Source organism: Streptomyces sp. NPDC001668, from assembly GCF_042893155.1.
In the GTDB taxonomy this organism is placed as follows: Bacteria; Actinomycetota; Actinomycetes; order Streptomycetales; family Streptomycetaceae; genus Streptomyces.
The window spans coordinates 694,149-747,864 of the sequence record NZ_JBIAUQ010000002.1 but is presented as its reverse complement, the minus strand read 5'-3'; the positions used below and the strand labels follow the sequence as shown (position 1 = coordinate 747,864).

The window sequence follows — 53,716 nt, the reverse complement described above, 5'->3', positions numbered from 1 at the left end:
GGCACCCCGCGCACCCTGTTCTGGCCGTGGTTCGGTGCCAACGTCTCGGTTCTCGGCCTGAGTTACGGCTCGTTCGTGCTCGGTTTCGGGATCTCCTTCTGGCAGGCGTTGGTGGCCGGTGTGATCGGGATCGTCTTCTCGTTCCTGCTGTGCGGCTTCGTCGCGGTGGCGGGCAAGCGGGGCTCGGCGCCCACGATGGTGCTCAGCCGTGCCGCCTACGGAGTGCGCGGCAACCGCCTGCCGTCGCTCGTCTCCTGGGTCCTCACCGTCGGCTGGGAGACCGTGCTGTGCGCCCTGGCCACCCTCGCCACGGCGACCGTCTTCGGACGGCTCGGCTGGGGCGGCGGCACGGAGACCCAGGTGATCGCCCTGATCGTGGTCGCGGGACTCACCGTCGTCGGCGGGGTGATGGGCTTCGACCTCATCATGCGGCTGCAGACCGTGATCACCGTGGTGACGGGCGTACTGACCGTCGTCTACGTCGGTCTCGTCGCCGACCACATCCACTGGAGCACCGTCAGCGCCCTCCCGGCGGGCTCCGCCCAGGAGTTCATCGGCGCGCTGGTCTTCATGATGACCGGCTTCGGCCTCGGCTGGGTCAACGCCGCCGCCGACTACTCCCGCTATCTGCCCCGGACCTCGTCGAGCCGGGGCGTGGTCGGCTGGACCACCTTCGGCGCGTCCGTGGCCCCACTGCTCCTGCTGGTCTTCGGACTGCTGCTGGCGGGCTCGTCCACCACCCTGAACAAGGCCGTCGCCGCCGACCCCATCGGAGCCCTCACCACCCTCCTGCCCACCTGGTTCCTCGTGCCCTTCGCCGTCGTCGCGGTCCTCGGCCTGGTCGGCGGCGCGGTCCTCGACATCTACTCCTCGGGCCTCGCCCTGCTGTCGGCCGGCCTCAGGATCCCGCGCCCGCTGGCCGCGCTCGTCGACGGCGTCCTGATGATCGCGGGATCCGTCTACATCGTGTTCTTCGCCGATGACTTCCTCGGCCAGTTCATGGGCTTCCTCACCACCCTCGGCGTCCCCATCGCCGCCTGGTGCGGCATCATGCTCGCCGACCTGACCCTGCGCCGCCGCGACTACGCCGAGGCCGACCTCTACCGCCCGGACGGCCGCTACGGCGACGTACCGCCCACCCCGCTCATCCTGACCCTCCTCGCCACCGCCCTCGGCTGGGGCCTGGTCACCAACTCGGCCGCCAGCTGGCTCGATTGGCAGGGCTACCTCCTCGAACCCTTCGGCCTCGGCGGCAAGTCCGGCTCCTGGGCGTACGCCAACCTCGGCGTGCTGGCCGCGCTCGCGCTCGGCTTCCTCGGCACGCTGTCCTTCGGCCGCCGCCGGATGCGCGCACAGGAGGACGCCGTATGACGCCAGGACGGCTCGCCGTCATCGACATGCAGCACGTCTTCGCCGACCCCGGCAGCCCCTGGGCCACCCCTCGGTACGCCGAGGCGGCGGCGGGCGTGCGGCGGCTGCTGCCCGCCTTCGCCGAACGGGTCACGTTCACCCGCTTCGTCGCCCCCGACCAGCCCACCGGCGCCTGGCGGGCCTATTACGCGCGGTGGTCCTTCGCCCTCCAGCCGCCGGACGCACCGCTGTGGCGGCTCACCGACGGGTTCGCCGAGCGGGCACCGCACCTCATGGACGCGACCACCTTCGGCAAGTGGACCCCGGAACTCGCCCGCCGCACCGCCCCCGAGGGCCGCCTGGTCCTGGCCGGTGTCAGCACCGACTGCTGTGTCCTGTCCACGGCCCTCGCCGCCGCCGACGCCGGCGTGGAGACCGTGGTGGTGGCCGACGCCTGCGCCGGGGCCGACGACGACTCGCACGCCAGGGCGCTGGACGTGATGCGGCTGTACGGACCGCTGATCCGAGTCGTCACCGCGGACCAACTGATCGGGACCTGAGGTACGCCGTCGGCGAGTACGTCTGGAGCGCCTCCGCCCGCGGAGCACACCGCCCTGAATCCCTCCCGCCCCGAACGCATGCTCTCGGCACGCTCGGGTACGCGAGCAGCACCGCGCCCTGGGCGATCATGCCCGTGGGCGGGCCGCACGACCGCCGCTACCAGGGGATCTGCCATGGACACACCCGCCAACGACCACAACGCCACACCGGCCCAGCGGGCGCTGGACGCGCTGACGCAGAACACCGAGGACGCGACGGCGCTGGACACGCTCGCGACCAGTGACGTGCTCATTCCGGTGCCCGACGACGCCGCGGACGAGGACACGACCGTGGCGCTGCCCGTGCTGGAGCAGCAGGACGGCGCTCCCGTGGTGCCCGTGTTCACCTCGGAGACGGAGATGGCCGAACTGCTTCCGTTCGTCTCCCGCTACCGTCTGGTACCGCTGGGCGCGCTCGCCGCGCAGTGGCCGGACGGCGATCTCTCGCTCTCCATCGACGCCAGCTCCACGCACCCGCTGACGCTCACGTCCGAGGGTGTGCGCACGCTGCTGGCGCGCCCGCAGGGCTGATCGCGCAGTGGGGCCCGGCCACCGCGTGCGACGGAGGGGGAGCGGCCGGGCCCGCAGAGGGGTGCGGACCTGCTCCCGCCGGCGCACCCCGGTTCACGCATGCGCAAACAGGGATGAGCGGCGCCGACCCTGCTCATCCCGGCGCGCTCTGCGATCGCCGTGACCCGACCATAGGACCGATCCGGCGGGCCGTCGCTCCGGAATACGTGGCGCATGTCCGCAAAACGCGGCGGATCGGTGGGCGTGAGGGCTCACGCGGCGCGCAGTGTCTGCGAGGGCGACTCTCCGAAGCGCTCCCGGTACCGCCGTGCGAACCGGCCCAGATGCACGAACCCCCACGCGTGCGCCACGTCCGTCACGGTCGTCGTACCCGGCGCCGCCGCCCGCAGCTGGCGGTGGACGCGCTGGAGCCGCACCTCCTGGACGTACGCCATGGGCGACATGCCGACATTCCTGCGGAAGGCTTCCTGCAGGGTACGCAGACTGACCTGGGCGATCGCCGCGAGCCGGTTCGCGTCGTACGGCTCGGCGGGCAGCTCCTGCACGGCGTCCATGACCCGCTTCACCGACGCCGGGCGCATCGGCGGCGGAGGGGCCTCCAGCGCGGCGCGGAAGCTGTGGTCGGTGGCCAGCAACATCCCTTCCAGGAGGGTCTGTTCGAGTCGGCCGCGGATCATCGGATGGCTCAGCAGCCCGAGCGGGACGTCCCGCTCCAGCAGGTTCCACATCGCGAGGCGCGTCCAGCTCAGGCCCGGCCCCCGTGAGACGTCCATGTACGGCTCGAAGTTCGGCGGGTGCCGCACCGACCGCCCCAGCAGCAGCTCCAACTGCCGCAGCACGGCCGCCTTGTCCATCTTGACGGTGAGTGCCTGGCAGTCGGCGGACCAGGCGTCGATGCGGATGTCCCGCGCCGGATCGAAGACGACGGCCCGCCGCGCGGTCGCGAACCGCACGTCCCCGTGCCCCTCTTGGACGCTGAAGCAGCCGCCGAACGGCACGGCGACGTGGTACACGCCCGGCTCACCGAAGCTCATCCGCATCTCGGTGCCGAAACGGATGTCGCCGACGGTGAGCGAGCCCAGGTCGACGACGCTGAGCCTGGTCGCGAACTCCGCCGCCCGGCCCGCGACTTCGAGACGCAGATCGTAGTAGTGGGCCGCGATCGCGTCGTGCGCCTCCTCCACCGAGGTCGTCGCGTAGCTGTTGAACTCGGCGACCCGCTCCTCTTCCACGGCCAAGGCGCGTCAGCCCCTTCCCCGTTCGGCGTCTGCTCTTCAGCATGACCCCGCGGGCGGCCGGTCATACCCGGTGTGACACGGCCCGGGTTTCACAGCGCCTTGCCGGGGTTGAGAATCCCCCGAGGGTCGAACACCTCCTTGATGCGGCGCTGCAGGGAGTGCGCGGCGGGCCCGAGTTCCTCGGCCACCCACTGCCGCTTGAGCACCCCCACCCCGTGCTCGCCGGTCAGCGTCCCGCCGAGCCTGAGCGCCAGCGCGAAGATCTCGCCGGCCGCCTCCCACGCGGCGTCCGGCAACCGGTCCAGGGCCCGGTCGACGACGATGATCGGATGCAGGTTGCCGTCCGCCGCGTGCGCGATGGTGAACACGGGCACCTCGTGCCGGGCCGAGATCGCCCGGATCTCCCGTACGGCCTCGGCGAGCCGGGAGCGCGGCACCGCGATGTCCTCGATGAGGGGACGGCCCAGCCGCTCCAGCGCGGGCAGCGCGAGCCGACGGGCGGCCAGCAGCTTTTCCGCCTCGACGGGGTCCTCCGTGACCTCCACCGTCGAGGCGAGGGGCGCGAGCAGCCGCGCCACGGCTGCCGCCTCCGCCGCCGCGCCCGCGCCGTCGCACTGCACCACCAGGAGCGCGGCTCCCCGCTCCCGCAGCGCCGGGTCGACGGCGTGCAGCACGGGGCCGTCGACGAGTTCGGCCAGCGCGGGTTCGACCCCGGCCCGGGCGACGGCGTACGAGGCCTCGGCGGCCGCCTCGAAGGAGGGGAACCAGGCGGCGAGCGTGGCCGTCGCCACCGGGACCGGCCTGAGCCGCAGGGTCGCCGAGGTGATCACCGCGAGGGTGCCCTCCGAGCCGGTCAGGAGAGCGGTGAGGTCGTATCCGGTGACGCCCTTGACCGTACGGCGGCCGGTGCTGATCACCGTCCCGTCGGCCAGCACCGCCTCCAGACCCAGCACGCTGTCCCGGGTCACCCCGTACTTCGCGCACCTGAGGCCGCCCGCGTTGGTGGCGATGTTTCCGCCGATCGTGGACAGGGCCGCACTCGCCGGGTCCGGCGCGTACCGCAGCCCGTGCGCGCCCGCCGCCCGGTCCAGCTCGGCGGTGATCACACCGGGTTCGACGACGGCGAGCTGGTCGTCGGCCGAGAGTTCCAGCACGCGGTTCATCCCGGACAGATCCAGCACGAGAGCACCCTCGTCGGCCGTCGCCCCGCCCGACAGCCCGGTGCCCGCGCCCCGGGGCACGACCGGGACCCGCAGGTCGTGCGCGTGCCGCAGGGTGACGGTCACGTCCTCCGTGCGCCGGGCGTGCACCACGGCCAGCGGTTCGCCCGGTGGCCGGGCACCGGAGCGGTCGGTGGCGTGGGCGGTGAGCACGCCCGGATCCGTGCTCAGCCGGTCGGGCGGCAGATCACGGGCGAGCAGCCCGAGGAACCGAGCCGACACGGTGGTTTCCGGTGCCGATGTCATGGGGTGAGCGCCTTCGTTCCGATCGCGAGCAGGGAGATGTCCTCCTGGGGCGCGTGCACGGGCGCGCACTGGATGTCCCGGAAGTGCCGCTCCAGCGGATTGCCCCGGGACAGCCCCGGGTTCCCGAGCAGCCGTACGGCCGCCTCGACGGCCCGCACCCCGTGCCGGTCCGCCAGCACCCGTGCGCCCAGGGCCTGTTCGGGCGTGTACGAGGTGTCGCCGGCGTCGAGCCTCCCGGCCCCGTCGAAGACCAGCTGCTCGGCGGCCGCCAGCAGCACCTCGATCTCCCCGGCCGTACGGCGGAAGCGTTCCGTACGCGCCACCGGGTGACCGAGGTTGGCGGGCACGCGGGTGCGGGCGAAGGTGTGGAAGAACTCCTGCGCGGCCCGGGCGACCCCCAAGTAGAGGGCGGCGAGCGGGAGATGGAGCGCGGCTCCGGCCCGGTTGTCCTGCTCGGCGGCGGGGCCGTGCGGCCCGATCCCGATCACCAGCTCGTACGGCACCTCGACGTCCCGGAAGGTCACGTCGTGACTGCCGCTCGCCCGCAGCCCCAACTGGTCCCAGCGGCCGGTGATCTCGATACCGGGCGAGTTCCCGGACACCAGGAAGGTGCCCACCCGGGGCTCGTCCTCGTCGGTGGTCGCCCACACCAGGAACCAGTCGAGCCCCTCGGCCCCCGTCACGAACCGTTTGGTCCCGCTGATCGCCCATCCGTCCGCGGTCCGCCGGGCCAGGGTCGCGGGCAGCCCGCCCCGCGCGGGGGAGCCCAGATCGGGTTCCACGCGCGCGTGGTTGAGCAGGACCGGACGCGCGAAGGACTCCTTCACCACGCGCGCGTACAGCTCCTCGGGCCAGTGCGGCTGTACGGCCTGACGGGCGTGGTTGGTGAGCGTCATCGCCGCGATCAGGGCGACCGACGGGTCGGCCTGCCCCAGCGAGTGCAGGATGCGCGCGCTCTCCTCGACGCCGGCGCCCGGGCCGCCGTACTGCTCGCCGATGGTGGCGGTGAGCAGTCCCGCCTCGTGGGCGATGCGCAGGGACTCGGCGGGGAAGTCGGCGGTTCGGTCGTACTCGGCGGCCAGTTCGGCGATCTGCTGGGTCACAGTGCCTTCTCGAGATCGGCGTCGAGACCGGTGGTCCAGAACGACTTCACGTCCAAGTGCTCCTTCAGCGCTCCGAGTTCGGTGAACGCGTCGGCGACCTTCTGCTGCGAGGTGACGGCGTCGTCGCCCACCGTGCGGGCCTGGGTGGGGCGTTGGGCCTGGGCGTCCGTGAGGTCCTTCTTCGCCTGGGCGAGGGGCTGGTGGGTGGCGTCGGCGGTGACACGGGCGAAGCCGTCCAGGTGGCCGTCGCGGACGTAGGCGTAGGCCTTGGTGATCCGGGCGATCAGGTCGGCGGCGGCCGCCCTCCGCGCCGGGCTCTTCAGCACGCTGTCCCGCGCCGACCAGAGGAAGTTGCCGGACAGGATGTCCTTGCCGGAGCCGATGGTTGTGGCGCCCTGCTGGTGGGCGGTGATGATCGAGGTGCCGTAGGACGCGAAGGCGTCGATGCCGCCGCCGTTCAGGGCGGCCAGGCCGTCGTTGGGGAGCAGCGGCTTGGCGTCGATGTCGGACCACTTCAGGCCGGCCTGCTTCAGCAGCTCGTACAGGAAGTAGTGGGCGGTGGTGTTCTGGACGTAGCCGACCTTCTTGCCCTTCAGTCCTGCGATGTCGGTCACCTCGGAGCCCTTGGGGACGACGACCTCCTGGTTCAGGGTCGCGCCCCTCTGCACTGCCACGACCTTGAAGTCGGGGTGGCCGTCGGCGGCGGCGAAGACCGGCGGGATCTCGCTGGAGGAGGCGAGGTCGAGGGCTCCGGCGCGGATGGCCTGGAGCTGCTTGTCGCCGCCCTGGAAGAGGCTCCACTTGACGCGGTAGGGGGTGTCGTCGAGGTGGGCGTACTTCAGCACCGCTTCCTCGACCTTCCAGCCGGTCGCGCCGACGTTCAGGGTGACGGTGGGGGACTCGGCCCGGGCGTCGCCGCCGCAGGCCGTCGCGAAAGGCAGGAGGAGGGCGACTACGGCGGCGGACGTGCGCAGGGAACGGCGGAACAACACGGGCCCTCCATCAGGCTGCGTGGGCGCCGGCGGCGCGGTGGGCGAGTTCCTGCCGGACCAGCGGCAGGACGTGACGGGCGTAGTCGATGGCGTCGTTCAGCGGGTCGTAGCCGCGGATCGACAGCAGGTCGCAGCCGATGTCGACGTAGTCGAGCAGGGCCTTCGCGACCGTCTCCGGGGAGCCGACCAGGGCGGTCGAGGCGCCGGCCGCGTTGGTGGCGACGGCGGGGGCGGTCCACAGGCAGCGGTCGTGGACCTCGCCGCGGTCGGCGATGTCGAGGAGCCGCTGGGAGCCGACATTGGCCGGGCGGCCCGTGGTGCGGTAGTGCCGCAGCAACTCGGTGTTGCTCGCCTGGTCCTTGAGGACCCCGAGCGTGCGGTGGGCCTTCTCCCAGGCCAGCTCGTCGGTGGCGGCGATGATCGGGCGGAACGACACCCAGATACGGGGGTGCGGGCGCCCGGCGGCGTCGGCGACCGCGTTGACGGCGGCGATCTGCTCGGCCGTCTCCTTGAGCGGCTCGCCCCACAGACCGAAGATGTCGCCCTGCTGTCCGCCGACCCGGTAGGCGTCCTGGGAGGAACCGCCGACGGAGATGGGGATCAGCCCGTTCACCGGCTTCACGTCCGAGTAGTAGCCCTCGAAACGGAAGTACTTGCCCTCGTGGGACACCGGTCCGTCGGACTGCCACACCTTCCTGAGGATCTGGATGTACTCGTCCGAACGCTCGTACCGCTCGGCCTTGTTGAGGTAGTCGCCCTCCCGGCGCTGCTCCTCGTCGCTGCCGCCCGAGATGATGTGGACGGTCAGCCGCCCGTCGCTGATCCGGTCCAGCGTGGCGAGGGCGCGGGACGCGTGGGTCGGGAACACGACACCGGGCCGGTGCGCCAGGATCGGGCGGATGCGCTCGGTGTGCGTGGCCACGAACTGGGCGATCTGGAAGGCGTCCGGGGACGCCGAGTGGTAGGCGACCAGGGTGTGGTCGAAACCGCCGTCGTCCAGGGCACGGGCGTACCTGCGCAGATGGTCGCGGTCGAAGCCGGTGCGGCTCGCGGCGGCGGGCCCCGAGGCCCCGCTGTCGGTGTGGACGGCGCTGATGAACTCGACAGGCATGAGAACTCCGTTGCTGGCAGGGCTACTTGAGAAGTGACGTGTCGGCCGACTTCGCCACGTCGACGTTCGGCTCCAGGACCCCGATGCCGTTCATGAGGTCGGCCACGCCCTGGACGGTGCTGTTCACGTCGTCGGTGATCGGCAGGACCTTGCCGTACGCCGCCGAGGCCAGTGTCTTCGCCACGGTGGCGTCGGCGCCGTTACGGGTCTCGATGGCCTTGGCGTAGGCGTCCTGATGGGTGCTGGTCCAGGTCAGGGCCGTACCGAGGCGCTTGAGGAAGTCGGTCAGCGCGGCCTTCTTCGCGGAGTCGGCCAGGGCCTTGTCGGAGGCGTTGATGAACCCGATGCCGCTCACCCGGCCGTCCGCGCCGTCGACCAGCAGCCTGCCACCTTGCTCCAGGCCGACGGCCTGGTAGACGCCGAAGGTCGCCCAGGCCTTGATCTTCCCGGAGGCGAACGCGGCCTGCGCGTCGGTCGGCAGCAAGTACTGGACCTGTACGTCCTTGTAGTTCAGACCGTTCTGCTTGAGCACGTTGGCCAGCAGGTACTCCGCGACGCTGCCCTTGGCGGAGGACACCACGACCTTCCGGCCCTTCAGGTCCTTCACGCTGTCGATGCCGGAGTCCTTGCGGACCACGATGCCGACATGTGTGCCGTCGTTCTGCAGCGCGGCCACGTTCTTGATCCGCACGCCGCCGCTGAGTGCCTGGAGCGCCGGCAGGTCGGCGGAGTAGCCGGTGTCGGCGGCGCCCGCCTGCACGGCCTGGTAGAGCGGGGCCGCGCCTTCGAACTCGGCCCATTTCACCTTGTACTTGGCCCCTTTGAGGGCGTCCGAGGCGGCGACGATGGTCTGGAGGGTCTTGGCCTGGTCGCCGATGGTGAGGGTGACCTCCTTGGACGAGGCCTCGGCGGACGAGTCGGCGCCGCAGGCCGTCAGCGCCAGCAGGGCGGACAGGCTCAGTGCGGCGGTGGCGAGTCTGCGGATCACGAGGGGGTTCCTTCCAGGGTGCGGGTCACGCCGAGCCAGTTCAGGAGGCGGGCGCGCAGGGAGACGAACTCGGGGGCGGTCAGATCGCGGGCGCGGGGCAGGTCGACGGTGAGCTCGTGGGCGATCCGGCCCCTGTCCATCACCAGCACGCGGTCGGCGAGCAGCAGCGCCTCCTCCACGTCATGGGTGACCAGGAGGATCGCGCAGCCGTGCCGCTGCCACAGCTCGGCCACCAGCTGCTGCACCCGGCCCCGGGTGAGGGCGTCGAGGGCGCCGAACGGCTCGTCCAGGAGCAGCAGTTCGGGCTCGCGGACGAGGGCGCGGGCCAGGGAGACGCGCTGGGCCTGGCCGCCGGAGAGCGTCTTGGGCCAGACGGTCGCGCGGTCCGCGATGCCGACCTCGTCGAGGGCCTTCGCGGCCAGCGCGCGATCGGGTCGCCCGGGAAGCCCGAGGACGACGTTCCGCCACACCTTCAGCCACGGCAGCAGCCGCGGTGACTGGAAGGCGGCACTGCGCCGTGCGGGTACGGTCACCTCGCCGCCGATCTCCTCGTCGAGCCCGGCGAGGATCCTCAGCAGCGTCGACTTCCCGCAACCGCTGTGCCCGAGCAGGGCCACGAACTCACCCTCACGGATGTCGAGATCGAGGTCGTGCAGGACGGTGTGTCCGTCGAAGGACCGTGAAAGCCCCCGGATCTCCACGCTGTTGGCCATGGCTACGCCTCGCCCTCGAAGTTGGCCCGCCAGGTCAGCAGCCGGCGGGAAAGGATCCGTACGGCGAAGTCGCAGGCGAGACCGAGCAGCGCGTACACGACGAGGCAGAGCACGATGACGTCCGTACGGAAGTACTGCTGGGCGTTGCTCATCAGATAGCCGAGCCCCGCGTCCGCGTTGATCTGCTCGGCGAAGACCAGCGCCAGCCACGCCGTGGACAGCGCGTACCGGAGCCCCACGAGAGCGCCGGGGAGCGCGCTCGGCAGGATCACGTACGTGATCAGTCCGAGTCTGCCGAGGCCCATCATCCGCGCGGCCTCGACGAGTTGGGCGTCGGTGGCACGGATCCCGCCGTAGATGTTGAAGTACAGGGGATAGGTCACGCCGAGCGCGACCAGGGCGATCTTCGGGGTCTCCTCGATCCCGAACCAGACGATGAACAGCGGGATCAGACCCACCCACGGGATCGCCCGGAACATGCCCATCGAGGAGTCGATGACATCCTCACCGAGCCGGAACAGCCCGGCGAGGAGGGACAGAACCAGTGCGATCGTCGCCCCGATCAGGAAGCCGGTCGCGGCCCTGCGGCCCGACGCGGCGACGGCACTGGGGAGTTCACCGTTCCTCGTGAGCTCGACGGCCTGCTCGACGACGTCGACGGGGGAGGCCAGCACCGACTCCGGGAGGACTCCGGTGGCCGAGGTCAGGAACCACAGGAGGACGAGACCGACGGGGCCCGCCGCCCTTCGCACGGAGCGGGGGACCGTGAAGCGGCTGCCGCCCTTCACGGTGCCACGGATGGTGACCCGGGCGGGTTTCGCCGAGGGAGCCTGCGGCGCTGCCGCGTGCGTCGTCATAGCCGGCTCCCCTTCGCGACCGGGCGTACGGGATCGGCGGACCAGGCCGACCAGGAGCCGGGGAAGAGGGCGGCCTCGAACCCGGCGATCTCCAGCGCGGCGATCTGATGGGCCGCGGTCACGCCCGAACCGCAGTACACGCCGATGCGTTCCGCCGTGCCGGCGCCTCGCTCCTCGAACCGCTTGCGCAGCTCCTCGGCCGGGAGGAACGTGCCGTCCGCCGCGAGGTTCTCGCCGGTCGGCGCGGACACGGCACCGGGGATGTGACCCGCGCGCGGGTCCACCGGCTCCACCTCACCGCGATAACGCTCATCGGCCCGGGCGTCCAACAGCAGTCCCGAGACAGTGAGTCCGGCCGCCCCGTCCGCGTCGACCACAGGAAGTGCGCCCGCCCGCAGGACGACATCACCCCGCGGCGGATCGGCCGGCAGCCCCGACTCCAGAGGCAGTCCCGCGGCACGCCAGGCACCGAGCGCCCCGTCGAGCAGGGTCACTTCGCCGAGCCCCGCGTACCGCAGGAGCCACCAGGCCCGGGCGGCGGCCGTGTTGCCCAGGTCGTCGTAGAGCACGACCTGCCGGCCCTGCCGCAGGCCCCACCCGCGTGCCGCCTCCTGGAGGTCCTCGATCGCGGGCAGCGGATGCCGGCCGCCCTCGGGGCTCGGTGCGGACGCCAGCTCGGTGTCCAGGTCGACGTAGACCGCGCCCGGGATGTGTCCCTCCACGTAGTGCGCGCGGCCGTGCGGGTCGCCGAGAGCCCAGCGGACGTCCAGCAGCGCCGGAGGGGTGTCGGAGGCGAGCAGTGCGCGGAGCTCCGCGACGGTGGTCGTGACGGTCATGCGCGCTCCTCGGCGATCAGGGGCAGCTCGGGGGACAGCCGCAGCCGTTCCAGGAAGAGGACGACCGTGGCGGCGACGGTGCGGTGCAGGGCGTCGTTGAGGACGTCGTGCCGACCGCCGTCGAAGAGGACGGTGCGCGCTCCCGCGTACGCGGTGAGCGCCTTGTCGACCGGGCTCACCGTGTCGTCCTTGCCGTGCAGGGCGAGGACGGGAACCTGTACGCGGTCGAGGGGGAGTCCCGGCGGTTCCGGAGCCGGGCCGAGCGCGCCCCGCCGGAAGTCCGGGTCCTCCGTCAGGCGCCGCTGGTGGGTCGGGCAGGCGGTGCGGGCCTCGACCTCGGCCTCCCAACTCCCGCCCGTCCAGGGGGCGGTGGGCAGACCGGCCAGGATCAGGGCGTCGACACCCGCCGTACGCTCCGCGGCCAGCCGGGCGGCGTACACAGCGCCGGTGTCCGAGCCGACCAGCACCTTCGGGCCGGGCAGCGACTCGTCGGCGAGCAGCTTGGCCGCCTCGTCGAGCACGGAGGGGTCGGCGGACGCGTCGCCCAGGGCGCGGACCCGGTAGGCGTCGAAGGCGAGCCGGCGGCCGAACCGCTCGTACACACCACCGTGTTCACCACGGCCGGCCAGCACGATCAGGGTGCCGCGCGCGGCGAGACCTTCGGGTTCGTCCCAGGAGAAAGAAGAGGGCATGAGGAGGCAACTCCCGTGTCAGGGCAGGAAAGTGTGCAGACAGGAGGGGCTGTCACGTGTCAGTGCGGAAAGACGTGATCAGCGAGGAAGAGAAGAAAGGCGGCGGCCGGGGGCCGGATGAAGGTCAGCGACAGCGCGCGCTGCACGCCACGCCGAAGTCGATGACTCGGCGCTGCGTCAGAAGGGCAGCAGTGGTGGTCGCGTGCAGCATGCGTTCATGATGACCGACGGTGACGGACCGCGTCCAACGACGATTCCGCATCGAAACCGATCAGGGATCGCGATCGATCGCGCCGAGCGGCTAGGGTCACGACATGCCCCAACCCGTCCTGGACCTCGTGGCCCTGCGCAGTCTGACCGCGATAGCCGACTGGGGTGGCTTCCACCGCGCCGCCCAGGCGCTCGCCCTGAGTCAGTCCGCGGTCAGCCAGCATGTGCGCAAGCTGGAGAAGGTCCTGGGCCGTCCGGTCGTCGAGCGCGAGGGACGCGGCACCCGCTTCACCCCGGAGGGGCGTCTGCTCCTCGAACAGGCCCGCCGGATCCTCGCCGTCCACGACGAGGCCGTGCGCACGCTCCTCGGCGCCGACGGGGACACCGTCACCATCGGCTCGACCGAGCACGCCGCCGACCAGTTCCTGCCCCGGCTGACCGCTGCCGTCGAGGCGGTGCGTCCCGGCTGCCGGGTCCGCTTCCGCATCGACCGCTCGGCCCGGCTCGTGGAGGCCGTCGAGCGCGGGAGCGTCGATGTCGCGGTGTACGTCACCGAGGCCGCGGCCACGGAGGGCACCCGGGTCGGCGGTCTGCCGCTGACCTGGCACGCCGTACCCGGCTGGGAGCCGCCGCGGGCGCCGGATCCGGTGCCGCTGGTGGCCATCGAGGACCCGTGCGCGATCCGGCGCCGTGCCATCGCGACACTGGCCGCGCGCGGGGTGCCCGCCACGGTCGTCGGCGACGCCGGCTACCTCGCGGGCGTGCTGGACATCGCCCGCACCGGCCAGGGCGTCGCGCTGCTCGCGGCGGTGGGTCCGGCCCCCGACGGCCTGATCCCGTACGACGGCCTCCCGGAGGTCACCCCGATCCCGATGAGCGCCCTCGCCCGCCCGGGGGCGGACCCGGCGACAGTGGAGGCCGCCTTCACCGCCGTACGGGAGTTGTTGGCGTAGGACGTGTTCCGCGCCCGGACCGGTCAGTTGCTCCTGGACACGGACACGGACACGGACACGGACGCGGACCCCGTGAGACGCAGCGCGTCGACGACCGGCGCCCAGGCCAGTTCGCCGAGCAGGGCGTCGGCGTCCGGGGTCCCGCCGTAGAGGAACGACGGTGAGGACTCGGCGGGGCCCTCGCCGGGGAAGCGCGGGCGGTGCCCGGCGTCGGGGTGGGTGATGAGGTGGACCGGGGCTCCGGCGGCCCGACGGCGTGTGGCCAGTTGTTCGGCGTACCGCAGCGAGGGCCACATGGCGTCATCGCCGCCTGCTATGAGGAGTACGTCGGCGCGGGCCCGTTCCACCGGGATCGCGGCGGCGTCCAGGCGGGTGGTGAAGGTCCGCTCGCTGAGGTCGTACCAGCCGCGGATGGCGACCGGACCGTCGGCCTGCTCGCGCGGTCGCCGCCAGGTGTCGTCCATCGGCACGAACGGCAGCGGCCGCCCCTGCCAGGTCCAGGAGGACCGGTACGGATGACGGCGGCCGTCGAGACCGGGTCCGACGTTGCACCAGACCAGCGCCGTCGGTGATACGGCGACCACCACGTCCACCAGCGGTTCGTGCACCGCCGTGAGCAGTGCGGCCTCGGCGCCCTTGGACACACCGAGAACGCCGACGCGCTCCACTCCGCGCGAGCGCAACAGGTCCACCGCCGCGACGAACGTCTCCAGGGGGATCTCACAGATCCCGGCCGGCTGGCCGGGCCCGCCGAACCAGCGCAGGGCGAGGGCGACAAGGCCCTGCCGGGCGAGAAGCCGCGCCCGCCGCCGGTCGACCCGCCCGCTCGACCCCGCGAGGACCAGCACCCCGGCGCGACTGCCCCCGGCCGGCTCCAGCAGTACCCCTTCCCAGGGAGCGGTCACCTCGTGCTCGGTGACGTGTCCATCGGCAGGGCCTGGTCCTACGGTCATGAGGCGAGGCTGTCCGGCTCCAGGGGGCGAGTGGCTAGCCGTCGAGCATCCTCGCCAGCACCCCGCGCTGCAGCGGCAGTACCTCGGAGTGCAGATCGCGGCCCTTGCGGGTGAGGGACACCCATACGCCCCGCCGGTCCTCGACGCACACGGACCGCTCCACCAGCCCGTCCTTCTCCAGGCGGCCGATCAGCCGGGACAGCGCGCTCTGGCTGAGATGCACCCGGCCGACGAGGTTCTGCACCCGGCACTGGTCGCCCTCCCGGGGGGACTCGGTGGCGAGGATGTCGAGCACCTCGAAATCGCTCGCGCCCAGCCCGTGGGGGTGCAGCACGCGGTCGATCTCGCACATCGTGCGCGCATGCACCGACAGGATGTCCCGCCACCGCTCCTCAAGGCCGGTCCCGACCGTGTTCACCGCCATACATGCACGGTAACACCGATCCGGCCATTTGTTGCTTGCGCAACTAGTGCGTGCGCAAGGAATCGCAAGGAAACGGGTCAGGACTGCGGATCCTGGGTGATCCCCACCAGGTTTCCGTCCGCGTCCTTGACGAAGGCGATCAGCTTGCCGCCGCCGACGTCCTGGACGTCCTGCAAGGTCTCCGCCCCGGCCGCCACCAGTGCGGCGAGCGTGGCGCGGATGTCCTCCACGTGCCAGTAGGGCACCGGGCCGGTCATGCCCCGGGCGTGCCCGTTCGGGTCGAGGCCGACGTCCTGCCCCGCGTCCTTGAAGCCGACGTAGTAGGGCTCGTCCGCGTACGGCTCCACGCCCAGCAGTGCGCCGAACAGGGCCTTCGCCGCGGCCAGGTCCTTGACGGGGTAGATGATCGTCTTGAGGCCGGCAGTCATGGTGTGCTCCTCGGTGTGGTGTCCCCGACCGTCCGTGTCGGTGGTGGTTTCACGCTAAGCCGGGGGAGGGGAGGCGCGCTTCTCCGATCCTGACCGGTCGGCGGGTCGGCGGGTCGGCGGGTCGGCGGGTCGGCGGGTCGGCGGGTCGGCGGCCCGCTGGCGGCGGGGGGGGGGGGCATCCGGGGCGCGGTGACCATGCATGTCGACTTCCGACGGTTCTCAACAACCGGATCGCCGAGCATCGCGCACGCCCCGAACCGAGCCGTCTGCCCGGAGCCCCGCCGCCGTCGCGGCGCCAGTCACCGGGCCCTGAATCAGGCCCCTCAGGTGAAGCACGCGCTCGCTCCTCAGGTGAAGCACGCCCCTCAGGTCGACTCCCGCCGCACCAGCTCCGTAGGAAGGATCACCGCCGCCGGATCCTCCCCGCCCAGCTGGGCCAGCAGCAGCCGCACCATCTCGGCGCTGATGCGGTCGTAGGGCTGGCGGATCGTGGTGAGCGGGGGCGTGGCCTCCGTCGCCGCGATGGAGTCGTCGAAGCCGCCGACGGCCACGTCCTCGGGGACACGGCGGCCCGCGCGGCGCAGGGCGGTCAGGGCGCCCAGGGCCATGAGGTCGGAGGCGACGAACACGGCGTCGAGGTCCGGGGCCCGGGCCAGCAGCCGCTCGGCGCCCGCCTCTCCGGCCGCCCGGCTGTAGTCGCCGGAGACCACGAGCCGCTCGTCGATCTCGACGCCCGCCTCCGCCAGTACCTCCTTGTAGCCGGCGAGACGGTCGACACCGCCGGGCGAGTCCAGCGGGCCGGTCACGATGCCGATCCGGCGGCGGCCCAGGGACAGCAGGTGGCGCACCATGTCACGGGCGCCGTCACGGTCGTCGGCCGCCACGTAACTCACCTTGGAGCCGGACCGCATGGGCTTGCCGCACTGCACGACGGGCACGCCCGCCTTGTGCAGCTCCTCGGCCACCGGGTCGGCGGAGTGGCTGGTCACCAGCAGCACGCCGTCGAGGTGGCCCGCCGTGATGAACCGCTTGATCCGGCGGCGCTCGTCCTCCGTCCCCGCCAGCATCAGCAGCAGCGGGATGTCGTGCGCGGCCAGCGCCTGGGTGCAGCCGCGCAGCAGGACGTTGAAGTTGGGGTCCTCGAAGAACCGCTCCTGGGGCTCCGTGAGCAGGAAGCCGACCGAGTCGGAGCGGCCGGTGATCAGTGAGCGGGCGTGCCGGTTGACGACGTAACCGGTCTTGCGGATGGCGGCGTTGACCGCCTCCAGGGCGGGAGGGCTGACGTAGTGTCCGCCGTTGAGCACACGCGAGACGGTGCCGCGCGAGACCCCGGCCTCGCGGGCCACGTCGTGGATCGTCGGCGGTCTGCGCCGGGCCCCCGCATTGTTCATGGTCACGACTCTAAGGCCCCCGGGGCGGCGCGGGGGGTGCTCGGGCGGCGGGGTGGCGCGCGTGGGATGCGGCGCTACTGGGATCGTGCACAGAAAAGTGTGCTGCCAGACACTTGGCAAGGCTTGCCTCGGTACGGTTATCTTGGGCCGCAGGCTTCCGAAGCCGTGTGTGCACGTTCCCAACCACTCGAAACGGGAGAGACCATGCCGGAGACCACCCCCAGGGGCCTCACCAGGCTTGCCTTCGGCGGGGACTACAACCCGGAGCAGTGGCCCGAGAGCGTCTGGGACGAGGACGTCCGGCTGATGCGCGAGGCCGGGGTCACCATGGTCAGCGTCGGGATCTTCTCCTGGGCGCTCCTGGAGCCGGAACCGGGCGGGTACGACTTCGGCTGGCTGGACCGGATTCTCGCCCTGCTGCACGAGAACGGCGTCCGCGTCGACCTCGGCACGCCCACCGTCGTCCCGCCCGCCTGGTTCTACCGCGCCCACCCCGACGCGCTGCCCGTCACCGCCGACGGCACCCGCCTCGCGTTCGGCTCACGCGGCGCCATCTGCCACAGCAACAGCGCCTACCGCGCGGCCGCCGCGAACATCACCACCAAGCTCGCCGAGCGCTACGCCGACCACCCGGCCCTCGCGATGTGGCACGTGCACAACGAGTACGGCGTCCCCGTCTCCGCCTGCTACTGCGACTCCTGCGCCGCCCACTTCCGCCGCTGGCTCACCACGACGTACGGCGGTGTCGACGGCGTCAACAAGGCCTGGGGCACCGCCTTCTGGGGCCAGCACTACACGAGCCTCGACCAGATCGACCCGCCGCGCACCGCGGCCACCGTCGGCAACCCCGGCCAGGCGCTGGACTACAAGCGGTTCGCCGACGCCACCATGCGCGAGAACTTCGTGACCGAGCGGGACATCCTGCACCGGCTCTCCCCGGGCGTCCCGGTCACCACCAACTTCATGACCGCGCTCAGCCAGTGCGACTCCGTCGACTACTGGGCCTGGGGCCGTGAGGTGGACATCGTCACCAACGACCACTACCTCATCACCGACGGCCGCCGCACCCACGTCAACCTCGCGATGGCCGCCGACCTGACCCGCTCCGTCGCGGGCGGCGCCCCCTGGATCCTGCTGGAGCACTCCACCTCCGGCATCAACTGGCAGCCCCGCAACCCCGCCAAGGCCCCCGGCCAGATGGCCCGCAACTCCCTGGCGCACGTGGCCCGCGGCTCCGAGGGCGCCATGTTCTTCCAGTGGCGCCAGTCCCGGCGCGGCGCCGAGAAGTTCCACTCGGCGATGGTCCCGCACGGCGGCACCGACACGCGCGTGTGGCGCGAGGTCGTCGAACTGGGCGCCTCCCTCGACTCGTTGAGCACGATCCGCGGCGCCCGCACCCAGGCGGACGTGGCCGTCCTGTGGGACTGGCAGTCCTGGTGGGCGCAGAACCTCGACTGGCGCCCCAGCGAGGACCACGACGCACGCGAGCGCGCCGACGCCTTCTACGAGGCCCTCTACGACCGCCACCTCACGGTCGACTTCGCCCACCCCGAAGCCGACTTGTCGGCTTATCCCCTTGTCGTCGTCCCCGCCCTGTACCTGATGACGGAGGCCGCGGGACGCAACCTCAAGGAGTACGTCGAGAACGGCGGCACCCTCGTCGTCTCGTACTTCTCCGGCATCGTCGACGAACACGACGCCGTCCACGCGGGCGCGTACCCGGGCGCGCTCAGGGACGTCCTGGGCCTGACCGTCGAGGAGTTCTCACCGCTGCTGCCGGGCCAACTGGTGCGCATCACCGGCCCCGACGGCTCCGAACTCACCGGCGACGTGTGGACCGAGTTCGTGGTGCCGCGCGGCGCCGAGACCGTGTGGACGTACGCCGACGGCCCGGCCGCCTCCCACCCCGCCGTCACCCGGCACCGGCACGGCGACGGCACCGCCTGGTACGTCTCCACCCGCCTGGCCGCCCAGGGCCTCGACGCGCTGCTCGGCTGGGCCGGAGAGGACGCACAGCTGCCCTCCCGCGCCGACCTGCCCCACGACGTGGAGGTGGTCCGACGCAACGGAGAGTCCGGTTCCTACGTCTTCGTGATCAACCACACCGCGTCGGAGGCCAAGGTGCCCCTGGACGCGGCGGGCACGGAACTGCTGACCGGCGAACGCACCGCGGACCGCCTCGCCGTCCTGGCCGGCGCCGTGCGGGTCGTACGACTCGACGGCTGAACCGACTCCCCTCCGCCCGCGAGACCACGAGCCGCGGGCGGAGGGGGCCTCACCCCCGAACCGTCCCCACCGCCGCCGGGAGCGGCGGATTTCCCTCTCTGCGCCGCCGTGCGCGCCGAACAGCCCGCTGTCACGGAGGAGTTCGATCTCGGACAAGCTCGGTGACTCCGGGACACGGCGCCTACGGCTGCGGGACAGTGGACACACGCAGAGGGAGGGGCGGAGGGGACGACATGTTGAGGACTCCGGCCGACCAGCGGCGCCTGGACATCCTGGAGTGGCTGAAGGACCCGGCCGCCCACTTCCCGCCGCAGCAGCGCGGCGACCCCGCCCAGGACGGAGTCACCGCCCGCGCGGTCGCGGGCAAACTCGGCGTGCCGCGCTCGGTCGCCCGGAGCCACCTCGGCCTGCTCGTGGACATCGGCCTGCTGCGCACCAGGAGAATCCGGTGGCGCACGTACTACCGTCGCGACGAGATGCGCATCGCCGAGGTGGCGCGCATGTTCGAGAAGGGCTGGTAGCGACCCGTACCGAAAGGGCAGGCACCGATGGACCGTCCCACCGCACTGACTCCCCGCCACTACGTCGCGATCGGCGGCCACGGTCCCGAGGACGTCGTCGCCGACGCCCGCGGCCGGGTCCTCACCGGCGTGGCGGACGGGCGCATCCTGCGCGTCGACGGACTGACGCAGCCCCTCGCCGCCCGCGTCGAGGTGCTCGCTGACACCGGCGGCAGGCCGCTCGGCCTCGAACTCCTCCCGGACGGCGCCCTGTTGGTGTGCGACGCGGAACGCGGACTGCTGGGCGTCGACCTCGCCGACGGCACCGTACGCGTCATCGCCGACGAAGTGGCGGGGGAGCGGCTGCGGTTCACCAGCAACGTGGTCGCGCTGTCCGACGGCAGCGTGTACTTCACCGTCTCCAGCCGCCGTCACCCCCTGGACCACTGGATCGGCGACATCGTCGAACACACCGGCACCGGCCGCCTGCTGCGCCTGTCGCCCGGCGACGACACCCCCGAAGTCCTCCTGGAGGGGCTCCAGTTCGCGAACGGGCTCGCCGCGAGCGCCGACGAGTCCTTCCTGGTCGTCGCCGAGACCGGGGCCCGCCGTCTCACCCGCTACTGGCTCGACGGACCGCAGGCCGGACGCGCCGAGCCCCACGCCGAGAACCTCCCGGGCATGCCCGACAACATCTGGCGCGGCGGACCCGACGGCCCGATCTGGGTCTCCCTCGCCGGACCCCGCATCCCCCCGCTCGAGCTGCTGCACCGCGCCGCCCCGCCCGTCCGCAGGGCCGCCGCCCGAGTCGCCGTGCACGCCCCGTACCGGCCCACCGCCGGCATCGGCGTCCTCGCGGTCGACGACGAGGGCCGCACGGTCCACCACCTCACCCGCCGCAGCCCCCGCTTCCGCATGGTCACCAGCGTCTGCGAGGCCTCAGGACACCTGGTCCTCGGCAGCCTGTGGGAGCACGGCATCGCCCTGTGCGAGCCGCCCGCCGCGAAGTGACCCCGGCGGCGCCCCGGCGTTACGCTGGTCCTCGGTCGCGATCACCCTCGCGGCACGGCGGTGGGGCCCGCCGTACCCGAACCGCGGCGAAGGCGCCGCCAACGGTCCCTACTCGCGATCGAGCGCGCCCGCAGGCCCGGGCCCCGGCGAGCAGGAGAGACACGACCATGACAGCCCCGGAGAGCGTGCGCGCACCCGCCGGGCCCCCGCGCCGGTCCAGCCGGCAGGGCCAGGCACCCGTGGTCGCGGTGGTCGCGCTCGGCGGCGCCCTGGGCGCCACGGCCCGGTACGCCCTCGCCCTCCACTGGCCCACCCCGCCCGGCGGCTTCCCCTGGGCGACCTTCTGGACCAACGTCATCGGCTGTGCCGTCATCGGCGTGTTCATGGTCGTCATCACCGACATCCGGGCCGCCCACCGCCTGGTCCGCCCCTTCTTCGGCACCGGCGTCCTCGGCGGCTTCACCACCTTCTCCACCTACGCCGTCGACATCCAGAAACTCCTCGACCACGGCAGGGCAGCCACCGGCCTGGCCTATCTCGCCGCGACCCTGCTCGCGGCCCTCACGGCGGTGTGGCTCGCGTCCACGGCGGCCCGCCGCGTCCTGAAGCGGAGGCAGCCATGAAGGAGGCAGCCATGAAGTGGAGGCAGTCATGAAGTGGAGGCAGTCATGACGAGGCTGACCGGCAACGCCCTGCGCCTGACCGTCTACATCGGCGAGAACGACACCTGGCACCACAAGCCCCTCTACTCCGAGATCGTGCACCGCGCCCACGCCGCGGGACTCGCCGGGGCCAGCGTCTTCCGCGGCATCGAGGGCTTCGGCGCCTCCTCCCTGATCCACACCTCCCGGCTGCTCTCCCTCAGCGAGGACCTGCCGGTGGCCGTCGTCGTCGACACCGAGACGCGCGTACGGGAGTTCCTGCCGCAGCTCGACGAACTCGTCACCGAGGGCCTGGTGACACTCGACGACTGCGAGGTCATCCGGTACGTCGGGCGCGACGAGAACCAGGACATAGCGGGCACGAAGGGTAAGAACTGGTTGTGAACTGGCTGCTGGTCGTCACGGGTGCCATGGTCGGCGCCCCGCTGCGCTATCTCACCGACCGCGCGGTGCAGTCGCGGCACGACTCGGTCTTCCCCTGGGGCACCTTCGCCGTCAACGTCACGGGCTGCCTGATCCTCGGCCTGCTCACCGGCGCGGTGGCCGCGGGGGCGGCCGGATCCCACCTCCAGCTCCTCCTGGGCACCGGCCTGTGCGGGGCCCTGACCACGTACTCCACCTTCTCCTACGAGACCCTCCGGCTCACCGAGACCGGGGCACGCTTCTACGCCGCGGCCAACGCGGTCGCGAGCGTGGTGGCCGGTCTCGGGGCGGCTTTCGCGGGGGTGGCTCTGGCCCACGTCGTGTGGGCGTAGGCATCGACGCTTGTCCGTGTGTAGTAAGACTGTGGCCTCCGCACCTGCCTTCCCCTGAGAAGAACTGGATCCCATGAGCGTCATCAGCGTCGGTCAGGCCGTCGTCCTCGGAGCCGTCGAGGGGGTGACCGAGTTCCTTCCCGTCTCCTCGACCGGCCATCTGAAGATCGTCGAGGGGCTGATGGACATCCCCGTCGACAACGACGCCGTCGTCGGGTTCTCGGCCGTCATCCAGGTCGGTGCGATCGCCGCCGTGCTCGTGTACTTCTTCAAGGACATCGTGCGGATCGTCTCCGCGTGGGGGAGAGGTCTGGTCAACAAGGAGGAGCGCTACCACCACGACTACAAGTTCGCCTGGTGGGTGATCGCCGCGACCATCCCGATCGTCATCGTCGGCCTCGCCGCCAAGCCGCTCATCGAGGGGCCGCTCGCCTCCCTGTGGGTGGTCGCGGGCTCCCTGATCGTCGGCAGCGGCGTGATGTGGGCGGCGGACCAGATGGGCCGGCACAAGCGCGGTGAGGACGACACCACCTTCAAGGACGCCATGCTGGTCGGCAGCTCACAGATCCTCGCCCTGCTCTTCCCCGGCTTCTCCCGCTCCGGCGCCACCATGTCCACGGCCCTGATCCTCGACCTGGACCGCGTCGCCGCCACCCGCCTCTCCTTCTTCCTCGGCATCCCCGCGCTCACCGGCGCCGGCATCTACGAGCTCAAGGACGCCCTGGGCACGGGCGTGGGCGCGGCCCCGCTCGCCGTCGGCACGGCCGTCTCCTTCGTCGTGGCCTACGCCTCCATCGCCTGGCTGCTGAAGTTCGTGGCCAAGCACTCCTTCAACGCCTTCGTGATCTACCGGATCGTCGTGGGCCTGCTGCTGTTCGGGCTGCTGGCCACGGGGACGCTGGACAGCTGAGCGTTCGTTGGGGTCGCGGTCGGGTGCCACGGGGTGGCTGCGGCTCTGAGGTGTGAGGCCGTCGATCGTTTCGAGGGTGCTCTGGGGCCGGTCGTCGTGGGGGCGTTCGGCGGTCGTGGTCCGTAGGGCGGCTGTGGCCACGGGGTGTGCCGCCCACGTCCGGCGCGGGGGGCGCTCTGCGGCCGGTCGTCGTGGGGGCGTTCGGCGGTCTTGGTCGGCGGGGCGGCTGCGGCCACGGCGTGCGCCGCCGTCGACCGGCGCGGGAGCGCCGGGCAGCCGTCCGTCGCCGGGCGCGGCCGTTGGCGGTCGTGGTGCCGCGGTGGGCCTGGGGTGACGGAGCGCGGGGCCGTCGATCGGTCCGGAGCGGCTGCGCGTCGCGCGGATCCGCGAGGTACGACACTCCGGCTCACCGTGCGGCTCCTGAGCGCCTCGCCCGCGTGCGGCAGGGGCAGCGAGCCCGCCTTCCACGCGAGCTACTGCTGGGTGTACCGGCGTCCGCGTCCGCCTGTCGCATCACCCCGACCCTCGCCTGTTTCCGCTACGGCCCGGACGCCTTGGAAGGCTGCCCGGCGGGCGTGGCGTGGGAGGACGGGCTCACCCACCCCGACAGTGCGCCTGTACCTGCCTCGCCCGCGGACACGAACCCCGGCAACGCCCCGCACCCCGCACCCCCCCGCCCCCTTGACAGCACCCTCCCACCCCCCGGAGTATCACTCCCGTGAACCTGTCAGACAGCCGGACAGCCAGTCAGCCGCCCAGGCGCGTCAGCGCCATGGAGGCGGTGCTGGCGCATCTGCGTGCCGCCATCGAGCGGGGGGAGTACGCCATCGGCGACAAGCTCCCCTCCGAGGCGGAGCTCTGCCGCACCCTGGAGATCAGCCGGCCCGTCCTGCGCGAGGCCCTCAGGGCCCTGCAGACCATGGGGCTGACCGTCTCCAAGACCGGCAAGGGCACCTTCGTCGTGGCCGACGCCGTGGAGGACCCCACGTTCGGCGACTACGCGGCCAGCGACCTGCTGGAAGTGCGCCGCCACGTCGAGATCCCGGTCGCCGGGTACGCGGCCCGGCGCCGCACCCCGGAGAACCTCGACCACCTGGCCCACCTCCTGGACCGGATGGAGCGGGAGACCGACACCACGGCGTGGGTCGCGATGGACACCCTCTTCCACCTCGCCGTGGCGGAGGCCGCCCAGAACCCGGTGTTCCGCCGGGTCATCGAGGAGATCCGGGACGCACTGGCGCGTCAGTCGGCCTTCCTCAACGAACTGGGCGGTCGCCGGGAGCAGTCCAACCGCGAGCACCGCGCGATCGTCGAGGCGCTGATCGACGGTTCCGAGCACGACGCGGTCGAGGCGATGTCCCACCACCTCGACCGCGTCGAGACCACCCTCACCGACATCGTGCGTTCCCCGAACACGGGCACGGACAGCACGGACACCCCCACGGAAGGCGAGTCCCAGGCGTGAGCGAGCAGTCCCTGCACGACGGCGTGCAGAAACGTTCCGGCCATGTCGACGCCGGAGACGAGGGCTACAGCAAGTCCCTCAAGTCACGACACGTCAACATGATCGCCATCGGCGGAGCCATCGGCACCGGCCTCTTCCTCGGCGCCGGCGGCCGCCTCGCCGACGCCGGCCCCTCCCTGTTCATCGCCTACGCGGTCTGCGGCGTCTTCGCCTTCCTCGTCGTCCGCGCCCTCGGCGAACTCGTCCTGTACCGGCCCTCCTCCGGCGCCTTCGTGTCGTACGCCCGGGAGTTCCTCGGCGAGAAGGGCGCCTACGTCGCCGGCTGGATGTACTTCCTGAACTGGGCCACCACCGGAATCGCCGACATCACCGCCGTCGCGCTCTACACCCACTACTGGGGCATGTTCTCCGACATCCCGCAGTGGGTGATCGCCCTGGTCGCGCTCGCGGTCGTCCTCACCGTCAACCTCATCTCGGTGAAGATGTTCGGCGAGCTGGAGTTCTGGTTCGCCATCATCAAGGTGGGCGCGCTCGTGGCGTTCATGCTGATCGGCATCTTCCTCCTGGCGACCCAGCACCCGATCGACGGCCACCACCCCGGCCCGTCCCTCATCACCGACAACGGCGGCGTCTTCCCCAACGGCCTGCTGCCCATGCTGCTGATCATCCAGGGCGTCGTCTTCGCCTACGCCTCCGTCGAACTGGTCGGCGTCGCCGCGGGCGAGACCGAGAACCCCGAGAAGATCATGCCCAAGGCGATCAACTCGATCATGTGGCGCGTCGGCCTCTTCTACGTCGGCTCGGTGCTCCTGCTGTCGATGCTGCTGCCCTGGAACAAGTACACGGGCAGCGAGAGCCCCTTCGTGACCGTCCTGTCCAACATCGGCATCCCGGCAGCCGGCGGAGTGATGAACCTCGTCGTCCTCACCGCGGCCATGTCCTCGCTCAACTCCGGCCTCTACTCCACCGGCCGCATCCTGCGCTCCATGGCCATGTCCGGCTCGGCGCCCAGGTTCACGGGCGTGATGAGCCGCAGCCAGGTCCCCTACGGCGGCATCCTGCTCACCAGCGGCGTCTGCGTCCTCGGCGTCGGCCTCAACTACGTGGTCCCCGCCGACGCGTTCGAGATCGTGCTGAACTTCGCCGCCATCGGCATCCTCGCCACCTGGGGCATGATCATGGTCTGTCACCTGCTCTTCTGGCAGAAGACCGAGAAGGGCGACCTGACCCGCCCCGGCTACCGACTGCCGGGATCCCCCTGGACCGAACTCGTGACGCTGGCCTTCCTCGCCTCCGTCCTGGTCCTCATGTACGCCGACGGCGGCGCCGGCCGCACCACCGTGCTGTGCCTCCCGCTGATCGTCGCGGCCCTGGTCGCCGGCTGGTTCGCCGTCCGCGGCCGGGTGGCCCGCACGTCCACCGAGACCGAGTCCACCGGCGCGTGATCGCCCGCGCGCCCTCCGAACCCGAATCGACCGGCACGCACGCGTGACCCGCGTGACGTCCCCGGAGAAGCAGGAAGTGATGTCCAGCAGTTCCGTCGCGGCCGCACCCCTGGTCCGTGAACCCCTCCACGCCCCCGTCGCCCACCTCATCCGCGGTGGCCTGATCGAGGGCACCCACTACGGTTCCGTCGTCGTCCTGGACCGCGACGGGGACGTCCGCTTCCAACTCGGCGACATCGAGGCGGCGTTCTATCCGCGCTCCGCCCTGAAGCCGGTCCAGGCCGTCGCCATGGTCCGGGCCGGACTGCCCCTGGACGGCGAGCTCCTCTCGCTCGCCGCGGCCAGCCACTCCGGCGAGGAACGCCACCTCGCCGGGGCCCGGCGGATCCTGGAACTGGCGGGAGTCTCCGAGGACGCCCTGCGCAACGTCCAGGACATGCCGTACGGCCCGGCCGTCCGGGACACCTGGATCCGGGAGGGCCGCGCGCCCTCACGGCTCGCCCAGAACTGCTCCGGCAAGCACGCGGCGATGCTGTACACGTGCGTGCTCAACGACTGGCCTCTGGAGGGCTACCTCGATCCGGCGCATCCGCTCCAGCAGGCGATCGCCGAGATCGTCGAGGACCTGACCGGGCAGCGGATCGCCCGCGTGACCGTCGACGGCTGCGGCGCGCCCCTGTTCTCCGTCTCCCTGCACGGCCTCGCCCGGGCCGCCGCACGGATCACCTCGGCGGCCCCCGGCACGCCTGAGGCCCGGGTCGCCGACGCGATGCGGGAGCATCCGGAGATGGCGTCCGGGGCGGGGCGCGATGTGGCCGCGCTGATGAAGGCCGTGCCCGGGCTGCTCGCCAAGGACGGGTTCGAGGGTGTTCAGGTGGCCGCGCTTCCCGATGGGCGCGCGGTCGCCGTGAAGATCTCCGACGGGGCGGACCGGGCGCGGGTGCCGGTCGCCGCGGCGGCGCTCGCGTGGGCCGGGGTCTCGCCGGATCTGCTCACGGAGTTCCAGGGAGAGGCGCTTCTCGGAGGCGGCCTCGAGGTCGGGCGGGTGCGGCCCGTTCGTTCGCTGGAGCCAGTGGCCGTGTCTGCCTGCGCCTAGAACCCGGGCCGTCATGTCGTCGTGCGGCCGCGGGCCGGCCGTGGCGGGTCGCGCCCCGCGGCGGAGCCGCTGATGTCACAGCCCCGCGCCCCTCAAAGCACTTACCCGAGCCCCTTGAAGAAGAAGGACGCCCTCATGACCGCCGCCATCACTCGCCGTGAGCACGACCTGCTGGGCGACCGGGATGTTCCCGCCGACGCCTACTGGGGTGTGCACACCCTGCGGGCCACCGAGAACTTCCCCATCACCGGGACCCGGATCTCCGCCTACCCCCACCTGATCGACGCCCTGGCCGCCGTCAAGGAGGCCGCCGCCCTCGCCAACGAGGAGCTGGGGCTGCTGGAGCCGAGGAAGGCCGCGGCCATCGTCGAGGCGTGCCGGGAGATCCGGGACGGCAAGCTGCACGACCAGTTCGTCGTCGACGTGATCCAGGGCGGTGCCGGCACCTCCACCAACATGAACGCCAACGAGGTCATCGCCAACCGGGCGTTGGAGCTGCTGGGGCACCAGAAGGGGCAGTACTCGTTCCTGCATCCCAACGAGGACGTCAACCTGGGACAGTCGACCAATGACGTCTACCCGACCGCCGTCAAGATAGCGACGGTCTTCGCGGTACATGGACTGCTCAAGGCGATGGCTGTACTGCAGGACGCGTTCGCCCGTAAGGCCGTCGAGTTCCGCGATGTGCTCAAGATGGGCCGTACACAGTTGCAGGACGCGGTCCCGATGACGCTGGGTCAAGAGTTCTCCGCCTATGCCGTCATGATGGACGAGGACCGGTCCCGTCTTGACGAGGCCGTCGAGTTGATCCATGAGATCAACCTGGGAGCCACGGCCATCGGGACAGGACTCAATGCTCCCGCCGGTTACGCCGAGTCGGCCCGCCGGCACCTCGCCGAGATCACCGGGCTGCCGCTGGTCACCGCCGCCAACCTGGTCGAGGCGACCCAGGACTGCGGCGCCTTCGTCCAGATGTCCGGCGTGCTCAAGCGGATCGCGGTCAAGCTCAGCAAGAGCTGCAACGACCTGCGGCTGCTGTCGTCCGGACCGCGCGCGGGCCTCGGGGAGATCAACCTGCCGCCGGTACAGGCCGGTTCGTCGATCATGCCCGGCAAGGTCAACCCGGTGATCCCGGAGGTCGTCAACCAGGTCGCCTTCGAGGTGATCGGCAACGACGTGGCCATCACCATGGCCGCGGAGGCCGGACAGCTCCAGCTCAACGCGTTCGAGCCGATCATCCTGCACTCCCTCTCGGAGTCGATCACCCATCTGCGCGCCGCCTGCCTCACCCTCGCCGAGCGGTGTGTGGACGGCATCACCGCCAACACCGAGACACTGCGCCGGACGGTCGAGAACTCCATCGGCCTGGTCACCGCCCTCAACCCGCACATCGGCTACACGGCCGCCACCGACATCGCCAAGGAAGCCCTCGCCACGGGCCGCGGTGTGGCCGAACTCGTCCTGGAGAAGGGCCTGTTGCCCGCCGAGACGCTGGCCGACCTGCTGCGGCCGGAGGTCCTCGCGGGCAGCGGCTCCCCGTCGGCCTGAGACTCCCCACCTGTGGTGATACGCGCCAGAACCGGCCCGGAGGCACAATAGTGATCATGACAACGACGTCGTCGCTCACGTTCCAGCCGGTCCTGGAGCGCATCGCCGAGGAGATCGGCCGCACCCCGGGGCGCGGCCGCGCGGCCGACTACATCCCGGCGCTCGCCGCCTGCGACCCGCGCAGCTTCGGCATGGCCGTCGCGGAGCTGGACGGCACGGTGTACGGCGTCGGCGACTGGCGCGAGCCGTTCTCGACCCAGTCCCTCACCAAGGTCTTCACCCTCGCCCTCGACCTGGCCCGCGAGGGCGACGAACTCTGGGAGCACGTGGGCCGCGAACCCTCCGGCAACCCCTTCAACTCCCTGGTGCAGCTGGAGTACGAGAACGGCATCCCGCGCAACCCGTTCATCAACGCGGGCGCCCTCGTCGTCACGGACCGCCTCCACAGCCGTACCGGAGACGCGGCGGGCGAACTGCTGTCGTTCCTGCGCGAGGAGAGCGGCAACCCGGCGCTGGACTTCGACGAGGAGGTGGCCGCCTCCGAGTCAGCCCACGGCGACCGCAACGCCGCCCTGGCCCACTTCATGGCCGCGTACGGCAACATCGACAACGACATCCCGGTCCTGCTCGACCAGTACTTCCGCCAGTGCTCGGTCAGGGCGTCCTGCGCCGACCTGGCCCTCGCCACCGGCTTCCTGGCCCGCCACGGCATCCGCGCCGACGACAGCCGCCTGCTGAGCCGCAGCCAGGCCAAGCAGATCAACGCGATCATGCTGACCTGCGGGACGTACGACGCGGCGGGCGACTTCGCCTACCGGGTGGGCCTGCCCGGCAAGAGCGGAGTGGGCGGCGGGATCATCGCTGTGGTGCCGGGCCGCTGCACGCTCTGCGTGTGGAGCCCGGGCCTGGACGAGCGCGGCAACTCGGTGGCGGGGGTGGCGGCCCTGGACAGGTTCACGACGCTGACGGGTCTTTCGGTGTTCTGAGGCGGCGGCCCCGACTACGCACCGGTCACACCCCGGTCGCCACCACGTCGCCTTCCAGCCACCCACGACTGACACGCTGCCGATGTGTTGGCCAACGTTCCCGTCGATCTTCGCCGCTGCCAGATCCTCGGTCTGGTCGGCACCGCCATCCTCGCCGCGGGCGGTGAGACCGCAGGAGCGCTCCCCGTCCGCGAACTCCTCACCCCGGCCTCGCCCCAGGCCGCACTGGGGCTGGTCGGCGCCTACTTCGGCGTCGTCCTCCTGATCGCGGCCTGGCTCCTCCTCGGCCGCCTGGTCCGCAGCCCCGACGAGCGGCCCGGCACGCGCGAGCTCATGGCCGTCCTCGTCATCTGGTCGCTCCCGCTGCTGCTCGCCCCGCCCCTGTTCAGCCGTGACGTCTACAGCTACCTCGCGCAAGGCGCCATGGCCGACGCCCACATGGACGTCTACACCCACGGCCCCGCCCTGCTCGGCGGCCCCCTCGCGGACGAGGTCGCCCCGATGTGGCGCGACACCGGCGCCCCGTACGGCCCGGTGTTCCTCGGCGTGGCCTCCGCACTGGCCAAGGCGTCCCGCGGTGAACTGCCCGCCGGCCTGTTCGGGATGCGGCTCGTCGCCCTGCTCGGCGTGGCCCTCATGGCCGCCGCCCTGCCCCGCCTGGCCCGCCACAGCGGCGCCGACCCGGCCGCCGCGCTCTGGCTGGGCGCCCTCAACCCGCTCGTGCTGCTCCACCTGGTCGCGGGCGCCCACAACGACGCCGTCATGCTCGGACTGCTCGGCCTCGGCCTGGTCGCCGCCCTGGGCCGGTGGCCGGTCCTGGGCGCCGTACTCGTGACGCTCGCCGCCCTGGTCAAGGCCCCCGCCGTCCTGGGGCTCGCCGCGATCGTCGTGCTGCGCGTCCGGGCCGGCGACCGTCCGGCGAAGGCGGTCCTGACGGCCGCCGTCACGGCCACCGCCACCACCATCGCCGCGACAGCCGTGACGGGCACCGGCTACGGCTGGATCGGTGCCCTCGACACCCCCGTGTCGTCCGGGAACTGGGCCCTCACCAGCCTCCTCGGCCGTGCCACCGGAGCCCTGCTGGAACGGCACGGCAGCGACCTGGCCCCGCTGGCCCTCCCCGCCTGGCACGCCCTCGGGGTCGTGACCGCCATCGCCGTCATCGGCCACATATGGCTGCGCCTGCGTCCGCGGCCCGTGTACGCCCTCGGCCTGAGCCTGGCCACCGTCGCCGCCCTCGGCCCGGCGATCCGGCCCTGGTACGCCCTGTGGGGCCTGTTCCTCATAGCGGCCGCCGCGCCCAGCGCCTCGGTACGGCACCGGGTGGCCGCCGTGACGGGTGTGCTCGCCCTCGCCACGCTCCCGAGCGGCGGCCCGGCCGACGCCGGGCAGCTCGTCCTCGCCGTCTCCGGAGGCGTGCTCGCCCTGGTCGTACTGGTCCAGGCCCACCAGACGGCTCAGGCCCCGGTGACGGGACACGCGGCATGAGGACACCGACCACGGACCGCGGCCGACTGCTGCTGGTCCTCGCCGCCGTCACCGCCGTCACCGTGTTCACGGCGACCGTGCCGCTGCTGCGCGACTGGTTCGACCTGCGCGTCTACCACGGGGCCGTCGACACCTGGGTCCACCACGGCGGACGGCTCTACGACTACCGGGTCCCGGGGACGGCGTACGGCTTCACCTATCCGCCGTTCGCGGCCGTCGCGATGCTGCCGATGGCCCTGCTCGGCCTGCACGCGGCGATCATGGTCGGCCTGCTGCTCAACCTGGCGGCGCTGGCCGTGGTGATGCGCCTGCTCACCGGCCGGGCCTGGCGGCGCTACGGCTGGTACGGCTGTGCCCTGGCCGCCTGCGCGCTGGCGCTGTTCGAACCGCTGCGGGACACCTTCAGCTTCGGCCAGGTCAACCTGCTGCTGCTGGCGCTCGTCCTCGTCGACGCGTGGCTGCTCGCGACGGGCCGCGAACGCCGGGCCGGGATCGCCATCGGGCTGGCCGCCGCGGTGAAACTGACGCCGGTCCTCTTCATCGGGCTGCTCCTGGTCGCCCGGCGCCGCCGGGCCGCGGCGGTCGCCACGGTGGTGGCTCTGGCGGCGACGGGTCTCGCGGCCCTCGTGGCGCCGGACGCCTCGCGCTTCTACTGGACCGACGCCCTGTGGGACACGAGCAGGGTCGGCCGCCTGGACTACGTCTCCAACCAGTCGCTCCAGGGCATCCTGGCCCGGCTCGGCGAGACGGACCGCGCGGTGTGGGCGGTGGCCGTGCTGCTCACCCTCGGCGTGTGGGCCGTACGGGCGCGGCGGGCAGCGGCGGCCGGGGACTGGGCGGCCGCGTTCGCGCTGACCGGGCTGACCGCCTGCCTGGTCAGCCCGATCACCTGGGTGCACCACCTGGTGTGGCTGCTGCCGTCCTTCGCCGTTCTCGTGCGCGGAGGGCACCCACGGATCGCGGGCGCCCTCTACGCGGTGATGTGCACCAGTGTGGTGTGGCTGTGGTTCGACGACGCGTCGGGCGTCGACGGCTTCCTCGGCAGCAACATCTACACCTGGATCACGCTCGGCCTGCTGCTGTGGCTTCCGGTGGGTCAGCGCCGTGCCGCGGGCCCGAACCGGGACCGCAGTGCCAGTGCCATCGAGCCCGCGCCGAGCCCGGCCGCGCCCAGGATGGCCCAGGTCTCCAGCCAGCCGGGCCCTCTGTGCTGCGACGAAACGGCCGCAGCGACCGGCACCGCCTCGGGTCCCGGCCGGGACACCGCCCGCGGCCTGGCCCGCAGCGCGTCCAGCGAGCCCACCGGATCCACCCGCCCGGCCGCCCCGAACCCCCAGTCGAGCAGCTCGCGCGCCTCCTCGTAGACCGCGAAGCCACCGCCCTCCTGAGGGTTCATCACCGTGACGACCAGCGTCCGGCCGCCCCGGCGGGCGGCGGCGACGAGCGTGTTGCCGGCGTGACTCGTGTAGCCGTTCTTGATGCCGATCAGGCCGGAGTAGCGCTCCACGCCGTCGGCGCCGGTCAGCAGCCGGTTGGTGTTCTGGATGCCGTACGACCACCCGCCCCGGCCGGGGAACTTCGCCTCGGCCGTGCCGCAGTACCGCGCGAAGTCCGGGTTGCGCAGCCCTGCCCGCCCGAACACCGCGAGGTCGTACGCCGAGGAGACCTGGCCCGGGGTGTCGTAGCCGTCGGGGGAGCGGACGTGGGTGTCCCGGGCGCCCAGGGCGCGTGCCTTGGACTGCATCCGGGTGGCCGTCGCACGCCAGCCGCCGCTGAGCCGGGCCAGGACGTGCACGGCGTCGTTCCCGGAGTTGAGGAAGACCCCGCGCCACAGGTCGGCCACCCGGTAGGTCTCTCCCTCGGCGACCCCGACGAGGCTGCTGCCGGGCTCGATGTCCGCGAGCTCCTCCTCGCTGACCGTGTGTCTGAGGCCGCCCGGCAGCACCGGCAGGACGGTCAGGGCGAACAGGGTCTTGAGCGTGCTGGCAGGCGGCAGTCTGCGGTGGGCGTCGTGCGCGGCGAGGACCTCCCCGCTGTGGGCGTCGGCCACCACCCACGACAGCGCGGACACCTCCGGGAGCCGGGGCGCGCCCCGGTGCGGGCGGACCTGGGTGCCGGAGCGGTACAGCAGGGCGGGTGACGCGGCCGCGGCCCGTGGTCCGCCGGGTGCGTCGGGGTCGGAGCCCGGGTGGGCGGCCGCTGTCGCGGAAGCGAACACCAGCAGGCCCGTCGTGCACAGGGCGCAGGCCGAGACGGCCATCCGGGAGGGAAATCCGATAGTCATACTGCAAAGCTAGGAACGGACCCGCCCTGGACCGCGCTGGCCGGGCCGAGGGGCGCACGCGAGCACCCGGATGCCGCACGCCGCCCGGGGTGTCAGTCCTGTGCGGGCTCCGCCGTCGTGCCACCGAGGTCGGCGGTGATGGTGCGGGTGGCGGACATGAGCAGGGCGCCCAGCTCGGGGAGGCGTTCGCGGGTGACCCGGGCCGCGGGCCCCGAGATGCTGACGGCCGTGGTGACCGCGCCGGTGTGGTCGTGGACCGGGGCGGCGACACAGCGGATGTCCTGCTCGTTCTCCACGTCGTCCACGGCGTAGCCGCGCCGGCGGATGAGGTCGAGCTCGGCGCGCAGGCGGTCGGGGGAGGTGATGGTGGCCGGGGTGCGGGCCGGCATGCCCGCCGCGATCACGCCGTCGACCACGTCGTCCCCGGAGTGCGCGAGGAACACCTTGCCGGTGGCCGTGCAGTAGGCGGGCAGCCGGCCGCCGATGCGGGAGTGCATGCGCACGGCGCGCGGGCTCTCGACCTTGTCGATGTAGACGATCTCCGGTGGGTCGAAGCTCACCAGGTGGACCGTCTCGCCGCTCTCCTCGGCGAGCCGGTGCAGCACGGGGGCGGTGATCTGCCGGGTGTCGCGCCGCTCCAGATAGGCCTGGCCGAGCAGGGCGTTCTGGGGCCCCAGCCGGTAGCGGCCCGACTCGGGGTCCTGGTCCACCAGCCGCACGTCCTTGAGCGGGGCGACCAGCCTCAGCACGGTGCTCTTGCTCAGCTCCAGACCGGCGGCCAGGTCGGTGAGCGTGGCGCCGTGCGGATGGCTCCGCTCCTCGGCCAGGTACATCAGGATGCCCAGGGCGCGGCGCAGGGAGGAGGAGGCGTTGCGGCGGGGAGAGGTGTCGTCGTCATCGGCCATACGCGCATCTTACGTGCTGCATAGCAAAACGACGTGTCACATATTGAAATCGATGGTTGACGGGCTCGAAAGTCCGGCGCTAGCTTCTGCGCAACGCAATTGCGAAACGTTGTTTTGCAATGCAGAACCTCGCTGCCAGTCTCCCTGGTGAACCTCACGTGCGATCGACGTCGATCGCCCCCCTCCTCGCCCTCCCCGCCCCCGTGTGTGCCCCCGAAGGGTGTTCCCTCATGAGATTCCGTCACCGTACCCGCTCTTTGATGGTGATTTGCGCCAGTGTGACCGCCGCCGCATCCCTGTCCGCGTGCAGCTCCGCCGGCGGCACCACCGCGGGCAACTCCGCGCAGTCCTCGACCCTCCAGCAGGTCATCAAGCGCGGCACGCTCAACGTGGCCAGCTGCCTGACCTTCCCGCCCTTCGGTTCGCTGAGCAAGGACAACAAGCCGCAGGGCTTCGACGTCGACGTCGCCACCGCGATGGCCACCGCCCTCGGCGTCAAGGTGAAGGTCGTCGACACGACCTCTGCCAACCGCATCCCGAACCTGCAGACCAAGAAGGTCGACGCGGTCGTCTGCAACTTCACCACCACCGCCGAGCGCGCCAAGCAGGTCTCCTTCAGCGACCCGTACATCGTCGCGGGCGAGACACTGCTGGTGAAGAAGGCCAGTGGCATCTCGACGATCAAGGACCTCACCGGCAAGACCGTCGCCGTCACCAAGGGCTCCACCAACGGCGACGCCGTCAAGGCCGGCAACCCCCAGGCGAAGATCCAGGAGTACGACACCTCCGCCGCGGCCGTCCTCGCGGTCAAGCAGGGCCAGGCCGACGCCATGGTCGAGGACTCCAACTTCCTCAACTACCAGGCCAAGCTGGACCCCTCCCTCAAGGTCACCAAGGACTCCGTGGTGCCGCTGGAGTACAACGGCATCGGCGTCCAGCTCGGCGACCCCACCTGGCTGCAGTGGGTCAACACCTGGCTGCGCGAGTTCAACACCTCCGGCCAGTCCGACGCCCTCTACAAGAAGTGGTTCGGCGTCAGCCGCCCGTTCCCGCTCAACCCCTCGTACTGAACGGCCCGTTGAGGAGTACGCATGCTCACCGACTGGGAGTACGCCCTGCGGGACTGGCCCACCTACCTCGACGCGGCCTGGCTGACGCTGCGCCTGTCGCTGGAGGCCTTCGCCCTCGCGTGTGCCCTCGGCCTGCTCGGCGCCGCCGCCCGCAGATCCCGTCACCTGGTTCTGCGGGCCCCGGCCGCCGTCTACGTCGAGGTCCTCCGCAACACCCCCGTCCTGCTCCAGATGTTCGTCGCCTACTTCGCCCTGCCCTCCGCGGGGCTCAGGCTCAGCCCCGTGGAGGCCGGCGTCCTCGCCCTCGGCGTCAACGTCGGCGCCTACCTCACCGAGATCTTCCGAGCCGGCATCCAGGCCGTGCCCGGCGGCCAGCGCGAGGCGGCCCGGGTCCTGGCCCTCGGCCCCGCCCGCACCTTCGTCCACGTGGTGCTGCCACAGGCGCTGCGCAACGTCTACCCGGCCGTGATCAACCAGCTCGTGCAGATCATCCTCGGCTCGTCGCTGCTGTCGGCGATCTCCGTCCCCGAACTCACCGGCACGGCCATGGTCATCAACTCCCGAACCCTGCTGACGGTCCAGGTCTTCGGCATCGCCGCGGTGTGCTACCTGATCCTGACCAACCTGGTCGTGCTCGCGGCCGGACTCGTCGGCCGGGTGGCCTTCAAGCCGCCGCTGCGCCCCGCCGCCGTACGTCCGAGGCCGCTGGACGCCGTACGCCGACTGGTGCCCGCGCTCCCTCGTCGTAAGGAGGCCTGATGGACTGGTCGGTCATCTGGTCCAACCGTGCCCTGTACCTCGACGGGCTGTGGGCCACCGTGCTGCTGTCCCTCGCGGCCATCGCCACCGGCACGCTCGTCGGCCTGCTGGTCGCGGCCGTACGCACCAGCCGCATCCCGGTCCTCGCCCAAGTCGCCCGCGGCTACCTGGAGGTGTTCCGCGGGACGCCGCTGCTGATCCAGATGCTCTTCATCTACTTCGGAGCGGCTTATCTGAGCGGGTTCGCCATCAGCGTCTTCGGCGCGGCCCTGCTCGCCCTCACCCTCTATCAGGGCGCCTACATCGCGGAGGTCTTCCGCGCCGGCATCGAGGCCGTCCCGCGCGGTCAGTGGGAGGCCTCCCGGGTGCTCGGTCTGAGCCGGACGCAGACCTTCGGCGGGGTGATCCTGCCGCAGACCCGGGCGATCGTGCTGCCGCCGCTGGTCGGCCAGTACCTCTCCCTGATCAAGGACACCTCGATCGCGGTGGTCATCGGCTACGTCGAACTCGTCCGCCAGGGCCAGGCCGTCATCGACCGCGTGGGCGACCCGACGTCGTCGTATCTCGCCGTCGCCGTCCTCTACTTCGTCATCTGCTATCCGCTGTCGGTCCTGGTACGGCGGATGGAGAGAAAGGCTGTCACCGCATGACGACCACGACCACGGACCGGGGGGTCGCGAGCGCCCGCGTCTCCCTTTCCGCCGTGCACAAGAGCTTCGGGGACCTGGAGGTCCTCAAGGGTGTCGACATCGAGGTCGAGCCCGGTGAGGTTGTCGTCCTCATCGGGGCCAGCGGCTCCGGCAAGTCCACCCTGCTGCGGATCATGTGCGACCTGGAGCGCGCCGACAGCGGCGAGGTGTGGGTGAAGGACGTGCCGCTGCACGACCGCAAGCGCGCGCCGGAGATCTTCGGCCAGGTCGGCATGGTCTTCCAGCAGTTCAACCTGTTCCCGCACAAGACCGCGCTGGGCAACGTGACCCTCGCGCTGTCCAAGGTGCGCAAGCTGGCCAGGGCGGAGGCCGAGGAGCGTGGGCGGGCCGCGCTGGCGCGGGTGGGTCTCGCCGACAAGGCGGACTCCTACCCCGCGCAGCTCTCCGGCGGGCAGCAGCAGCGGGTCGCCATCGCCCGTGCGCTCGCCATGGACCCGGCGATCATGTTCTTCGACGAGCCGACCTCCGCCCTCGACCCCGAGCTCGTCGGCGAGGTCACCGGTGTCATGCGCTCGCTCGCCGAGGAGGGCATGACGATGGTCGTCGTCACCCACGAGATGCGGTTCGCGCGGGACACCGCCGACCGGGTCGTCTTCATGGACGGCGGGGTCGTGCTCGAACAGGGCACGCCGGAGCAGGTGTTCGGCAGCCCCGCCGAGGCACGCACCCAGCAGTTCCTGCACCGGGTGCTCGACACGTGAGGGCTCGCGAGGCCACGGAGGTCGTCTGCCTCGGCGAGACCATGGCCGTCCTCGTCCCGCCCGGACAGGAGCCGCTGGAACGGCAGCACGTCCTGCGCCTGGAGGTCGGCGGCGCCGAGTCCAACGTGGCCTGCGGGCTCGCCGCCCTGGGCCACCGCGTGGCCTGGGTGAGCCGGGTCGGCGACGATCCGCTCGGCCGGCGCGTCCTGGCGGACCTGCGAGGCCGTGGGGTCGACGTCCGCGGTGTCGAGACCGACCCGGACCGCCCGACCGGCGTGTACTTCAAGGACCCCGGCACGATGGGCACCGGCACGTACTACTACCGCAGGGGCTCCGCGGCCACCCGCATGGGCCCCGGCCTCGCGAAGGCGTGCCACGCCCCGCTGCTGCACCTCAGCGGCATCACCATGGCCCTCTCGGACAGCTGCGCGGAGCTGGTCGCGGAGCTCGTGGTCCGCAGGGCCGTGCCGGGTGCGACCGTCTCCTTCGACGTCAACCACCGCCCGGCCCTGTGGAGACACCGGGACCCGGCGACGGCCCTGCTGGAACCGGCCCGCAGCGCCGACATCGTCTTCGTCGGACGGGACGAGGCGGAGACCCTCTGGGGCACGGCCAAGCCGGAGGAGATCCGCGACCTGCTCGCCCCGGCCGCCGTCATCGTCGTCAAGGACGCGGAACACGGTGCCACGGCGTACACCGCCGACGGCGGGGAGGTGTTCGTGGCCGCACCCGAGTCACGGATCGTCGAACGCGTGGGCGCGGGGGACGCCTTCGCGGCCGGATACCTCGCGGCCCACCTCGAAGGCGCAGAGGTGGCGGTCGCCCTGCGCCTCGGCCATCTGATGGCCGCCGCCGCCCTGGCCACCGGCGGCGACGTGCCCACGGCACCGGACCGGGCCGAACTCGACCGGCTCCTCACCCTCGGTGAACAGGAGTGGCAGGCGCTTCGGCTGGGCTAGCCGGAGGGCAGCGTCGGCTGGATCCGCCGCAGGAACGTCGCGTTGTCCGGGGTCTCGCGCATCCGCTGGAGAAGCGTCTCCAGGTTGCCCTGGCCGTCTCCGCTCTGCAGAACCCGCCGCAGTCCCCGTACGGCGGTCAACTCCGCCGGAGACAGCAGGAGTTCCTCGCGGCGGGTGCCCGACGGGTTGATCGCGACGGCCGGGAAGACGCGCCGGGAGGCGAGTTCGCGGTCCAGGCGCAGCTCCATGTTGCCGGTGCTCTTGAGCTCCTCGAAGTAGAAGTCGTCCGCGCGGGAGCCGGTCTCCACCAGGGCGGTGGCGAGGATGGTCAGCGAGCCGCCCTCCTCGGCGAGCCGGGCGGCGCCGAAGAACTTCTTCGGCCCGATCAGCGCGGTCGCGTCGACACCGCCGCTGAGGGTGCGGCCGTTGCCGGGGGCCGCGTTGTTGTGGGCCCGGCACAGCCGGGTCAGCGAGTCGAGCAGGATCACCACGTCCTCGCCGGCCTCGACGAGCCGCTTGGCCCGCTCGATCACCAGCTCGGCGAGCGCGATGTGCTCCTTGGGCGTGCGGTCGAACGTCGAGGCGTACACCTCGCCGTGCACCGAGCGCCGCATGTCGGTGACCTCCTCGGGGCGTTCGTCGAGCAGCACCACCATCAGGCGGCACTCGGGGTGGTTGCCGGCGACGGCGGCCGCGATCTGCTGGAGCAGCACGGTCTTGCCGGTCTTGGGCGGGGCCACGATCAGCCCGCGCTGCCCCTTGCCGACGGGTGCGATCAGATCGGCGACCCGGCCGGTCAGCGCGGCCGCGGGGTGTTCGAGCCGGATCCGCTCACGCGGGTGCAGCGGGGTGAGGTCACGGAAGTGACGGCGGTTCCCGCCGGGCGTACGGCCGTTGACGCGGGCGACCTCGGTGAGGGCGCGCTGGGCGCCGCGCACCCCGTCGACGACGTCTCCCTTGCGCAGGCCGAACCTGCGGATCAGGGCGGGGGAGACCTGGAGGTCGGAGGGCGAGGACAGCAGACTCGCGGCGCGCAGGTGACCCTTCCCGCCGGCGTCGATGTCGAGGACGCCGGTGACGGCGCGCACCGGGGTCTGCTGCTGTACGGGAGGGTTTTCGAGTGTGGTGGTCATGATGGTGGGTCCTTTCACGGACGGCAGGTGCATGAGACATGCGGAAGGAAGGGGAGAAGCCGCGCGGGGAAGGCGGACAGCGCCTTCGGGCGGCGGGAAACAACACCTCGGGTACGGCGGAACCGCTGTGAGTGAGGTGGTGCTGAGAAGCCGGCCGGTCGACCGGCGATCTGAGAGAGAACTGGCACCGGCGCCCTCGAACGGGCGTACACAAGTGCTAGCTGGACGGTACCACGGAGGTTCAGCGCGTGGCGAGGAGTCCGTAGAGAAGGGGGATCCGCGGCTCGGGAAGCCGCCACCAGCCGGACGCCGTGCGGGTCATCCGCGGCCAGCGCGGCCACGGCAGCTCATCGCTCTCGCGCAGCCCGCGCACACTCAGTCCCGCACCGGTCAACGCGTTGACGACCTCTCCTATTCCGTGCATCCACTCGAAGCTCTCCGTGGCACCGTCGACGGCCGGTCCGTCGGTGTAGGTGTGCGTCGCGTCCCGGCGGACGGGGCCGTCGCCGCCCAGGTAGTCGTGGCGCAACAGCAGCTCGGGTCCTTCGTCCGGAGCGGGCTTCGGGCCCAGGGAGTTGGGCAGCGGATGGAACTCGACCACGTACAACGTCCCGCCGGGGCGCAGGAGTCGAGCGACGACCTCCGCCCACCGCGCCAGGTCGGGGAGATAGCACAGGGCGCCCTTGCCGGTGTACACCACGTCGAACTGCCGTCCCCGCAGGGCCTCGACGGCGTCGTACACATTCGCCCGCACATACTCGACGTCCGTACCGGCCCGCGCCGCGATGCCCTGAGCGGCCGCGACGGAGGCCGCCGAGAAGTCGAGGCCCACCGCCCGGGCCCCACGACGCGCGAGGGCCACCGTCTCCGTGCCGAGATGGCACTGGAGGTGCAGCACGTCACGGCCGGCCAGCGGGCCGAGGTCCTCCCACTCGAAGGGGGCGAACCAGCGCTCGGGATCGAGGTCCTCGTCGAGGCCGTAGAACCGGCTGGCGAGGTGGACGGGGGTGCGGGCGTCCCAGTTGGCCTGGTTGACCCGCATCAGCCGCGCGTGCTCGTCGGACGTCATGAGCCCATCCAATCGCGAACCGCACCTTTTTCCGTGCGCCCGTGTCGATTCGGGCCGGCCCCGTTCGTCGGGTGGGTGTAGGAAGCTCATGAGGACCGGGAGGATCCATGAAGTACATGCTGCTCGTCTGCGGCGACGACACCAACGACGCCTCGGGGACGGCCCCCGTCGAACCCTGGGTCGAGGAGCTCGGCGACCGCCGTGTACGTCTGCACGGGCACCGGCTCGCCCTGCCCGCCGACGCGGTCACCGTGCGGGTGCGCGGCGGCGAGGTGCTGCGCACCGACGGGCCGTTCGCGGAGACCAAGGAGTACGTCGCCGGCTTCGACATCCTGGAGTGCGACAGCCTGGAGGAGGCGGTCGAGGCGGCCGCGAAGCACCCCGTGGCGACGATCGGCGCCATGGAGGTGCGGCCGTTCTGGGAGGACGAGGACGCCGAGGGGCAGATCCGCCGCCTCGACACCGAACTGACGGAGGCGGCCCGCACGGGGGACGTCGAACGGACTCTCGCCTGCTACGCACAGGACGCGGAGATCGTGGCCGAGGGCCGGCACCACAGGGGCGTGGAGGAGCTCCGCAAAGCCCTCGCCGAGACCTCCGGCGAGCCGGTCGTCCGCGAGGTCCTGGAGTTCCGGATCCACGTCGACGAGAGCGTCGCCTTCGGTCACGCCCTCGTCCGTACCGACGGCAGGCTGCTGCGCGTCACCACCGGCTACCGCAACCCCGGTCCGCACTGGCTGATCGCCCACCAGCACGTCACGGAGGCCACGTCATGAAGTACGCCCTGCTGATCTGCACTCCCGTCGCCGGCGAGGAACTCAGCCCCGCCGAGGTCGCCGAGGACCCCCGCTTCACCTCCTACATCGGGGAGGTCCGCGGCCGCGGCCTCGTCAAGGGCGGCGCCCGGCTGCGCCCCGCCTCCGACGCCACCACCGTGCGTGTCCAGGGCGACGAGGTCCTGCTCACCGACGGCCCGTTCATCGAGTCGAAGGAGTACATCGCGGGCATCGACATCATCGAGGTCGCCGACCTGGACGAGGCAATCTCCCTCGCCTCCCGGCATCCGGCGGCGCTCGGCGGCGGTTCGGTGGAAGTGCGGCCCGTGTGGGAGTGACGCCGCAGGAAGCCGTCGCCGCCGCCTTCCGCGAGGAGTGGGGCCAGGTCGTCGCCACCCTGATCCGGGTGACCGGCGACTGGGACCTCGCCGAGGAGTGCGCGCAGGACGCCTTCGCCCAGGCCCTCGACCGGTGGCGGCGCGACGGCGTCCCGCGCCGCCCCGGCGCCTGGCTGACCACGACCGCCCGCCACCGGGCCATGGACGTGCTGCGCCGGGAGGCCGTCGGGGCGCGGAAACTACGGGAGGCGGCGATGCTCACGGCGCCCGAGGAGCCGTACGACGACGGCGGGGTCCAGGACGACCGGCTGCGCCTGATCTTCACCTGCTGCCACCCGGCGCTGCACATCGAGGCCAGGGTTGCCCTGACCCTGCGCACCCTCGCCGGACTGACCACACCCGAGATCGCCCGCGCCTTCCTCGTCCCCGAGGCGACCATGGCGCAGCGCCTGGTGCGCGCCAAGAAGAAGATCCGCAACGCCGGCATCCCCTACCGCGTACCGCCCGCCCACCTCCTGCCCGAGCGCACGACCGGGGTGCTCGGCGTGATCTACCTGCTGTTCAACGAGGGGTACGCGGCCACCTCGGGCGCCGATCTCGTACGACGGAACCTGTGCGCGGAGGGCATCCGGCTGGCCCGTGTCCTGGCCCGCCTCATGCCCGACGAGCCCGAGGCCCTCGGCCTGCTCGCGCTGCTCCTCCTGCACGACGCCCGCCGCGGGACCCGGGTGGACGCGGACGGCGAACTGGTGACGCTGGAGGACCAGGACCGCACGGCGTGGGACCACGCGGAGGCGGAGGAGGGCGCCGCCCTGCTGGAGAGGGCACTGCGGCGCGGCCGTCCCGGGCCGTACCAGATCCAGGCCGCCATCGCCGCCTGCCACACCACGGCCGCGACGGCGCGGGACACCGACTGGGCCGATGTCGCCGCGCTGTACGGCGAGTTGGTGCGCATCGTGCCCTCGCCCGTGGTCCGCCTCAACCGGGCGGTCGCCGTCGGCATGGCCGAGGGCCCCGACGCGGGCCTGGCACTGGTCGCGGAGCTGGAGCGGGAGGGCGAGCTGAGCGGCTACCACCTGCTCCCGGCCACCCGCGCCGACCTGCTGCGCCGCAGCGGCCGTACGACGGAGGCGGCCCTGGCGTACGAGCGGGCGCTGGAGCTGGTGGAGAACGACGCGGAGCGGAGGTTTCTGCACAAGCGGCTCGCGGAGTGTCGATCCGCCCAGGAGCCGTTCGTCGGTGGGGCGAGGACAACACCACGACACCGGAGGCCCCGATGACCGCTCGCCCGCTCACCTGCCCCGCCGGCCGGCTCCGTCGCGCCCTGGCCGCACTGCTGCGCGAGCCCCGCCCCGCCGCGGCACCGGATGTGCGGCCGGCCGGCCTCCGCCTCGGAGGCTGACCGGGGGCCGCCGCCGGGCCCCACCGCGCGACGACCATCGCGGGCCCGTTGGCCCCCGCACCACCCGGAGTCAGGAGGCGGACCCCGCCCTCGCCTCCGCCTCCTTCGCGATCTCCTCGAACTGCGCCCCCATGGCCGCCGCGAGAGCCTGCGCGCCCGACAGCGGACGGACCATCACCATCAAACGGTCGATCAGGCCGTGGTCGTCGAGATGGATGAAGTCGCAGCCGTCCAGCGCCCGTTCGCCGACCCGGGTCGCGAACACCAGCGCGTGATCGCGGCCGTCCTCGCTGCTGAGCTCGCTGACATAGCGGAAGTCCTCGAAGACCTTGACGACCGCGCCCAGGATCGCCGCCGTGATGGTCCTGCCCTCGTACGGCTTGAACACCACCGGACTCGTGAAGACCACGTCCTCGGCGAGCAGTGCCTCGACAGCCCCGAGGTCGCCCGCTTCCACCGCTTCTCGGAACGCTCGCATCGAGCCTCCATAATCAATTTATTGAGTAGGTGTGGAGTAGATTAATCACCCGCTGCTAGCCTGTCCATATGTCGCTCAAGTACGCCGTCCTGGCCGCCCTGCTGGAGGGCGAGGCCTCGGGCTACGAACTGTCCAAGGTCTTCGACGTCTCCCTGGCGAACTTCTGGCCCGCGACACCTCAGCAGCTCTATCGCGAGCTGGAGCGACTGGCGGGAGAGGGGCTGATCGAGGCGCGCGTGGTGCAGCAGGAACGCAGGCCGAACAAACGGCTGTTCACGCTCACCGAGACCGGCCGGCACGAGCTGAGCGCCTTCGCCGCCGAACCGCCCCGCAGGCCGGCCGCCCTCCGCGACGAGTTCCTGATCAAGATCCAGGCCATGGACACCGTCGAACCCGAGGTCACCTGGGAGCTGCTCGAGGAGCGCATGGCGTGGGCCGGCGCCAAACTCGCCCGTTACCAACGGGTCAGGGAGAGATTCCTCGACGGCCGCACCGAGGAGCAGTACCTCGCGGAGACCGAACGGATCGGCCCGTACCTCACGCTCATGGGCGGAATCGCCCTCGAAACGGAGACCGTCCGCTGGTGCGAGCGCGCTCTTGCCGTCCTCAAACGCCGTGCTCCCCTAAGCTGACGCGGATGTTCAGCCCAGAAGGCCCCAGCCTCCGCGAACTCACGGTCCAGGCGCTGTCGTCCGTCGAGCGCGGCTACGACCTGCTCGCCACCAAGTTCGACCACACCCCCTTCCGTACGCCCGACCCGGTGCTCGACGCCGTCGCGTCCGCGCTGCGCCGGATGGGCCCCTTCGACGCGGGGCTCGACCTGTGCTGCGGCACCGGGGCCGGGGCCCGGGTGCTGACGCGGGTCTGCCGGGACAGCGTGACCGGGGTCGACTTCAGCGCCGGCATGCTCGACGTGGCCCGCAGGCGGACACGGTCCAGGGGGCCGCGCGTGTCCTGGGTACGGGGTGACGCGCGCGCCCTGCCGTTCGCCCCCGCCTCCTTCGACCTCGTCGTGAGCTTCGGGGCCTTCGGCCACTTCCTGCCGCGCGAGCTGCCCGGCCTGTTCGCCCAGGCCCGCGAGGTGCTCCGGCCGGGCGGCTGCTTCGCCTTCCCGGTCGTCGCCCCACCCCGTCCGTCGACTCCCGCCTACTGGATGCTCCTCGGCTTCGACGCCGTGATGCGCGTGCGCAACGCCCTGTGGCGGCCGCCGTTCGTCATGTACTACCGGGCCTTCCGGCTCGCGGACGTGCGACGGGAACTGGAATGGGCCGGGCTCCGGGTGGAACTGCACGCCCTGCCGGAGTTCGGCGTGCGCCGGGACGGCAGCCCGCGGGTCCGGATGGTCGTGGCGAGGCGGCCGGTGTAGCCGGTGCGGATGTCCGACTTGCACGGCCCCGGACACCTGCCAGGTCCTTCGGCTGCCCGGCCCACCGTCACAGGGCGCTGTACAAGGCGTCGACCAGCGCCATCTTCCGCGGATCGTCGGCGATGTGCGGACCCATCCGGTTCATCACATAGCCCAGCGCGACCCCGGCCTCCGGATCGGCCAGCCCGCACGACCCGCCGAAGCCGTCGTGGCCGAAGGCCCGGGGGTTGGGGCCGTACGAGCCGTTCGGGCCGCTGAGCCACAGTCCGAGCCCGAGCTCCGTCTCACTGTCGAGCCCCGCGCCCAGCACCAGGTCACGGCACTTGCCCTGGCTCTCACGGACCCGCTCGGCGGCCTCGGGGGACAGGACGCGGTGGCCGTCGTGGGAACCGCGGCCCGCGAAGATCCCGTAGAGCGCGGTGACGGCCCGGGCCGTGCCGTGGCCGTTCGCGGCGGGGATCTCGGCGGCCCGCCACTCGGGCGTGTTCGCCTCCGCGGCGCCCGCCACCGGGTTGGTGAGGGCGGCGATGGCCGCAGGTGCCAACTGGGCGAAGACCGCCGCCTGTTCGCTGGTCGACACGGCCGGCGGATGCACCAGCTCGGCCGCGCGCCCGGCCTCCTTCTCCGGCAGTCCGACGGTGAAGTCGATGCCCAGCGGCCCTGTCACCTCACGCTCCAGGAAGGCGCCCGGGAGCAGACCCGAGACCCGCCGGACGACCTCGCCGACCAGGAAGCCGTAGGTGAAGGCGTGGTACCCGGAGACCGTGCCCGGCTCCCACCAGGGCTCCGTCGCCGCGAGCCGCCGTGTCGTCAGCTCCCAGTCGAAGAGCTCGGCGAGGGAGTGCGGCTCGCGCAGTCCGGACAGCCCGGCCCGGTGCGAGAGCAGGTGCCGTACCAGGACCCGCTCCTTGCCCGCCGCGGCGAACTCCGGCCAGTAGGCGGCCACCGGCGCGTCGAAGTCGAGCAGGCCCCGGTCGGCGAGGATGTGGGCGCACAGGGCCGTCGGGCCCTTCGTCGTGGACCACACGTTGACCAGCGTGTCGCGCTCCCAGGGGCGGGTGCGGGCCGCGTCGGCCCAGCCGCCCCACAGGTCCACGACCGTCTCACCGTCGACCGTGACGCTCACCGCGGCGCCGAGCTCGGCACGGTCCCGGAAGTTCTCCTCGAACGCCGCCCGTACCGCCGTGAAGCGCTCGTCGCAGTGGCCGTGAACAGTCGGCCGGTACTCGGACATGGGTCCTCCGTCGTCGCCGGAAGCCCGGACCGCGGCACCGCGACCCGGGTGCCGTGAACATACCGACTGGTCGGACCGGAGGGAAGGTTCCCGGCGGACTCCCGGAGAGGACTTCGGCCGGACTCAGGCGTACGAACGCAGCCAGCGCAGCTTCGCCGCCTCCTGGTAGGGGCCGCCGCCCTCGTGGTCGTTGAAGTCGTAGACCTCGATCGCCTTGTCGTCGTGGCCCCAGGCGTTGAAGGCGGCGAAGACGGTGGAGGGCGGGCAGGTCTGGTCCTCGAGGGCCGCCGAGAAGAGCGCCGGGGTGCGGCCGCGGCTCGCGAAGTGCACGCCGTCGAAGTAGGCGAGGGTGCGCAGGACGTCCTCGGAGCGGCCGCGGTGCGTCTTGAGGTACAGGCCTATCTCCCGGTACGGGTGACGGTCCGTCAGGGTCGCCGCGCGCGGGAAGTCGCACAGGAACGGCACGTCCGGAGCGACCGCCGCCAGGTCGGGCACCAGGCCGCCGACCGCGATGGAGATGCCCCCGCCCTGGCTGCCGCCGAGCACGACCGTGCGCGCCGGGTCGGTCAGCGGGTGCGAACGGGCCGCCTCCACCGCACGCACGCCGTCGGTGAACACCCGGCGGTAGTAGTAGTTCTCGGGGGCGTCGATGCCCCGCGTCATGAACCCGGGGTACGCCGGCGCGCCGGCCACCGGGTCCGCGGTGCCGCCACCGCCGCCCCAGGCGCTGCCCTGACCGCGGGTGTCCATCACGAAGTGCGCCCGGCCCGTCGACGCCCACAGCAGATGCTGGTGCGGCAGGCCGCGGCCGCCGCCGTATCCGATGAACTCCACGACCACCGGCACCGGCGCCGAGACCTCGGCGGGGATCGTGAACCAGCCCTTGACCGGGTGGCCGCCGAACCCGGCGAACGTCACGTCGTACACCTTCACCGTGGACAGGCCCGTGTCGACGAGTTCGAAGCGGGCGTCCAGGTCGTGCGCGCGGGCCTCCTGAAGGGTCTTGGACCAGAACGCGTCGAAGTCCTCGGGCTCGGTGGACTCGCTGCGGTAGTCGCGCAGCTCGTCGAGGGGGAGGTCGAACAGGGCCATGTAGGACCGCCTTCGCGAAAGAACAGTGCCGGATGATCACACCGTACGTGTGTGGTCGGACGAATCGCCAGGCCTTTGGATCACCGGCGTCCGGCGGCGTTCAGGCCCGGCGGCGGGTCCACTGCGGTTCGGTGAGGGCCCAGTCCCGTTCCCACTCGGCGAGCCGGTGGCGCATCGCCGCTCCGCGGACCAGCGAGTGGCCGAGGAGGATCACCGCGATCGTGGCTCCCGCGCCGCAGGCCCCCATCGCCAGGGTGTGCTGCCAGACAGCGGTCTCGTCCGGCGGCGGAGCGACGCTGCGGCCCTCGGCGTCGAACCACACGTCGACCTTCTCGCCCTGGTCGGTACCCGACGGAACCCGGGCGGTGGCCGTCCTCGTGCCGCCCTCGGCCTGCGTCCAGCGCACCGTCACCCGGTAGGAGCGCTCCCGGCCGGCCTGGACCGCGGGCGGCGAGTCCGGGACCCTGCCGACGACCTCGGCGCGGACCCGGTGGCGTTCGGAGCGCTGCTCGGCCGCAACGGCCCGGGCGTCGTCATGGGCCCACCAGCCCACGAGCGCGCCGACCAGCGGGGCACCCAGCAGCATCAGCACGGCGGCGGCCAGCACCGTCCAGGCCTCGACGACGTCCGACCGGCGCCTGAGCGGATTGCGCCGCCAGCGCCAGCCGCGCACCCGGGTTCGCATGTCGACCTCCGCACGACGCACCCCTGCGAGTGGTCACACAGATGTAGTACCCCGCCATCCGCGTCGTTCACGTGTGGGGCGGCCCACATACGCAGGCGGCGCGCATAGGCCCGTAGGCCCGCGGTGCACAGGCGCGCCGGGGTCAGCCGAAGCGTTCGATCCGGATACGGTCCACCGGCTGACCGGCCTCCACCAGCAGCCGCGAGGCATGCTCGGCGAACGCGTTGGATCCGCACACATAGGCCTCCCACCCACCTTCGGGCTGCTCGGCCAGGAGGGGCGCCACATGGGCGGCCGACATACGCCCGATGGGCACCCCGCCCGGCGCGCTCCGTGTGAACACGGGGGTCGTCTCGGCGCCGAACTCCCGCGCGTAGATGAGCTCCTCGGGGCTGCGCGCCGACACCAGCAGCCGCAGCGGCACGTCCAGGCCGCGCGCCCGGTGGTGCCGCACCATCGACATCAGCGGTACGACCCCGGAGCCGGCCCCGACCAGCAGCGCGGGCCGGTCACCGGGCCAGGCGAAGAACCCGCTCAGCGGCCCGCGCACCTCGACCGCGTCACCGGGCTCGGCGACCGTGTGGAACCAGCCCGAGACCTCACCGCCCTCGACGTGATCCAGGGTCAGCTCGATGTGCCCGGAGTCCTCCGGCGGCGAGGCGATCGAGTAGTGGCGCTGGGCCGTGTAACCGTCCTCGGCGGTCAGCCGCAGCATCAGATGCTGCCCGGGCAGATGCCCCTGCCAGCCGGGCACCGCGAAGCGGAACGTGGACGCGTACGGGGTCTCCCGGCGGACCTCGGTGAGCGTGGCGGTCTGCCACACCGAGGCGGCCCGGTTGCTGACGGCGATACGCCCGGGCACCGCGAACCGGGTGACGGGGGCGAAGGTCTCAGTCACCGGAGTACCTCTGCTCCTCCCACGGGTTGCCCCGCGCGTGATAGCCGTTCTGCTCCCAGAAACCGGGCTCGTCGTGGTCGAGCAGGGTCAGCCCCGCGACCCACTTGGCGCTCTTCCAGAAGTACAGGTGCGGCACCAGCAGCCGCGCCGGACCGCCGTGTTCGGCGGGCAGCGGCTTCCCGTCGTACTCCCAGGCGATCCAGGCCCGCCCGCCGGTCAGGTCCGCGAGCGGCAGGTTCGTGGTGTACCCGGTGTGCGAGTAGGCGACGGCATGGGTGGCGGAGCCATGGGGCCGCACCACATTCAAGAACGCGTCCAGCGACACACCCGCGAAGCGCACCCCGAACTTCGACCAGCTCGTCACGCAGTGGATGTCACCCTCGTAGGCCGACCCGGGCAGCGCGTGCGCCTCGTCCCAGTCCCAGGTGCGCGGCTGTTCGACCAGTCCGTCCACCCGGAATGTCCAGTCGGCCGGTGACAGGTCCGGGGTGACCTCCGCGGAGAGGACGGGCCAGTCGTCGCCGGCGTCGTACTGGCCCGGTGGCAGCCCTGCGTTGTGAACGCGGGGGCGCCCGGTGAAGCCTCGGGTGACGTTCATGATTCCACCGTACGCTGTCGTCGCGCGTGCTCCGTCCCAGGTCAGTGCCCCGATCATTGCGGCCGTATGAACACCGCGCGGGAGCGGGAATAGCCGCCGCGCGCCGCTCCTTGGCGCTGGAGTGCCGGGCCGGTGTCCCGGTGGCAGCGCGAGGAGAGGGAGGAAGCAGATGCCCAAGGCGTACGTCTTCACGCGGTACGGCGGACCGGAGACCGAGGCGTTCGTGGACGTGGACCGGCCCCGACCCGGCCCCGGCCGGCTGCTGGTGGCCGTCCGCGCGGCGGGCGTGAACCCCGTGGACTGGAAGCAGCGCAACGGCTACCGCCGCCCCGGCGAGAGCGGTGAGCGGGTCTTCCCCGTCGTCTTCGGCAACGAGGTCTCCGGAGTCGTCGAGGAGATCGGGGAGGGCGTGGACGGGTTCGCCGTCGGGGACGAGGTCTTCGGCACCGCGGTGGCCGGGGGCTACGCCGAGTACACGCTCGTGCCGGCCGCCATCGCCGCGCACAAGCCCGCGGAGCTGTCCCACCCGGTGGCCGCCACCTTGCCCGTCGCCGCCGCGACCGCGTACGACGGCATACGCCAGCTCGGTCTGCCCGCCGGCGCCACGCTGCTGGTGACCGGCGCGGGCGGGGGAGTCGGCGCCGCGGCCGTCCAGATCGCCCGCGCCTTCGGTCTGCGCGCGGTCGGTGCCGCGAGCGAGGGCAAGAAGGACTTCGTGGAGTCGCTCGGCGCCGTCCACGTCCCCTCCGGGCACGGCTGGGCGGAGCGGGCCCGGGCGGCCGCACCGGACGGTTTCGACGGGGTGTACGACCTCGTAGGCGGCGAAGTGCTCGCCGAGGCCGCCGAGTTGCTCACCGACCGGACGAAGCTGATCACCGCCGGCGCCCCGGAGGAGGACGTCCGGCGGCTCGGCGGTGCGCGCGTGACGCGGGCCCGCAACGCGGCCGTACTCGAGGAGGTCGCGCGGCTCGTGGTCGACGGCGACCTCGACCCCCACATCACCGAAACGTTCCCCCTCGACAGGGCGGCCGACGCGCTGCGCACGGTCGAGGACGGCCACGCCCGCGGCAAGACGGTCATCGAGGTCGCCCGATGAGCGCCGGCGTGCCGCACGTCCTCGACAACCCGGCCCTCGCCTCCCTGACCGGCCCGCACGCCCACTTCGCCGAGAAGCGCGGCCGGGTCCTGCGCTACCCCGTCGACGTCTCGCCGTGGCTGGCCATGCCCGACGAGCCCGACGACGGCGACTGGGCCGACCTCGCGGCGCTCGCGGGCCCCGGCGCCGAGGTGCCGCTGACGGGATTCGTGGGGCGGCTGCCGCAGGGCTGGGACGTCACCTTCCAGGTGGACGGCGTGCAGTTCGTGGACGACGGTCTCGCCGCCGCGCCCGACCCGGAGGCGGTCCGCCTCGGACCCGACGACGTGCCCGAGATCCTCGACCTGATCGCCCGCACCCGGCCCGGGCCGTTCCTGCCCCGCACCATCGAGATGGGCACCTACCTGGGCATACGCCGAAACGGCGCCCTCGTCGCGATGGCGGGGGAGCGGCTGCACCCGCCGGGCTGGACCGAGATCAGCGCGGTCTGCACCGACCCCGCCGTCCGCGGCCAGGGCCTCGCCACCCGCCTGATCCTCGCCGTCGCCCACGGCATACGGCAGCGTGGCGAGACGCCGTTCCTGCACACCGGCGCCGGAAACACCCAGGCCATCCGGCTCTACGAGGCCCTCGGCTTCCGGCTCCGGCGCACCACCGCCTTCCTCGCCGCACGGGTGCCCGAGCGGTTGGCGGAGGCGGTGTCCTAGAGGTCGTCGCCCGGACCGGGCCAGGCGTTGTAGCGCACGAGGTAGCCGGCGAACCGCTCCAAATCCTCCTGCGGCCAGTCCGCGAGCCGCTCACCCACGGCCGCGCGGCGGCTCACGGTGACCCGGCCCAGGATGCGCCGGCCGGCCTCGGTCAGATGCAGCACCTGCACCCGGTGGTCCTGCGGGTCCTGGCGCCGCTCGATGAGGCCGGCCCGCTCCAGGGCGGCGACCTGGCGGCTCACCGTGGACTTGTCCAGGGCGTAGTGGGCGGCCAGGTCGGTGGCGCGGCAGCCGTCACGCTCCTCCAGATGTCCGAGCAGGGTGTACGAGACCAGCGACAGCTCGGGATGCAGTCGGCCCGCCGAGGCCCGGGCCCGTCGCGCGAAGACCGTCATCTCGCGCTGGATCGTCTCCACGGCCATGGCTGCTTCCACCGGACCTCCCACGTAGTACTGGTTGCAGAGTACAACTCAGGACGCGCTGGGGTAGGGTGGCCGTCCGGCTGAGGGCGGTCCCAGCCGTGAGGTGCCGAGGAGGTGAGACCCATCAACGCTGTGTCAGATCGGGTGCTCTCCCCTCGAACCGGCGCGGATCACCGCCCCTAGGTGACCGCGGGAGCGCCCTTCGGCTCCCGAAAGGCTCTCGGCTTCCATGCCTTCCCTCTCTCCCCGCTTCATGTCCTCCGACGCCGTCGTCGCCGCGCTGCGCGCCGCTGGCTGTGTCTTCGCCGAGGACGAGGCGCGGCTGATCCTCGGCGCCGCCCGCACCCCGGACGAACTGGCCGACATGGTGGACCGCCGGGTCAGCGGCCACCCCCTCGAACTCGTCGTCGGCTGGGCCGAGTTCAGGGGACTGCGCGTCACCGTGGCCCCCGGTGTCTTCGTGCCCCGCCGGCGCACCGAGTTCCTCGTCGACCAGGCCCTCGCCCAGGCGCCGGGCGCCCGCGTCGTCGTCGACCTGTGCTGCGGCTCGGGCGCGGTCGGTGCCGCGCTCGCCGCGGCGCTGGGCCACGTCGAGCTGCACGCGGCCGACATCGACCCGGCCGCGGTGGACTGCGCCCGCCGCAACACCGCCGACGCGGGCGGCCGCGTCCACACCGGCGACCTCTTCGAGGCCCTCCCCGCCGACCTGCGCGGCCGCGTCGACATCCTCGCCGCCAACGTGCCCTACGTCCCCACCGAAGAGGTCGCCCTGCTTCCCACCGAGGCCCGCGACCACGAGCCGCTGGTCGCCCTCGACGGCGGCACCGACGGCCTGGACGTCCTGCGCCGCGTCGCGGCCGAGGCCCCTCGATGGCTCGCACCGGGCGGCTGCCTCCTCGTGGAGACCAGCGAACGCCAGGCCTCCGCCGCCGTCGACGCATTCACCCGCAGCGGTCTGACGGCCCGTCTGGCGGTCTCGGAGGAGCTGTACGCCCACGTCGTGATCGGCACCAGGGACGAGAGGCCGGCCGACGGCGATCACGCTTGTTTCCGGCCATCGACCGGGGCTACTCGGCCCTGATCGACAAGCCGGAGGTTGGTTGACGATGGTGGATTTAGCGGTACTGCCGGGTTACATCGCGGTGATCCTGCTCTTTCTCGCTCCGCCCGGGCCTGATATGGCCTACATGCTCGCCGTGGGCCTTGAAGGTGGCCGCCTGTCCGCCCTGAGAGCCATCCTCGGTATAGGGACGGGGATGAGCGTCTATGTCGCCGCCGCCGTTGCCGGAATGGGGGAGCTCGCCCGGTCGCACCCATCGGTGCTCGACGCGGTGAGAATACTGGGCGCGGTGTATCTGCTGTGGTTGGCGTACGTGACCATGCGAAGTGTGCGTCGTGCGATCAGCGGAGACGGGAATATCGTGAAAGGTGGGTGGTATCGGCGAGGGGTGCTGGTCAGTCTGACCAACCCGAAAATCATCCTCTTTTATCTCGCGGTGCTCCCGCAGTTCGTCGGGAGTGCAGACAATCCCGAGCTGCAGATGGCTGTTCTCGGTGTCGTCAACGTCCTGATGGAAGTAATTCTGTACGGGTGCATCGGAGTGTCGGCCGGATATTTTCATGCACGGCTCACCGGCTCGACAAAAGCGACAGCCGTGCTGAATTATGCCGCGTGCACCGTCTATGTGGTGCTGGCGGCGGCGATCACTGTCGAGATCCTCCTGGCCTGAGAGCTCTCAGGCCCAGCCCGGCGCCCACGTCCCCGCACCCGGCGGCTCGGGACGGGTGGCATGCAGGTGGGCCCGGAGGGCGGCGAGGGCCGGGTGCGGATTGTCGGTACGCCAGATCAGGGAGTGGGGATAGACCGGGGTGGGCCCGTGCACCGGGATGCGGCGCAGGTCCTGGTCGGCCGGCCAGACCAGGCGGGTCAGCTCGCCGACGAGGGTCGCCAGAGCCGGGGAGTCGGCGATGGTGTCCAGGAGCGGATCGGTACCGAAGTCGGGGCCTGTGGCCTCGATGGTGAGGCCGAAGGCGGCGGCGAGGTCGTCGTAGTAGGTGCCCCACTCGGTTCCGGTGACCAGGCCGGGCATCCAGATACGGTGCCCGG

Annotated in this window: 58 protein-coding genes and 1 pseudogene (2 of these 59 only partly in view); 33 read left to right on the top strand and 26 right to left on the bottom strand. The window is 72.0% G+C overall.

All coding sequences use genetic code 11. The features are described from left to right. From ACFYZ8_RS08885 to ACFYZ8_RS08875, 3 genes are all read left to right on the top strand, one after another. A protein-coding gene (locus ACFYZ8_RS08885; protein WP_388531150.1) for a purine-cytosine permease family protein crosses the window boundary here: on the top strand, positions 1-1,371 show its 3' portion. Its footprint begins 99 nt before the window's first position; 1,371 of the gene's 1,470 nt are visible here — the last part of the coding sequence; its start codon lies beyond the left edge, outside the window; the stop codon is at positions 1,369-1,371. Beyond that, a complete protein-coding gene (locus ACFYZ8_RS08880) occupies positions 1,368-1,910 on the top strand; it encodes an isochorismatase family protein (RefSeq protein ID WP_388531153.1) in 543 nt (180 codons plus the stop codon). Before ACFYZ8_RS08885 ends, ACFYZ8_RS08880 begins: the two co-directional genes overlap by 4 nt. A 174-nt stretch (positions 1,911-2,084) precedes the next feature. After that, positions 2,085-2,480: an SseB family protein gene (locus ACFYZ8_RS08875; RefSeq protein WP_037718347.1), complete on the top strand. Its 396-nt coding sequence runs from the start codon at positions 2,085-2,087 to the stop codon at positions 2,478-2,480. A 251-nt stretch (positions 2,481-2,731) separates the two neighbouring features. Here the strand turns inward: ACFYZ8_RS08875 and ACFYZ8_RS08870 are convergent, their stop codons facing one another. From ACFYZ8_RS08870 to ACFYZ8_RS08825, 10 genes are all read right to left on the bottom strand, one after another. Continuing rightward, positions 2,732-3,712: an AraC family transcriptional regulator gene (locus ACFYZ8_RS08870; protein ID WP_388532098.1), complete on the bottom strand. Its 981-nt coding sequence runs from the start codon at positions 3,710-3,712 to the stop codon at positions 2,732-2,734. Between the two features lie 95 nt (positions 3,713-3,807). After that, positions 3,808-5,184, bottom strand: coding sequence for an FAD-binding oxidoreductase (locus ACFYZ8_RS08865; RefSeq protein ID WP_388531156.1), 1,377 nt, complete (start codon positions 5,182-5,184; stop codon positions 3,808-3,810). Next, a complete protein-coding gene (locus ACFYZ8_RS08860) occupies positions 5,181-6,287 on the bottom strand; it encodes an acyl-CoA dehydrogenase family protein (RefSeq protein ID WP_388531159.1) in 1,107 nt (368 codons plus the stop codon). Before ACFYZ8_RS08860 ends, ACFYZ8_RS08865 begins: the two co-directional genes overlap by 4 nt. After that, positions 6,284-7,279 (bottom strand): ABC transporter substrate-binding protein, encoded by a 996-nt coding sequence (locus ACFYZ8_RS08855; RefSeq protein ID WP_388531162.1) that lies wholly within the window; start codon positions 7,277-7,279, stop codon positions 6,284-6,286. The genes ACFYZ8_RS08860 and ACFYZ8_RS08855 overlap by 4 nt, the downstream gene beginning before the upstream one ends. A 10-nt stretch (positions 7,280-7,289) precedes the next feature. Then, positions 7,290-8,390: an LLM class flavin-dependent oxidoreductase gene (locus ACFYZ8_RS08850; RefSeq protein WP_389049766.1), complete on the bottom strand. Its 1,101-nt coding sequence runs from the start codon at positions 8,388-8,390 to the stop codon at positions 7,290-7,292. Between the two features lie 22 nt (positions 8,391-8,412). After that, positions 8,413-9,378, bottom strand: a complete 966-nt coding sequence (locus tag ACFYZ8_RS08845) for an ABC transporter substrate-binding protein (RefSeq protein WP_388531167.1) — start codon at positions 9,376-9,378, stop codon at positions 8,413-8,415. Continuing rightward, positions 9,375-10,091 (bottom strand): ABC transporter ATP-binding protein, encoded by a 717-nt coding sequence (locus ACFYZ8_RS08840; protein WP_388531170.1) that lies wholly within the window; start codon positions 10,089-10,091, stop codon positions 9,375-9,377. The genes ACFYZ8_RS08845 and ACFYZ8_RS08840 overlap by 4 nt, the downstream gene beginning before the upstream one ends. Before the next feature lie 2 nt (positions 10,092-10,093). Further along, the gene (locus ACFYZ8_RS08835) at positions 10,094-10,948 is read right to left on the bottom strand and encodes an ABC transporter permease (protein ID WP_388531173.1); all 855 of its coding nucleotides are present in this window, start codon (positions 10,946-10,948) and stop codon (positions 10,094-10,096) included. Continuing rightward, entirely contained in the window at positions 10,945-11,784 is an 840-nt protein-coding gene (locus ACFYZ8_RS08830) for a sulfurtransferase (RefSeq protein WP_388531176.1), read from the bottom strand. The genes ACFYZ8_RS08835 and ACFYZ8_RS08830 overlap by 4 nt, the downstream gene beginning before the upstream one ends. Next, positions 11,781-12,476, bottom strand: coding sequence for a lysophospholipase (locus ACFYZ8_RS08825; protein ID WP_359028606.1), 696 nt, complete (start codon positions 12,474-12,476; stop codon positions 11,781-11,783). Before ACFYZ8_RS08825 ends, ACFYZ8_RS08830 begins: the two co-directional genes overlap by 4 nt. Before the next feature lie 314 nt (positions 12,477-12,790). On the opposite strand from ACFYZ8_RS08825, the gene ACFYZ8_RS08820 reads away from it, so the two are divergent. Continuing rightward, positions 12,791-13,639, top strand: a complete 849-nt coding sequence (locus ACFYZ8_RS08820; RefSeq protein ID WP_359028607.1) for a LysR family transcriptional regulator — start codon at positions 12,791-12,793, stop codon at positions 13,637-13,639. A 23-nt stretch (positions 13,640-13,662) separates the two neighbouring features. Here ACFYZ8_RS08820 and ACFYZ8_RS08815 read toward each other — a convergent pair whose 3' ends face one another. The 4 genes from ACFYZ8_RS08815 to ACFYZ8_RS08800 form a co-directional block, all read right to left on the bottom strand. Further along, a complete protein-coding gene (locus ACFYZ8_RS08815) occupies positions 13,663-14,592 on the bottom strand; it encodes an acyl-CoA thioester hydrolase/BAAT C-terminal domain-containing protein (RefSeq protein ID WP_388531180.1) in 930 nt (309 codons plus the stop codon). 34 nt (positions 14,593-14,626) lie between these two features. Then, entirely contained in the window at positions 14,627-15,016 is a 390-nt protein-coding gene (locus tag ACFYZ8_RS08810) for a MarR family transcriptional regulator (protein ID WP_359028609.1), read from the bottom strand. Positions 15,017-15,093: 77 nt separating this feature from the next. Next, positions 15,094-15,444, bottom strand: a complete 351-nt coding sequence (locus tag ACFYZ8_RS08805; RefSeq protein ID WP_359028610.1) for a VOC family protein — start codon at positions 15,442-15,444, stop codon at positions 15,094-15,096. Between the two features lie 365 nt (positions 15,445-15,809). Next, entirely contained in the window at positions 15,810-16,841 is a 1,032-nt protein-coding gene (locus ACFYZ8_RS08800; protein WP_388531184.1) for a LacI family DNA-binding transcriptional regulator, read from the bottom strand. A 198-nt stretch (positions 16,842-17,039) separates the two neighbouring features. Here ACFYZ8_RS08800 and ACFYZ8_RS08795 point away from each other — a divergent pair, with 198 nt between their 5' ends. The 14 genes from ACFYZ8_RS08795 (at position 17,040) to ACFYZ8_RS08730 (ending at position 32,291) form a co-directional block, all read left to right on the top strand. Next, a complete protein-coding gene (locus ACFYZ8_RS08795) occupies positions 17,040-19,061 on the top strand; it encodes a beta-galactosidase (protein WP_388531187.1) in 2,022 nt (673 codons plus the stop codon). 233 nt (positions 19,062-19,294) lie between these two features. Continuing rightward, positions 19,295-19,582: a winged helix-turn-helix domain-containing protein gene (locus ACFYZ8_RS08790; RefSeq protein WP_359028613.1), complete on the top strand. Its 288-nt coding sequence runs from the start codon at positions 19,295-19,297 to the stop codon at positions 19,580-19,582. Between the two features lie 27 nt (positions 19,583-19,609). Beyond that, complete coding sequence (locus tag ACFYZ8_RS08785) at positions 19,610-20,572, top strand: SMP-30/gluconolactonase/LRE family protein (RefSeq protein WP_388531190.1); 963 nt, start codon at positions 19,610-19,612, stop codon at positions 20,570-20,572. Positions 20,573-20,739: 167 nt separating this feature from the next. Next, entirely contained in the window at positions 20,740-21,195 is a 456-nt protein-coding gene (crcB, locus tag ACFYZ8_RS08780) for a fluoride efflux transporter CrcB (protein ID WP_388531192.1), read from the top strand. Between the two features lie 45 nt (positions 21,196-21,240). Next, a complete protein-coding gene (locus tag ACFYZ8_RS08775; RefSeq protein WP_388531195.1) occupies positions 21,241-21,618 on the top strand; it encodes a DUF190 domain-containing protein in 378 nt (125 codons plus the stop codon). Then, the gene (gene crcB / locus ACFYZ8_RS08770; protein WP_388531198.1) at positions 21,615-21,989 is read left to right on the top strand and encodes a fluoride efflux transporter CrcB; all 375 of its coding nucleotides are present in this window, start codon (positions 21,615-21,617) and stop codon (positions 21,987-21,989) included. The genes ACFYZ8_RS08775 and crcB (ACFYZ8_RS08770) overlap by 4 nt, the downstream gene beginning before the upstream one ends. Before the next feature lie 73 nt (positions 21,990-22,062). Beyond that, positions 22,063-22,899: an undecaprenyl-diphosphate phosphatase gene (locus ACFYZ8_RS08765; protein WP_359028618.1), complete on the top strand. Its 837-nt coding sequence runs from the start codon at positions 22,063-22,065 to the stop codon at positions 22,897-22,899. Positions 22,900-23,617: 718 nt separating this feature from the next. Continuing rightward, a complete protein-coding gene (locus ACFYZ8_RS08760) occupies positions 23,618-24,364 on the top strand; it encodes a FadR/GntR family transcriptional regulator (RefSeq protein ID WP_359036924.1) in 747 nt (248 codons plus the stop codon). After that, on the top strand, positions 24,361-25,809 hold the full coding sequence (locus ACFYZ8_RS08755) for an amino acid permease (protein WP_359036926.1): 1,449 nt from the start codon (positions 24,361-24,363) through the stop codon (positions 25,807-25,809). The genes ACFYZ8_RS08760 and ACFYZ8_RS08755 overlap by 4 nt, the downstream gene beginning before the upstream one ends. A 79-nt stretch (positions 25,810-25,888) precedes the next feature. Next, a complete protein-coding gene (locus ACFYZ8_RS08750; RefSeq protein WP_359036928.1) occupies positions 25,889-26,905 on the top strand; it encodes an asparaginase in 1,017 nt (338 codons plus the stop codon). A 135-nt stretch (positions 26,906-27,040) separates the two neighbouring features. Beyond that, on the top strand, positions 27,041-28,453 hold the full coding sequence (gene aspA / locus ACFYZ8_RS08745; RefSeq protein WP_388531203.1) for an aspartate ammonia-lyase: 1,413 nt from the start codon (positions 27,041-27,043) through the stop codon (positions 28,451-28,453). Between the two features lie 56 nt (positions 28,454-28,509). After that, positions 28,510-29,439: a glutaminase gene (locus ACFYZ8_RS08740; protein WP_388531206.1), complete on the top strand. Its 930-nt coding sequence runs from the start codon at positions 28,510-28,512 to the stop codon at positions 29,437-29,439. A gap of 84 nt (positions 29,440-29,523) precedes the next feature. Continuing rightward, positions 29,524-30,927, top strand: a complete 1,404-nt coding sequence (gene mptB / locus ACFYZ8_RS08735; protein ID WP_388531209.1) for a polyprenol phosphomannose-dependent alpha 1,6 mannosyltransferase MptB — start codon at positions 29,524-29,526, stop codon at positions 30,925-30,927. Next, complete coding sequence (locus ACFYZ8_RS08730; protein WP_388531213.1) at positions 30,924-32,291, top strand: glycosyltransferase 87 family protein; 1,368 nt, start codon at positions 30,924-30,926, stop codon at positions 32,289-32,291. Before mptB ends, ACFYZ8_RS08730 begins: the two co-directional genes overlap by 4 nt. Positions 32,292-32,374: 83 nt before the next feature. On the opposite strand, the pseudogene ACFYZ8_RS08725 reads toward ACFYZ8_RS08730, so the two are convergent. Together ACFYZ8_RS08725 and ACFYZ8_RS08720 are read right to left on the bottom strand one after the other, a co-directional pair. Beyond that, positions 32,375-33,187, bottom strand: a pseudogene (locus ACFYZ8_RS08725) (D-alanyl-D-alanine carboxypeptidase family protein); the annotation flags it as partial. 116 nt (positions 33,188-33,303) lie between these two features. Further along, positions 33,304-34,116 (bottom strand): IclR family transcriptional regulator, encoded by an 813-nt coding sequence (locus ACFYZ8_RS08720; RefSeq protein ID WP_359036938.1) that lies wholly within the window; start codon positions 34,114-34,116, stop codon positions 33,304-33,306. 278 nt (positions 34,117-34,394) lie between these two features. On the opposite strand from ACFYZ8_RS08720, the gene ACFYZ8_RS08715 reads away from it, so the two are divergent. Genes ACFYZ8_RS08715 through ACFYZ8_RS08695 form a run of 5 tightly spaced genes read left to right on the top strand, consistent with a single transcriptional unit; the run spans position 34,395 to position 38,315 of the window. Then, on the top strand, positions 34,395-35,186 hold the full coding sequence (locus ACFYZ8_RS08715; RefSeq protein ID WP_359036940.1) for a transporter substrate-binding domain-containing protein: 792 nt from the start codon (positions 34,395-34,397) through the stop codon (positions 35,184-35,186). Between the two features lie 21 nt (positions 35,187-35,207). Next, entirely contained in the window at positions 35,208-35,945 is a 738-nt protein-coding gene (locus ACFYZ8_RS08710) for an amino acid ABC transporter permease (protein ID WP_388531217.1), read from the top strand. After that, the gene (locus ACFYZ8_RS08705; protein ID WP_388531219.1) at positions 35,945-36,595 is read left to right on the top strand and encodes an amino acid ABC transporter permease; all 651 of its coding nucleotides are present in this window, start codon (positions 35,945-35,947) and stop codon (positions 36,593-36,595) included. Before ACFYZ8_RS08710 ends, ACFYZ8_RS08705 begins: the two co-directional genes overlap by 1 nt. After that, on the top strand, positions 36,592-37,356 hold the full coding sequence (locus tag ACFYZ8_RS08700; RefSeq protein ID WP_388531222.1) for an amino acid ABC transporter ATP-binding protein: 765 nt from the start codon (positions 36,592-36,594) through the stop codon (positions 37,354-37,356). Before ACFYZ8_RS08705 ends, ACFYZ8_RS08700 begins: the two co-directional genes overlap by 4 nt. Beyond that, complete coding sequence (locus ACFYZ8_RS08695) at positions 37,353-38,315, top strand: sugar kinase (RefSeq protein WP_388531225.1); 963 nt, start codon at positions 37,353-37,355, stop codon at positions 38,313-38,315. The genes ACFYZ8_RS08700 and ACFYZ8_RS08695 overlap by 4 nt, the downstream gene beginning before the upstream one ends. On the opposite strand, the gene rho is transcribed toward ACFYZ8_RS08695, so the two are convergent. Then, positions 38,312-39,448: a transcription termination factor Rho gene (gene rho / locus ACFYZ8_RS08690; RefSeq protein ID WP_388531228.1), complete on the bottom strand. Its 1,137-nt coding sequence runs from the start codon at positions 39,446-39,448 to the stop codon at positions 38,312-38,314. The genes ACFYZ8_RS08695 and rho overlap by 4 nt on opposite strands. A gap of 241 nt (positions 39,449-39,689) precedes the next feature. After that, positions 39,690-40,517, bottom strand: coding sequence for a class I SAM-dependent methyltransferase (locus ACFYZ8_RS08685; protein WP_388531231.1), 828 nt, complete (start codon positions 40,515-40,517; stop codon positions 39,690-39,692). 107 nt (positions 40,518-40,624) lie between these two features. On the opposite strand from ACFYZ8_RS08685, the gene ACFYZ8_RS08680 reads away from it, so the two are divergent. Genes ACFYZ8_RS08680 through ACFYZ8_RS08665 form a run of 4 tightly spaced genes read left to right on the top strand, consistent with a single transcriptional unit; the run spans position 40,625 to position 43,033 of the window. Then, entirely contained in the window at positions 40,625-41,293 is a 669-nt protein-coding gene (locus ACFYZ8_RS08680; protein WP_388531234.1) for a YciI family protein, read from the top strand. After that, entirely contained in the window at positions 41,290-41,631 is a 342-nt protein-coding gene (locus ACFYZ8_RS08675) for a YciI family protein (protein ID WP_388531237.1), read from the top strand. The genes ACFYZ8_RS08680 and ACFYZ8_RS08675 overlap by 4 nt, the downstream gene beginning before the upstream one ends. Then, positions 41,628-42,911: an RNA polymerase sigma factor gene (locus ACFYZ8_RS08670; protein ID WP_388531240.1), complete on the top strand. Its 1,284-nt coding sequence runs from the start codon at positions 41,628-41,630 to the stop codon at positions 42,909-42,911. Before ACFYZ8_RS08675 ends, ACFYZ8_RS08670 begins: the two co-directional genes overlap by 4 nt. Further along, positions 42,908-43,033, top strand: coding sequence for a hypothetical protein (locus tag ACFYZ8_RS08665; RefSeq protein WP_388531243.1), 126 nt, complete (start codon positions 42,908-42,910; stop codon positions 43,031-43,033). Before ACFYZ8_RS08670 ends, ACFYZ8_RS08665 begins: the two co-directional genes overlap by 4 nt. A 70-nt stretch (positions 43,034-43,103) precedes the next feature. Here the strand turns inward: ACFYZ8_RS08665 and ACFYZ8_RS08660 are convergent, their stop codons facing one another. Beyond that, positions 43,104-43,511: a nuclear transport factor 2 family protein gene (locus tag ACFYZ8_RS08660; protein ID WP_388531245.1), complete on the bottom strand. Its 408-nt coding sequence runs from the start codon at positions 43,509-43,511 to the stop codon at positions 43,104-43,106. 68 nt (positions 43,512-43,579) lie between these two features. On the opposite strand from ACFYZ8_RS08660, the gene ACFYZ8_RS08655 reads away from it, so the two are divergent. Both ACFYZ8_RS08655 and ACFYZ8_RS08650 read left to right on the top strand, forming a co-directional pair. After that, positions 43,580-44,143 carry a PadR family transcriptional regulator gene (locus ACFYZ8_RS08655; protein ID WP_388531248.1) on the top strand — a complete coding sequence of 188 codons (564 nt, stop codon included), beginning with the start codon at positions 43,580-43,582 and terminating at the stop codon, positions 44,141-44,143. 5 nt (positions 44,144-44,148) lie between these two features. Further along, positions 44,149-44,877 (top strand): class I SAM-dependent methyltransferase, encoded by a 729-nt coding sequence (locus ACFYZ8_RS08650; protein WP_388531251.1) that lies wholly within the window; start codon positions 44,149-44,151, stop codon positions 44,875-44,877. Positions 44,878-44,944: 67 nt separating this feature from the next. Here ACFYZ8_RS08650 and ACFYZ8_RS08645 read toward each other — a convergent pair whose 3' ends face one another. From ACFYZ8_RS08645 to ACFYZ8_RS08625, 5 genes are all read right to left on the bottom strand, one after another. Beyond that, positions 44,945-46,111 carry a serine hydrolase domain-containing protein gene (locus tag ACFYZ8_RS08645; protein ID WP_388531254.1) on the bottom strand — a complete coding sequence of 389 codons (1,167 nt, stop codon included), beginning with the start codon at positions 46,109-46,111 and terminating at the stop codon, positions 44,945-44,947. Positions 46,112-46,234: 123 nt separating this feature from the next. Further along, positions 46,235-47,203, bottom strand: coding sequence for an acetylxylan esterase (locus ACFYZ8_RS08640; protein WP_359036969.1), 969 nt, complete (start codon positions 47,201-47,203; stop codon positions 46,235-46,237). 100 nt (positions 47,204-47,303) lie between these two features. Next, positions 47,304-47,888: a DUF3592 domain-containing protein gene (locus ACFYZ8_RS08635; RefSeq protein ID WP_388531257.1), complete on the bottom strand. Its 585-nt coding sequence runs from the start codon at positions 47,886-47,888 to the stop codon at positions 47,304-47,306. Positions 47,889-48,030: 142 nt separating this feature from the next. Beyond that, positions 48,031-48,786, bottom strand: a complete 756-nt coding sequence (locus ACFYZ8_RS08630; protein WP_388531259.1) for a ferredoxin reductase — start codon at positions 48,784-48,786, stop codon at positions 48,031-48,033. Beyond that, positions 48,779-49,384: a sulfite oxidase-like oxidoreductase gene (locus ACFYZ8_RS08625; RefSeq protein ID WP_359036975.1), complete on the bottom strand. Its 606-nt coding sequence runs from the start codon at positions 49,382-49,384 to the stop codon at positions 48,779-48,781. Before ACFYZ8_RS08625 ends, ACFYZ8_RS08630 begins: the two co-directional genes overlap by 8 nt. Positions 49,385-49,553: 169 nt before the next feature. Between ACFYZ8_RS08625 and ACFYZ8_RS08620 the strand changes: the two genes are divergently transcribed. Then, positions 49,554-50,480 carry an NADP-dependent oxidoreductase gene (locus ACFYZ8_RS08620; protein WP_388531262.1) on the top strand — a complete coding sequence of 309 codons (927 nt, stop codon included), beginning with the start codon at positions 49,554-49,556 and terminating at the stop codon, positions 50,478-50,480. After that, positions 50,477-51,187 (top strand): GNAT family N-acetyltransferase, encoded by a 711-nt coding sequence (locus tag ACFYZ8_RS08615; RefSeq protein WP_359036978.1) that lies wholly within the window; start codon positions 50,477-50,479, stop codon positions 51,185-51,187. Before ACFYZ8_RS08620 ends, ACFYZ8_RS08615 begins: the two co-directional genes overlap by 4 nt. On the opposite strand, the gene ACFYZ8_RS08610 is transcribed toward ACFYZ8_RS08615, so the two are convergent. Then, entirely contained in the window at positions 51,184-51,609 is a 426-nt protein-coding gene (locus tag ACFYZ8_RS08610) for a MarR family winged helix-turn-helix transcriptional regulator (RefSeq protein ID WP_388532100.1), read from the bottom strand. The genes ACFYZ8_RS08615 and ACFYZ8_RS08610 overlap by 4 nt on opposite strands. Before the next feature lie 229 nt (positions 51,610-51,838). Here ACFYZ8_RS08610 and ACFYZ8_RS08605 point away from each other — a divergent pair, with 229 nt between their 5' ends. Together ACFYZ8_RS08605 and ACFYZ8_RS08600 are read left to right on the top strand one after the other, a co-directional pair. Continuing rightward, entirely contained in the window at positions 51,839-52,690 is an 852-nt protein-coding gene (locus ACFYZ8_RS08605; RefSeq protein WP_388531265.1) for a putative protein N(5)-glutamine methyltransferase, read from the top strand. 25 nt (positions 52,691-52,715) lie between these two features. Then, positions 52,716-53,339: a LysE family translocator gene (locus tag ACFYZ8_RS08600; protein ID WP_359037099.1), complete on the top strand. Its 624-nt coding sequence runs from the start codon at positions 52,716-52,718 to the stop codon at positions 53,337-53,339. Positions 53,340-53,345: 6 nt separating this feature from the next. Here the strand turns inward: ACFYZ8_RS08600 and ACFYZ8_RS08595 are convergent, their stop codons facing one another. Beyond that, positions 53,346-53,716, bottom strand: the final stretch of a protein-coding gene (locus ACFYZ8_RS08595) for a LysR family transcriptional regulator (RefSeq protein WP_388531268.1). 556 nt of this gene lie beyond the right edge of the window; the window shows 371 of its 927 coding nt (coding positions 557-927); its start codon lies beyond the right edge, outside the window — the gene reads right to left on this strand; its stop codon occupies positions 53,346-53,348.

What these genes read in the sequence shown, in the direction of transcription:
- ACFYZ8_RS08640 (WP_359036969.1), bottom strand. Translation starts at nt 47,203, where the DNA reads ATGGCCCTGTTCGACCTCCCCCTCGACGAGCTGCGCGACTACCGCAGC.
- ACFYZ8_RS08840 (WP_388531170.1), bottom strand. Translation starts at nt 10,091, where the DNA reads ATGGCCAACAGCGTGGAGATCCGGGGGCTTTCACGGTCCTTCGACGGA.
- ACFYZ8_RS08655 (WP_388531248.1), top strand. Translation starts at nt 43,580, where the DNA reads ATGTCGCTCAAGTACGCCGTCCTGGCCGCCCTGCTGGAGGGCGAGGCC.
- ACFYZ8_RS08825 (WP_359028606.1), bottom strand. Translation starts at nt 12,476, where the DNA reads ATGCCCTCTTCTTTCTCCTGGGACGAACCCGAAGGTCTCGCCGCGCGC.
- ACFYZ8_RS08850 (WP_389049766.1), bottom strand. Translation starts at nt 8,390, where the DNA reads ATGCCTGTCGAGTTCATCAGCGCCGTCCACACCGACAGCGGGGCCTCG.
- ACFYZ8_RS08815 (WP_388531180.1), bottom strand. Translation starts at nt 14,592, where the DNA reads ATGACCGTAGGACCAGGCCCTGCCGATGGACACGTCACCGAGCACGAG.
- ACFYZ8_RS08730 (WP_388531213.1), top strand. Translation starts at nt 30,924, where the DNA reads ATGAGGACACCGACCACGGACCGCGGCCGACTGCTGCTGGTCCTCGCC.
- ACFYZ8_RS08810 (WP_359028609.1), bottom strand. Translation starts at nt 15,016, where the DNA reads ATGGCGGTGAACACGGTCGGGACCGGCCTTGAGGAGCGGTGGCGGGAC.
- ACFYZ8_RS08765 (WP_359028618.1), top strand. Translation starts at nt 22,063, where the DNA reads ATGAGCGTCATCAGCGTCGGTCAGGCCGTCGTCCTCGGAGCCGTCGAG.
- ACFYZ8_RS08805 (WP_359028610.1), bottom strand. Translation starts at nt 15,444, where the DNA reads ATGACTGCCGGCCTCAAGACGATCATCTACCCCGTCAAGGACCTGGCC.
- rho (WP_388531228.1), bottom strand. Translation starts at nt 39,448, where the DNA reads ATGACCACCACACTCGAAAACCCTCCCGTACAGCAGCAGACCCCGGTG.
- ACFYZ8_RS08625 (WP_359036975.1), bottom strand. Translation starts at nt 49,384, where the DNA reads ATGAACGTCACCCGAGGCTTCACCGGGCGCCCCCGCGTTCACAACGCA.
- ACFYZ8_RS08820 (WP_359028607.1), top strand. Translation starts at nt 12,791, where the DNA reads ATGCCCCAACCCGTCCTGGACCTCGTGGCCCTGCGCAGTCTGACCGCG.
- aspA (WP_388531203.1), top strand. Translation starts at nt 27,041, where the DNA reads ATGACCGCCGCCATCACTCGCCGTGAGCACGACCTGCTGGGCGACCGG.
- ACFYZ8_RS08720 (WP_359036938.1), bottom strand. Translation starts at nt 34,116, where the DNA reads ATGGCCGATGACGACGACACCTCTCCCCGCCGCAACGCCTCCTCCTCC.
- ACFYZ8_RS08685 (WP_388531231.1), bottom strand. Translation starts at nt 40,517, where the DNA reads ATGACGTCCGACGAGCACGCGCGGCTGATGCGGGTCAACCAGGCCAAC.
- ACFYZ8_RS08700 (WP_388531222.1), top strand. Translation starts at nt 36,592, where the DNA reads ATGACGACCACGACCACGGACCGGGGGGTCGCGAGCGCCCGCGTCTCC.
- ACFYZ8_RS08675 (WP_388531237.1), top strand. Translation starts at nt 41,290, where the DNA reads ATGAAGTACGCCCTGCTGATCTGCACTCCCGTCGCCGGCGAGGAACTC.
- ACFYZ8_RS08750 (WP_359036928.1), top strand. Translation starts at nt 25,889, where the DNA reads ATGTCCAGCAGTTCCGTCGCGGCCGCACCCCTGGTCCGTGAACCCCTC.
- ACFYZ8_RS08740 (WP_388531206.1), top strand. Translation starts at nt 28,510, where the DNA reads ATGACAACGACGTCGTCGCTCACGTTCCAGCCGGTCCTGGAGCGCATC.
- ACFYZ8_RS08880 (WP_388531153.1), top strand. Translation starts at nt 1,368, where the DNA reads ATGACGCCAGGACGGCTCGCCGTCATCGACATGCAGCACGTCTTCGCC.
- ACFYZ8_RS08615 (WP_359036978.1), top strand. Translation starts at nt 50,477, where the DNA reads ATGAGCGCCGGCGTGCCGCACGTCCTCGACAACCCGGCCCTCGCCTCC.
- ACFYZ8_RS08610 (WP_388532100.1), bottom strand. Translation starts at nt 51,609, where the DNA reads ATGGCCGTGGAGACGATCCAGCGCGAGATGACGGTCTTCGCGCGACGG.
- ACFYZ8_RS08650 (WP_388531251.1), top strand. Translation starts at nt 44,149, where the DNA reads ATGTTCAGCCCAGAAGGCCCCAGCCTCCGCGAACTCACGGTCCAGGCG.
- ACFYZ8_RS08620 (WP_388531262.1), top strand. Translation starts at nt 49,554, where the DNA reads ATGCCCAAGGCGTACGTCTTCACGCGGTACGGCGGACCGGAGACCGAG.
- ACFYZ8_RS08830 (WP_388531176.1), bottom strand. Translation starts at nt 11,784, where the DNA reads ATGACCGTCACGACCACCGTCGCGGAGCTCCGCGCACTGCTCGCCTCC.
- ACFYZ8_RS08645 (WP_388531254.1), bottom strand. Translation starts at nt 46,111, where the DNA reads ATGTCCGAGTACCGGCCGACTGTTCACGGCCACTGCGACGAGCGCTTC.
- ACFYZ8_RS08875 (WP_037718347.1), top strand. Translation starts at nt 2,085, where the DNA reads ATGGACACACCCGCCAACGACCACAACGCCACACCGGCCCAGCGGGCG.
- ACFYZ8_RS08710 (WP_388531217.1), top strand. Translation starts at nt 35,208, where the DNA reads ATGCTCACCGACTGGGAGTACGCCCTGCGGGACTGGCCCACCTACCTC.
- ACFYZ8_RS08790 (WP_359028613.1), top strand. Translation starts at nt 19,295, where the DNA reads ATGTTGAGGACTCCGGCCGACCAGCGGCGCCTGGACATCCTGGAGTGG.
- ACFYZ8_RS08665 (WP_388531243.1), top strand. Translation starts at nt 42,908, where the DNA reads ATGACCGCTCGCCCGCTCACCTGCCCCGCCGGCCGGCTCCGTCGCGCC.
- ACFYZ8_RS08635 (WP_388531257.1), bottom strand. Translation starts at nt 47,888, where the DNA reads ATGCGAACCCGGGTGCGCGGCTGGCGCTGGCGGCGCAATCCGCTCAGG.
- ACFYZ8_RS08680 (WP_388531234.1), top strand. Translation starts at nt 40,625, where the DNA reads ATGAAGTACATGCTGCTCGTCTGCGGCGACGACACCAACGACGCCTCG.
- ACFYZ8_RS08775 (WP_388531195.1), top strand. Translation starts at nt 21,241, where the DNA reads ATGACGAGGCTGACCGGCAACGCCCTGCGCCTGACCGTCTACATCGGC.
- ACFYZ8_RS08705 (WP_388531219.1), top strand. Translation starts at nt 35,945, where the DNA reads ATGGACTGGTCGGTCATCTGGTCCAACCGTGCCCTGTACCTCGACGGG.
- ACFYZ8_RS08865 (WP_388531156.1), bottom strand. Translation starts at nt 5,184, where the DNA reads ATGACATCGGCACCGGAAACCACCGTGTCGGCTCGGTTCCTCGGGCTG.
- ACFYZ8_RS08785 (WP_388531190.1), top strand. Translation starts at nt 19,610, where the DNA reads ATGGACCGTCCCACCGCACTGACTCCCCGCCACTACGTCGCGATCGGC.
- ACFYZ8_RS08835 (WP_388531173.1), bottom strand. Translation starts at nt 10,948, where the DNA reads ATGACGACGCACGCGGCAGCGCCGCAGGCTCCCTCGGCGAAACCCGCC.
- ACFYZ8_RS08660 (WP_388531245.1), bottom strand. Translation starts at nt 43,511, where the DNA reads ATGCGAGCGTTCCGAGAAGCGGTGGAAGCGGGCGACCTCGGGGCTGTC.
- ACFYZ8_RS08795 (WP_388531187.1), top strand. Translation starts at nt 17,040, where the DNA reads ATGCCGGAGACCACCCCCAGGGGCCTCACCAGGCTTGCCTTCGGCGGG.
- ACFYZ8_RS08605 (WP_388531265.1), top strand. Translation starts at nt 51,839, where the DNA reads ATGCCTTCCCTCTCTCCCCGCTTCATGTCCTCCGACGCCGTCGTCGCC.
- ACFYZ8_RS08600 (WP_359037099.1), top strand. Translation starts at nt 52,716, where the DNA reads ATGGTGGATTTAGCGGTACTGCCGGGTTACATCGCGGTGATCCTGCTC.
- crcB (WP_388531192.1), top strand. Translation starts at nt 20,740, where the DNA reads ATGACAGCCCCGGAGAGCGTGCGCGCACCCGCCGGGCCCCCGCGCCGG.